Origin of the sequence: Rhizobium sp. BK060 (assembly GCF_014193145.1) — a bacterium.
Taxonomy (GTDB): domain Bacteria; phylum Pseudomonadota; class Alphaproteobacteria; order Rhizobiales; family Rhizobiaceae; genus Rhizobium.
In genome coordinates, this window is record NZ_JACHYW010000016.1 from 111030 (window position 1) to 164784 (window position 53755).

Annotated in this window: 48 protein-coding genes, 1 tRNA gene and 1 pseudogene (1 of these 50 running past the window's edge); 18 read left to right on the forward strand and 32 right to left on the reverse strand. The window is 59.8% G+C overall.

The annotated features are described in order from the left end of the window. On the forward strand, nt 1–1419 hold the final stretch of the coding sequence (locus FHT71_RS18725) for a bifunctional [glutamine synthetase] adenylyltransferase/[glutamine synthetase]-adenylyl-L-tyrosine phosphorylase (RefSeq protein WP_132592035.1). The gene continues 1539 nt to the left of window position 1, outside the view; only the last 1419 of its 2958 coding nucleotides appear in the window; its start codon lies off the left edge, out of view; the stop codon is at nt 1417–1419. Here the strand turns inward: FHT71_RS18725 and FHT71_RS18730 are convergent. Both FHT71_RS18730 and pepN read right to left on the reverse strand, forming a co-directional pair. Further along, nucleotides 1416–3734 (reverse strand): PAS domain-containing sensor histidine kinase, encoded by a 2319-nt coding sequence (locus FHT71_RS18730; RefSeq protein ID WP_183721358.1) that lies wholly within the window; start codon nt 3732–3734, stop codon nt 1416–1418. The two genes, FHT71_RS18725 and FHT71_RS18730, sit on opposite strands and share 4 nt — an antisense overlap. A gap of 184 nt (nt 3735–3918) precedes the next feature. After that, nucleotides 3919–6567, reverse strand: coding sequence for an aminopeptidase N (gene pepN, locus FHT71_RS18735; RefSeq protein ID WP_183721361.1), 2649 nt, complete (start codon nt 6565–6567; stop codon nt 3919–3921). A gap of 447 nt (nt 6568–7014) precedes the next feature. Between pepN and FHT71_RS18740 the strand changes: the two genes are divergently transcribed. Further along, complete coding sequence (locus FHT71_RS18740; RefSeq protein WP_132592029.1) at nt 7015–7944, forward strand: DMT family transporter; 930 nt, start codon at nt 7015–7017, stop codon at nt 7942–7944. A 214-nt stretch (nt 7945–8158) separates the two neighbouring features. Next, nucleotides 8159–9010, forward strand: a complete 852-nt coding sequence (locus FHT71_RS18745; protein WP_132592180.1) for a hypothetical protein — start codon at nt 8159–8161, stop codon at nt 9008–9010. Between the two features lie 97 nt (nt 9011–9107). Here the strand turns inward: FHT71_RS18745 and FHT71_RS18750 are convergent, their stop codons facing one another. The 6 genes from FHT71_RS18750 to FHT71_RS18775 all read right to left on the reverse strand — a co-directional run bounded on the left by FHT71_RS18750 (nt 9108) and on the right by FHT71_RS18775 (nt 17241). Continuing rightward, nucleotides 9108–9299, reverse strand: a complete 192-nt coding sequence (locus tag FHT71_RS18750) for a hypothetical protein (RefSeq protein WP_132592027.1) — start codon at nt 9297–9299, stop codon at nt 9108–9110. A 149-nt stretch (nt 9300–9448) separates the two neighbouring features. Further along, nucleotides 9449–10321 carry a uracil-DNA glycosylase gene (locus FHT71_RS18755; protein ID WP_007789189.1) on the reverse strand — a complete coding sequence of 291 codons (873 nt, stop codon included), beginning with the start codon at nt 10319–10321 and terminating at the stop codon, nt 9449–9451. Between the two features lie 59 nt (nt 10322–10380). Beyond that, nucleotides 10381–11673 carry an Hsp70 family protein gene (locus FHT71_RS18760; protein WP_183721364.1) on the reverse strand — a complete coding sequence of 431 codons (1293 nt, stop codon included), beginning with the start codon at nt 11671–11673 and terminating at the stop codon, nt 10381–10383. Between the two features lie 170 nt (nt 11674–11843). After that, the gene (locus FHT71_RS18765) at nt 11844–14960 is read right to left on the reverse strand and encodes an efflux RND transporter permease subunit (protein ID WP_132592025.1); all 3117 of its coding nucleotides are present in this window, start codon (nt 14958–14960) and stop codon (nt 11844–11846) included. After that, a complete protein-coding gene (locus FHT71_RS18770) occupies nt 14957–16240 on the reverse strand; it encodes an efflux RND transporter periplasmic adaptor subunit (protein WP_007789193.1) in 1284 nt (427 codons plus the stop codon). Before FHT71_RS18770 ends, FHT71_RS18765 begins: the two co-directional genes overlap by 4 nt. Nucleotides 16241–16452: 212 nt before the next feature. Continuing rightward, the gene (locus FHT71_RS18775; protein WP_183721367.1) at nt 16453–17241 is read right to left on the reverse strand and encodes an SDR family oxidoreductase; all 789 of its coding nucleotides are present in this window, start codon (nt 17239–17241) and stop codon (nt 16453–16455) included. Nucleotides 17242–17488: 247 nt separating this feature from the next. On the opposite strand from FHT71_RS18775, the gene FHT71_RS18780 reads away from it, so the two are divergent. Continuing rightward, a complete protein-coding gene (locus FHT71_RS18780; protein ID WP_183721370.1) occupies nt 17489–19153 on the forward strand; it encodes an electron transfer flavoprotein-ubiquinone oxidoreductase in 1665 nt (554 codons plus the stop codon). Between the two features lie 9 nt (nt 19154–19162). Further along, on the forward strand, nt 19163–19627 hold the full coding sequence (locus tag FHT71_RS18785; RefSeq protein WP_246718028.1) for a GNAT family N-acetyltransferase: 465 nt from the start codon (nt 19163–19165) through the stop codon (nt 19625–19627). A 123-nt stretch (nt 19628–19750) separates the two neighbouring features. Here FHT71_RS18785 and FHT71_RS18790 read toward each other — a convergent pair whose 3' ends face one another. After that, nucleotides 19751–20656 carry a DMT family transporter gene (locus tag FHT71_RS18790; protein ID WP_132591649.1) on the reverse strand — a complete coding sequence of 302 codons (906 nt, stop codon included), beginning with the start codon at nt 20654–20656 and terminating at the stop codon, nt 19751–19753. Nucleotides 20657–20802: 146 nt separating this feature from the next. On the opposite strand from FHT71_RS18790, the gene FHT71_RS18795 reads away from it, so the two are divergent. Then, entirely contained in the window at nt 20803–21276 is a 474-nt protein-coding gene (locus tag FHT71_RS18795; protein WP_007801298.1) for an Lrp/AsnC family transcriptional regulator, read from the forward strand. A 31-nt stretch (nt 21277–21307) separates the two neighbouring features. On the opposite strand, the gene mgtE is transcribed toward FHT71_RS18795, so the two are convergent. Then, nucleotides 21308–22684 carry a magnesium transporter gene (mgtE, locus tag FHT71_RS18800; protein WP_132591651.1) on the reverse strand — a complete coding sequence of 459 codons (1377 nt, stop codon included), beginning with the start codon at nt 22682–22684 and terminating at the stop codon, nt 21308–21310. A gap of 286 nt (nt 22685–22970) precedes the next feature. Next, a complete protein-coding gene (locus FHT71_RS18805; RefSeq protein ID WP_132591653.1) occupies nt 22971–23984 on the reverse strand; it encodes a zinc-binding alcohol dehydrogenase family protein in 1014 nt (337 codons plus the stop codon). A 103-nt stretch (nt 23985–24087) separates the two neighbouring features. Here FHT71_RS18805 and FHT71_RS18810 point away from each other — a divergent pair, with 103 nt between their 5' ends. After that, entirely contained in the window at nt 24088–24492 is a 405-nt protein-coding gene (locus tag FHT71_RS18810) for a helix-turn-helix domain-containing protein (RefSeq protein WP_132591655.1), read from the forward strand. Here FHT71_RS18810 and FHT71_RS18815 read toward each other — a convergent pair. After that, entirely contained in the window at nt 24460–25680 is a 1221-nt protein-coding gene (locus tag FHT71_RS18815) for an MFS transporter (RefSeq protein ID WP_132591657.1), read from the reverse strand. The genes FHT71_RS18810 and FHT71_RS18815 overlap by 33 nt on opposite strands. A 310-nt stretch (nt 25681–25990) precedes the next feature. On the opposite strand from FHT71_RS18815, the gene FHT71_RS18820 reads away from it, so the two are divergent. Then, nucleotides 25991–26935 (forward strand): diacylglycerol kinase family protein, encoded by a 945-nt coding sequence (locus FHT71_RS18820; protein ID WP_132591659.1) that lies wholly within the window; start codon nt 25991–25993, stop codon nt 26933–26935. Nucleotides 26936–27036: 101 nt separating this feature from the next. Here FHT71_RS18820 and FHT71_RS18825 read toward each other — a convergent pair whose 3' ends face one another. Then, complete coding sequence (locus FHT71_RS18825; protein ID WP_183721373.1) at nt 27037–28389, reverse strand: glutamine synthetase family protein; 1353 nt, start codon at nt 28387–28389, stop codon at nt 27037–27039. Between the two features lie 83 nt (nt 28390–28472). On the opposite strand from FHT71_RS18825, the gene FHT71_RS18830 reads away from it, so the two are divergent. Then, nucleotides 28473–29840 carry an aspartate aminotransferase family protein gene (locus FHT71_RS18830; protein ID WP_183721376.1) on the forward strand — a complete coding sequence of 456 codons (1368 nt, stop codon included), beginning with the start codon at nt 28473–28475 and terminating at the stop codon, nt 29838–29840. A 9-nt stretch (nt 29841–29849) separates the two neighbouring features. Here the strand turns inward: FHT71_RS18830 and FHT71_RS18835 are convergent, their stop codons facing one another. Together FHT71_RS18835 and FHT71_RS18840 are read right to left on the reverse strand one after the other, a co-directional pair. Beyond that, nucleotides 29850–31346, reverse strand: a complete 1497-nt coding sequence (locus FHT71_RS18835; RefSeq protein ID WP_183721379.1) for a glycosyltransferase family 39 protein — start codon at nt 31344–31346, stop codon at nt 29850–29852. After that, a complete protein-coding gene (locus FHT71_RS18840; RefSeq protein WP_132591667.1) occupies nt 31339–32355 on the reverse strand; it encodes a glycosyltransferase family 2 protein in 1017 nt (338 codons plus the stop codon). The genes FHT71_RS18835 and FHT71_RS18840 overlap by 8 nt, the downstream gene beginning before the upstream one ends. 69 nt (nt 32356–32424) lie before the next feature. On the opposite strand from FHT71_RS18840, the gene FHT71_RS18845 reads away from it, so the two are divergent. After that, nucleotides 32425–33387, forward strand: a complete 963-nt coding sequence (locus tag FHT71_RS18845; protein ID WP_132591669.1) for a lysylphosphatidylglycerol synthase domain-containing protein — start codon at nt 32425–32427, stop codon at nt 33385–33387. On the opposite strand, the gene FHT71_RS18850 is transcribed toward FHT71_RS18845, so the two are convergent. From FHT71_RS18850 to FHT71_RS18865, 4 genes are read right to left on the reverse strand one after another with little or no spacing between them, the layout of a single operon-like run. Beyond that, entirely contained in the window at nt 33355–34599 is a 1245-nt protein-coding gene (locus FHT71_RS18850; protein ID WP_132591671.1) for an RNA polymerase sigma factor, read from the reverse strand. The two genes, FHT71_RS18845 and FHT71_RS18850, sit on opposite strands and share 33 nt — an antisense overlap. Before the next feature lie 3 nt (nt 34600–34602). After that, entirely contained in the window at nt 34603–34962 is a 360-nt protein-coding gene (locus tag FHT71_RS18855) for a YciI family protein (protein ID WP_132591673.1), read from the reverse strand. Nucleotides 34963–34966: 4 nt separating this feature from the next. Then, nucleotides 34967–35326 (reverse strand): YciI family protein, encoded by a 360-nt coding sequence (locus FHT71_RS18860; protein ID WP_132591675.1) that lies wholly within the window; start codon nt 35324–35326, stop codon nt 34967–34969. 10 nt (nt 35327–35336) lie between these two features. Then, the gene (locus FHT71_RS18865; RefSeq protein ID WP_132591677.1) at nt 35337–35696 is read right to left on the reverse strand and encodes a YciI family protein; all 360 of its coding nucleotides are present in this window, start codon (nt 35694–35696) and stop codon (nt 35337–35339) included. 148 nt (nt 35697–35844) lie between these two features. Between FHT71_RS18865 and FHT71_RS18870 the strand changes: the two genes are divergently transcribed. Then, nucleotides 35845–36069, forward strand: coding sequence for a hypothetical protein (locus FHT71_RS18870; protein WP_132591679.1), 225 nt, complete (start codon nt 35845–35847; stop codon nt 36067–36069). 9 nt (nt 36070–36078) lie between these two features. Here the strand turns inward: FHT71_RS18870 and amn are convergent, their stop codons facing one another. Together amn and FHT71_RS18880 are read right to left on the reverse strand one after the other, a co-directional pair. Continuing rightward, nucleotides 36079–37575, reverse strand: coding sequence for an AMP nucleosidase (amn, locus tag FHT71_RS18875; RefSeq protein ID WP_183721381.1), 1497 nt, complete (start codon nt 37573–37575; stop codon nt 36079–36081). 93 nt (nt 37576–37668) lie between these two features. Continuing rightward, nucleotides 37669–37845 carry a hypothetical protein gene (locus FHT71_RS18880; RefSeq protein ID WP_007802964.1) on the reverse strand — a complete coding sequence of 59 codons (177 nt, stop codon included), beginning with the start codon at nt 37843–37845 and terminating at the stop codon, nt 37669–37671. 155 nt (nt 37846–38000) lie between these two features. Between FHT71_RS18880 and FHT71_RS18885 the strand changes: the two genes are divergently transcribed. Beyond that, complete coding sequence (locus FHT71_RS18885; protein ID WP_132591683.1) at nt 38001–38699, forward strand: glutathione S-transferase N-terminal domain-containing protein; 699 nt, start codon at nt 38001–38003, stop codon at nt 38697–38699. A gap of 60 nt (nt 38700–38759) precedes the next feature. Here the strand turns inward: FHT71_RS18885 and FHT71_RS18890 are convergent, their stop codons facing one another. Continuing rightward, a complete protein-coding gene (locus tag FHT71_RS18890) occupies nt 38760–39098 on the reverse strand; it encodes a DUF2147 domain-containing protein (protein WP_132591685.1) in 339 nt (112 codons plus the stop codon). 436 nt (nt 39099–39534) lie between these two features. On the opposite strand from FHT71_RS18890, the gene FHT71_RS18895 reads away from it, so the two are divergent. After that, a complete protein-coding gene (locus FHT71_RS18895; protein ID WP_007802970.1) occupies nt 39535–39801 on the forward strand; it encodes a sel1 repeat family protein in 267 nt (88 codons plus the stop codon). A gap of 127 nt (nt 39802–39928) precedes the next feature. Here FHT71_RS18895 and FHT71_RS18900 read toward each other — a convergent pair whose 3' ends face one another. The 3 genes and pseudogenes from FHT71_RS18900 to FHT71_RS31775 all read right to left on the reverse strand — a co-directional run. Next, complete coding sequence (locus FHT71_RS18900; RefSeq protein ID WP_183721384.1) at nt 39929–41041, reverse strand: pyridoxal phosphate-dependent aminotransferase; 1113 nt, start codon at nt 41039–41041, stop codon at nt 39929–39931. Nucleotides 41042–41135: 94 nt separating this feature from the next. Then, nucleotides 41136–41531 carry a PilZ domain-containing protein gene (locus FHT71_RS18905; RefSeq protein ID WP_132591689.1) on the reverse strand — a complete coding sequence of 132 codons (396 nt, stop codon included), beginning with the start codon at nt 41529–41531 and terminating at the stop codon, nt 41136–41138. Nucleotides 41532–41663: 132 nt separating this feature from the next. Further along, nucleotides 41664–41824, reverse strand: a pseudogene (locus tag FHT71_RS31775) (DUF2177 family protein); the annotation flags it as partial. 223 nt (nt 41825–42047) lie between these two features. Here FHT71_RS31775 and FHT71_RS18915 point away from each other — a divergent pair. Further along, complete coding sequence (locus tag FHT71_RS18915) at nt 42048–42494, forward strand: host attachment family protein (protein ID WP_132591693.1); 447 nt, start codon at nt 42048–42050, stop codon at nt 42492–42494. Between the two features lie 53 nt (nt 42495–42547). On the opposite strand, the gene FHT71_RS18920 is transcribed toward FHT71_RS18915, so the two are convergent. Beyond that, nucleotides 42548–42880, reverse strand: a complete 333-nt coding sequence (locus FHT71_RS18920; protein WP_037084548.1) for a hypothetical protein — start codon at nt 42878–42880, stop codon at nt 42548–42550. Between the two features lie 333 nt (nt 42881–43213). Here FHT71_RS18920 and FHT71_RS18925 point away from each other — a divergent pair, with 333 nt between their 5' ends. Beyond that, nucleotides 43214–43663: a glyoxalase superfamily protein gene (locus FHT71_RS18925; RefSeq protein ID WP_132591695.1), complete on the forward strand. Its 450-nt coding sequence runs from the start codon at nt 43214–43216 to the stop codon at nt 43661–43663. 289 nt (nt 43664–43952) lie between these two features. On the opposite strand, the gene iolB is transcribed toward FHT71_RS18925, so the two are convergent. From iolB to FHT71_RS18950, 5 genes are all read right to left on the reverse strand, one after another. Beyond that, on the reverse strand, nt 43953–44747 hold the full coding sequence (gene iolB, locus FHT71_RS18930) for a 5-deoxy-glucuronate isomerase (protein WP_132591699.1): 795 nt from the start codon (nt 44745–44747) through the stop codon (nt 43953–43955). Nucleotides 44748–44791: 44 nt separating this feature from the next. After that, complete coding sequence (iolE, locus tag FHT71_RS18935) at nt 44792–45709, reverse strand: myo-inosose-2 dehydratase (RefSeq protein WP_132591701.1); 918 nt, start codon at nt 45707–45709, stop codon at nt 44792–44794. Nucleotides 45710–45774: 65 nt separating this feature from the next. Beyond that, nucleotides 45775–47625: a 3D-(3,5/4)-trihydroxycyclohexane-1,2-dione acylhydrolase (decyclizing) gene (gene iolD, locus FHT71_RS18940; protein ID WP_132591703.1), complete on the reverse strand. Its 1851-nt coding sequence runs from the start codon at nt 47623–47625 to the stop codon at nt 45775–45777. A gap of 22 nt (nt 47626–47647) precedes the next feature. Continuing rightward, the gene (gene iolC / locus FHT71_RS18945) at nt 47648–49582 is read right to left on the reverse strand and encodes a 5-dehydro-2-deoxygluconokinase (protein ID WP_007802991.1); all 1935 of its coding nucleotides are present in this window, start codon (nt 49580–49582) and stop codon (nt 47648–47650) included. 104 nt (nt 49583–49686) lie between these two features. Further along, nucleotides 49687–50550, reverse strand: coding sequence for a MurR/RpiR family transcriptional regulator (locus FHT71_RS18950; protein WP_132591707.1), 864 nt, complete (start codon nt 50548–50550; stop codon nt 49687–49689). Between the two features lie 205 nt (nt 50551–50755). Here FHT71_RS18950 and FHT71_RS18955 point away from each other — a divergent pair, with 205 nt between their 5' ends. From FHT71_RS18955 to FHT71_RS18965, 3 genes are all read left to right on the forward strand, one after another. Continuing rightward, nucleotides 50756–51871: a Gfo/Idh/MocA family oxidoreductase gene (locus FHT71_RS18955; RefSeq protein WP_132591709.1), complete on the forward strand. Its 1116-nt coding sequence runs from the start codon at nt 50756–50758 to the stop codon at nt 51869–51871. Nucleotides 51872–51955: 84 nt separating this feature from the next. Next, nucleotides 51956–53173 carry an FAD-dependent oxidoreductase gene (locus FHT71_RS18960; protein ID WP_183721387.1) on the forward strand — a complete coding sequence of 406 codons (1218 nt, stop codon included), beginning with the start codon at nt 51956–51958 and terminating at the stop codon, nt 53171–53173. Nucleotides 53174–53253: 80 nt separating this feature from the next. Then, nucleotides 53254–53344: transfer RNA gene (locus FHT71_RS18965), tRNA-Ser, on the forward strand. A gap of 6 nt (nt 53345–53350) precedes the next feature. On the opposite strand, the gene FHT71_RS18970 is transcribed toward FHT71_RS18965, so the two are convergent. Next, nucleotides 53351–53659, reverse strand: coding sequence for a transposase (locus FHT71_RS18970; protein ID WP_183721390.1), 309 nt, complete (start codon nt 53657–53659; stop codon nt 53351–53353). Nucleotides 53660–53755: the final 96 nt, after the last annotated feature.

Genomic DNA, 53755 nt, shown 5'->3' on the forward strand with positions numbered 1-53755 from the left:
CACTACGGTCGCTACAAGGCGACGCAGTCGGTCGAGGCGCGCGAGCGCTTGACCGAACTGACACCGGAACTGTTGCGCGTGTTCGGGGAGAGCAAACGCGCCGATGAGGCGATCCTGCGTTTCGACAGCTTTCTGTCAGGCCTGCCCGCCGGCATTCAGCTGTTTTCGCTCCTCGGCAGCAACCCGGCGCTTCTATCGCTCATAGTCAACATCATGTCCTCGGCTCCCAAGCTGGCGGAGGTCATCGCGGCCAAACCGCATGTCTTCGACGGCATGCTCGATCCCGGGCTGATGGCCGAATTGCCGACGCGCGCCTATCTCGCCGAGCGCATCCGCAGCTTTCTCGCGCCGGCACGATACTATGAGGAGGTGCTGGATCGACTGCGCATCTTCGCAGACGAACAGCGCTTCCTCATCGGCATCCGGTTGCTGACCGGCGCGATCCGGGGGGCCATGGCCGGCCGCGCCTTCACGCATTTGGCCGATCTCGTCCTCGAAGCGGCGCTCGATGCCGTGATGAAGGAGATCAGGACGGCACATGGCGATTTTCCGGGTGGCCGGGTGGCTGTCGTCGGCATGGGCAAGCTCGGGAGCTTCGAACTCACCGCCGGCTCCGATATCGATATCATCTTGCTCTACGACTACGACGATGAAGCGGCGGAATCCTCAGGTCCCAAGCCACTCGACGCGACGCGCTACTTCACCCGCGTCACGCAGCGGCTGATCTCGGCGCTCTCGGCGCCGACGGCGGAGGGCGTACTTTATGAGGTCGACATGCGCCTTAGGCCGTCCGGAAACAAAGGGCCGGTCGCTACCCGCATCAAGTCCTTCGAAAAATATCAGCGTGAAGAGGCCTGGACTTGGGAACACATGGCGCTGACGCGTGCCCGCCTCGTGTGCGGTGACAGAGTGCTGATCAGTGAGGCCGAGCGGATCATCGCCGACGTGCTCCTTTCGAAGACCGATGTAGAGAAGATCGCCAAGGACGTGTCCGAGATGCGCGCCTTGATCGAGCAGGAAAAGCCGCCCACCAGCATATGGGACCTGAAGCTTATTCCGGGCGGACTGATCGACATCGAATTCATCGCGCAGTATCTGCGGCTCGTTGCCTCGACGAAAGGCATCGTCGTTGAGGGGGATGACTTCAACACGGCGGGGCAGGTGAAGCTTCTCGGGGTGGAGCTGATGGACCGCGACGACATGGAGCTTTGCCTGGCGGCGCTGTCGCTCTATACGGATATTTCGCAGCTGATCCGCCTGTGCATCGACGGCCTGTTCGATCCCAAGGAGGCTCCGGCGGGCCTCACGGATCTCGTTTCCCGTGCGGGCGACTGCCCGGATATCAAGACGCTCGAAGGAGAGATCAAACATCTTTCGAAAGCCGTCAGGAAGATTTTTCAGACGGTAGTGAAAGCCTAGTGACCGTTGTTCGGGATGTGCAGTGAAATGACCGTGCCGATCGCCTCGCGCGAGCGGATTTTCATTTTGCCCCCGTGAAGGGTCGTCAAAGAACGCGAGATGGCGAGGCCGAGCCCAGAACCCCCCTTGCTTTTCGCGTACTGGTTTTGGACCTGCTCGAAGGGCTGGCCGATCTTGCCGAGCGCCGCGCGAGGGATGCCGATGCCGGTGTCTGCAATCGTCAGCATGACGCCGCTGTTGGTGCGACGCGTGCGAACGGCGATGCGGCCGCCTTCGTTGGTAAACTTCACGGCGTTGGAAAGCAGGTTGAGCAGGATCTGCTTCATTGCGCGGCGATCGGCAGTCAGCCGCATCCCATCGCAAATGCGCTGTTCTACGAAGATATTCTTCTGTGCTGCCGGGATCGCAATGAAGCGAAGGCTTTCTTCGATGAGCGGCGCAAGATCGATTGCCTCGCACTCGAGCTTCATGTGGCCGGCTTCGATCTTCGACATGTCGAGAATGTCGCTGATGACGTTCAGAAGATGTTTGCCGCTGTCGTGGATGTCGCGCGCGTATTCATTGTACTTCGATGAGCCGAGCGGGCCGAACATCTGATCCTGCAGGATTTCCGAAAAGCCGAGGATTGCGTTGAGTGGCGTCCGAAGCTCGTGGGACATATTTGCCAGGAACTCGCTCTTTGCCCGATTGGCGCCCTCCGCGCGCTCCTTCTCAACCAGATAGTTGGAGTTCGCAACGGAGAGCGCGGCCTTCTGGCTTTCCAGAGTCTGGCGGGAAGCGGAGAGGTCACCGATGGTCGCCATGAGCCGGCGTTCGGAGTCACGCAGACGCTCCTGGTTGCGTTTCAGCAAGGTGATATCAGTGCCAACCGACACCATGCCGCCGTCGCGCGTACGGCGCTCATTGATCTGCAGCCAGCGCTCGTCGGCAAGCTGGACTTCCGTCGTGCGGGAGTATCCGGAGCCGTCGGCGTCAGCGATCCGGCGTTCGATGACGGGGCGAGCCGCCGCGGCGTTGACGACTGTGCGCTCGGTCCCTGGAACCAGAACGCTATCCGGAAGTCCATATGCCTGCTGGAAGTGCGCGTTGCACATGACGAGACGGTCGTTCTTGTCCCAGAGCACGAAAGCTTCCGATGTGCATTCGATGGCGTCTGCCAGTCGCTGGTCGGCCTCGGCGTAGCGTTGGGCTAGGCGATGCTGCTCGGTCACGTCCATCGCAATGCCGATCATGTGAACGCGGCCGGAATTGGTGCGGATCACCTGGGCGCGGGCTCGCATCCAGACATAGTGACCGCCGGCATGCCGCATGCGGAAGATCTGATCGACCTGGCCGGCATCGCCGCGGGCAATCGACCGGGCGATTTCGTAAACACCGCCGTCATCCGGATGCATCAGGCGGGCCGCATCGCTGAAGCACATCATCCGGTCTGAACCGGGAAGGCCAAGCATCTCGTACATCGAGCGCGACCAGTAAAATTCGCGCCTGTCGAAATCGAAATCCCAAAGCCCGCAGCGGCCGCGCGACAGCGCCGTTTCGACGCGGAGGTTCGACTCCACAAATATATCGTCAGCATCGCGGGCGCGCTTCACCTGCATGTAGTAGGCGTAGAGGATGACGAGCAGGATCGAGGAGATGCCTGCGAAGAGTGTCACGTTTAGCGTGACTTCGTCCCGCCAGAGCTTGCCGATCCGCTCCAGCGATGTCGCGGCGACGACATACCCGCCGGAGCCGCCGATCAGGGTAATCTCGGCGTAGTACGGACGGTCGCTGATCGTCGTCTCGATGACGCCAGCGCGATCGCCGAAACGGCGGATTGCCGAGATCTCCGCGAAGAAATCACCGACGCTGGCGCCAAGATAGGCTGAGCCGGCCGCCGTGGCTGCAAACACCTTGCCGTTCGGCTGCACCAGCAGCACGAAGGCGTCGTCGTCCAGGCGGTCCTGCGGCAGGAAGCGCGCCAGCCGAGCCTGCGCCTGCACGGCGTCGGCGGCCTCGAATATCTGGTCGGCATCGGCGAAGGCCGCAGCAGCGGTCGCGGCGGCGAGCGCGGTGGCGTGACGGGCCGCAGCCTCGGTTCGACTGTACTCGGAGACCATTCCGAAAAAATGCGACGCAGCCACAACCGCAAGGAAGGCCACGATCAGGATTGGAATAATTCGCTTCAGGACGATTTCGACCTGGGACAGGTTGCGCGAGGACGACAAGGAAACGCTTGAGCGATTGGCTGAAAAGCTTTCACGCCAGGCCAGGAGGCCGTCGAAATCGACACGCAGCCGCCCGTCGGCTGCGGTTGCCCGCCGCACGTTCATCATCTCTTCAGCCTTGATCCCTCGTGTGATTCGCAGCGCCGCTCGCCCGAACCTAACTCAATGAATCACTGGTGATTCGCCTTGTCCAGAGGAAAAGGTAAGAATCTGTTAACTGATTCTAGATGCTGATTTTTCTTCGGCGGTCGGAATGTCGCTGCGAGTTTCGCGGCGACATTCGACGGCAAAATCACCCTTTGAGAGTGCGTTCGACAATGTCGCGGACGTCGGTCGAAAGCTCGGCAGCCCGTTCGATTTCCAACAGGGCGGCGCGGGCGTGGTCCTGCCGAACCGGCTCAAGGGAACGCCAGGAACGCATTGACGTCAGGATGCGGGCAGATAACTGAGGGTTGCGCTGATCGATCTCGAGAATCTCGCGAGCGAGGAAGCGGTAGCCTTCTCCATCGGCGCGGCCGAAGCCCGTCGGATTGGCGAAAGCGAAGGTACCGACAAGCGAACGAACGCGATTGGGGTTGGTCCTCTTGAACAGAGGGTTCTCCATCAGCTTCAACACCCGATCGAGCGTGCCGGCGCCAGGTATGGTTGCCTGCACCGAGAACCATTTGTCGACGACCAGTGCGTTTTCAGCGAAGCGATCCCGGAAGATCGACAACGCTTCCGCAGCTTCTGCACTGTCCGGGAAGCGGTGCGCAAGAATGGTCAGGGCATGCAGCAGGTCGGTCATGTTGTTGGCAGCATCGAAGGCAGCCTTGGCGCGTGCCGGCGAATTCTCGGCGTAGGAGAGGTAGGTCAGGGCAGCGTTGCGCAAGGCACGGCGACCGGCACTCGTTGCGTCCGGGCTGAAGGCGCCCGGTGTCGTCACCGAGTCATAGAGTGCAAGGAAAGTGTTCCGTCCGGCGTCGGCGACTTGCTTCATCACCGCCTGGCGTCCGTCATGGATTGCGTCCGGATCGATATTGCCCCCGAGTTCGCGGGCAATATCGGCTTCGCTTGGCAGGGCCAGGGCCTGGGCGCGGAAGGCGGGCTCAAGGCTCTCGTCAGCCGCAGCGACTACAAGGGTGTCGACGAATGTTGCTTCAGAACCGACGGTCTTTCCTTCACGGGCATCGCGCGCTGCGTTCAGAAGGTTCGGAAGTGCAAGGTCCGTCAAGGCCTGCCATCGCGCGAAATGGTCAGTCTCATGGCGGGCAAGTAGCGCCAAGTCGGCGGGCGACTGGTCGAAATGGAGATTGATCGGCGCCGAGAAGCTGCGATTGATCGAGACCACGGGCCGCGTCTGGATGCCGTGGAACACGACCGTTTGGGTGCGCGCAGTCAGATGCAGCACGCTGCCGGCATATTCGGCACCTTCGACGGAGGTCGGAGCTATGCCCACGCCGTCTTCAGCGAAGAGCTGCAAACTCAGCGGGATGTGCATCGGCTTCTTCTCTGACTGGCCGGGCGTCGCCGGGACAATCTGCTCGAGCGAGAGGCTGAAGGTCTTTCCGGCAGCGTCATAGGATCCCGAAGCGGTAACAAGCGGCGTGCCGGCCTGATGGTACCAGAGCGAGAACTGTGCGAGGTCGCGCCCGCTTGCGCCCTCGAAGCATTTGACGAAGTCCTCGATCGTGACGGCCTGGCCGTCGTGGTGATCGAAGTAGAGGTCCATGCCTTTCTTGAACGTGTCCTTACCGAGCAGCGTTGCGATCATTCGCGTGACTTCGCTGCCCTTCTCATAGACGGTCGTTGTGTAGAAGTTGTTGATTTCGCGGTATTTCGTGGGCCGAACCGGATGGGCAAGCGGACCCGCATCCTCCGGGAACTGCTCGGATTTTAGGTGGCGGACCTCAGCGATGCGCTTGACCGGGCGCGAGCGCTGGTCGGCGGAGAACTCGTGATCGCGATAGACGGTCAGTCCTTCCTTCAGGCACAGCTGGAACCAGTCGCGGCAGGTGATGCGGTTGCCGGTCCAGTTGTGGAAATATTCGTGCGCGATGATCGCTTCGATGTTGGCGTAGTCGCTATCGGTAGCAGTTTCCGGATCGGCAAGGACGTACTTGTCGTTGAAGACGTTGAGGCCCTTGTTCTCCATGGCGCCCATGTTGAAGTCGGAGACTGCGACGATCATGAAGATGTCGAGATCGTACTCGCGTTCGAAGACGTCCTCGTCCCACTTCATCGAGCGCTTCAGCGCGTCCATCGCATAGGCGGCGCGCGGTTCCTTGCCATGCTCGACATAGATCTTCAGCGCGACCTCGCGACCGGACATCGTCGTGAACGTATCTTCGATGACACCAAGATCGCCGGCGACTAACGCGAAGAGATAGCTTGGCTTCGGATGCGGATCGAACCAGGCGGCAAAGTGCTTGCCTTCGCCATAGCCAGCGCCGCCGAGGAAGTTGCCGTTCGACAGCAGCAGCGGATTGGCAGCCTTGTCGGCAATGATGTTGACCGTGTAGGGCGCCAGGACGTCGGGGCGATCCGGGAAATAGGTGATGCGGCGGAAGCCTTCGGCTTCACACTGCGTGCAGTAGATACCGCCGGTTCGGTAGAGGCCCATCAGCTTCGTATTGGCTTCGGGGTTGATGATCGTTGTGATCGTCAGTTCGAACGGCTCGGATGCCGGCAGATCGCGGACTGTCAGGCTTTCAGGCGTTACCGTGTACTGGTTCGCCGGCATTTCCATCTGGTCGAACAGCAGGCCGGACAGTGTTAACTCATCACCATCGAGCACCAGCGGGGCCTTGGGATCGACGCCTTCGCGGCGATGAAAGATCAGTCGTGCCTCGACCTTGGTTTCAGTCGGATCGAGTTCGAAGGTAAGGTCCACGCGTTCCAGAACGAATTCGGTGGGCTGGTAGTCTGCCAGATTGATGACCTGGCCGGTATCTGTACGCATGATGCTCCCTGAAGACCTTGAGCGGATGGCTGCTTCGTCTGCGGAGTGGGCACTCCGCCACAAATTTTGAGGGCATGATTACATTAAAGTCTGAACTAAAGTTAAAGCGAAATCGAGGCAGCGGAAGATTTGGAGACTCCGGGAACGGCTATATCTGGGCGGATCTGGGAATGGGATTTGAGGTTGATGGCTGCTTTGATCGCCTCGTCGCCTTGAGTTCGCTGAACGACGACTATGCTTCGTATTGCCGGCGCTGAGATCTCGGGGTTTGTACCAATTTTCCTCGGTTGCTACGCGTATCGAGAGTGGCGGTCATCTGGTCTGCTCGGCGGCTCTGTAAACTTTCCGATTTTCTATCTGTTCATTCGGCACAACGACTGTCACAGTCACGCTGCGTCGAGTCTGGCGCGTTCTCCTGCTTCAAACAGCAATACAAGAGTTCAAGACATGCGGTCGGCCACGGGAAACCCGATGAGGGGCATTGCGTTCAAGGTCGGCTCGGTTGTTGTCTTCCTTGTAATGCAGACCTTCATCAAGCTTGCCGGCAGCGACATCCAGCCGGGGCAGGTGACTTTCTGCCGTTCCTTCTTTGCGCTGTTTCCGATCATGGCTTACCTAGCCTATCGCAGGCAGTTGCGATCGGCATTCTATACTGCCAATCCGATCGGACACCTGAAGCGGGGGACGCTCGGCATCATATCGATGGGACTAGGCTTCTACGGGCTGCTGCACCTGCCGCTGCCAGAGGCGATTGCGCTCGGCTACGCGATGCCGCTTGTCGCCGTGATTTTTGCGGCGCTGTTCCTCGGTGAAACCGTACGAATCTACCGCTGGAGCGCGGTACTTTTCGGAATGGTGGGCGTGGCCATCATATCCTGGCCGAAGCTCACGCTTTTTCGCGAGGGCGGCATCCATGCCGAGCAGGCGATCGGTGCGATTACGGTGCTGCTGGCTTCCGTGCTCGGCGGTATGGCGATGATTCAGGTGCGGCGATTGGTTGAGGAAGAGAAGACGGCGACAATCGTTCTCTATTTTTCGATCATTGCCACAGTGTTCTCGCTCGTGACGGTTCCGTTCGGTTGGCAGGTCCTTGATCTGAAACCGCAATTGCTTCTCGTTGCTGCCGGCTTCTGTGGGGGCGTGGCGCAAATCCTGCTTACGGAGAGCTATCGGCACGCGGATGTCTCGACGGTTGCTCCGTTCGAGTACACATCGATCGTCATCGGAAGCGTCATCGCCTATTTTGTGTTTGGCGATGTCCCAGGCGGCAGCACGCTGATGGGAACTGCGATTGTCGTCGCAGCCGGGATATTCATCATCTACCGCGAACACCAACTTGATCTGGAGCGGCGCGCCGCTCGGCAAGCTGGATCGTGAAAGCCGCTTCCATTTTTCTTTGTGATCGTTTCGCTGAAGTTCTCTCGTTATGCGGGAGAAATTCAAACGAAATAGTGAACGTATCCGAACGTTTGTTGCGGCTTATGAACTTGACGAAGCTTCATTTATTCGCGAATGCGCATGTTATTGGGTTGATCGGACGTCGTGGTGCCTCGGGAGTGCCGACGCCGGGTATGCGCGCGTCGGGAGAAAAATGCCTTTTAGTGCCGAAGACTTGGTTGCGAACCCGAAGTTCATCCTAGCCATCCGCTTCCACGCGGGGCGCATGCGCGGCATGTTCGATGCTGGCCCACGACTGGCACGATTGCTTGCTTCCCAGCAGCGCTGGCTGCTGACGCAGACCGCTTACGCCCTTGCCATGGAGCGCGATCCTGCTGATCCGGCGTCAGGTTTCACAGCTGCCCGACTGACGGGCGAGATCACGTCCCGCAAGGTGGCTAGCCGCAACACGGTGCTGAGCTTCATCGAGGAACTCTTCACCTACCGCTTCATAGCCTACGAGCCAGGGGCGGAGCGGCGTCGTCCGCGCCACTTCGAGCCGGCAGAGATCAGTCATCAGGCGATATTGGGATGGCTCGTCTCGAACCTAGGAGCCCTTGATTTGGTGGACGGTGGAAATCGGGCCGCCCATGTTGAGGCCCATCCGGAATTGGTTCGGATCCTTCAGCCGCGTATCGCACGCAATTGCCTTCAAGATCCGCTGTGGCGGGAGCCCGCGGAGGATGTGGCGCTTTTCCTGTGGACCGACGCTGGGGGTCTGATCGTCGATCACCTGGTATCCCGAATGGATCTGGTAGGAAATGACCCCGAGCGCGTTGTGGTCGGTCATGTCGACAGTCGCGCCCTTGCGGCGGATTTCATGATTTCGCGCACGCACTTGCAGCGGCTTTTTGCCAAAGCAGCGCAGCAAGGATCTATTGGCTGGGAAACGACCGAAAGGAAACCTCTACTCTGGATGTCGCGCTCGTTCGTCGAACAGTACAGTCAGTGGCAAGCGATCAAGTTCGCGTACGTGGATGAGGCGTTCCACTGGGGAACGAGATAGTCGCGACAAAGCGCCGCCTACTAAGCGGCCAGATCCGCGAGAATGCGCTTGGCGATAAGGCCACGCAATGGGAGGCCAGCAATTACCAGCCTCGACCTCAGTATTGCTGAAAATCCGCAAAGATCGTGGCGGGACGTGCGATGCGTCCGCTGGCGCCGGTACCGCGAGCAACCATCTGCTCGTTCGTGGCGAAGCCGATGCGGCTGTAGCTTTGCGTTGTGCGACCCTGCTCATTGGCAAGGCGAAGGGTTTCAAACCCGCAGTGGATAGGACGAAAACTTGCAATCATTGCCTTGGTTCCTGTTGATTCCTCCCAAGACACGCCACAATATTGCACTGCAACATGAGGTTTTCAATGCGTTAGAATAAGAGGCAGATATGCGTAAATCGCATAGATGTTTTCGTAAAGCGTTTATAATTGCCTATTTTGAGAGCAGATTAGAGTGCTGCCAGTTTGGCCTGAAAAGCCAAAAGATCGTTCCAGGCCAGGCGCTTGTTGACGGGTGCCGTCAATAGATCTTGCGGATGCAATGTCGCGATCGCAGGAACGACGCGGTTCCCGACCGCGATCTCCCGCCATTGCCCGCGCAAACCGTGAATCGTGTCATTCTCGCCGAAAAAAACCCGGGCAGCGAAATTGCCGAGCACGAGAATTGCCTTCGGCTCGGCAAGCGCGATCTGCCGCTCGATGAAGGGCCGGCAGATATCCATCTCGGCGGTCGACGCAATGCGATTGCCGGGGGGGCGCCAGGGAATGACCTGCGTCAGCAGTATCGCATCGCGCTGCAGACCGATTGCGGCGAGCATCTTGTCGAGCAGTTGCCCAGGTCGCCCGGCAAAGGGTTGGCCTTCGCGATCATCGTCGGCCCCTGGCGCCGAACCGATGACCATGATTCCGCTTGTCGCATCTCCGCTGGCGAAGATCGTCGAACGTGCGCTGTGCTTGAGATTGCATCCGTTGAATGCCTCGATCGCCGTTTTCAACTCCTGCAGCGAGCGGGCGCTCTCAGCCGTGACGCGTGCCTGTTGCACGGCCTCGCCATCCGGGATTGAAGGTTGCGGTCGCTGGGCGGCACGCTCGGGGGCAGGCGCATTTCTCTGTGTCGCCTGAGCCGCCGGGCGTGGCGAAGCTTCCCGAGCTTCAGTGGCCTGCGGGGAAGAGGCCGCATTCCGTCGCGCCGCCTTCATCGCCTCGAACTCCGCGAAGCGGTCGACAGCTTCCTCCTCGAGCAGCCATTCCACCCCCGCTTCGGCATGGAAATGCAGAAGCGCGGCGAGTTCGCCCGGAGAGAGTTCGTTGACGGAGATCATGACGGCGACCTTAGCGAAGCCGAGACGTCAATGAAAGAGCGCTCTGGCCACGAGCCGACCTATTGCACCGTCCATTGCGTGATGTCCTCGCGTTCGCCAATCAATGCCAGGCCGTGCGCGATGGAAAGCAGCTCTCCCCCGGTCTCGATGCGGTCCGTATCGAAACGCTCTGTGAAGATGCGGCGCACAGCCGGGACAAACGACGTGCCCCCGGTGAGGAACACCTTATCGATCATATCAGATGTCGCGTTCGTCTTCTCCAGCACGTCGTCGAGGGCGCCTTCGATCCGCGCGAGGTCATCTGCAATCCAGCTCTCGAAGTCGGCCCGGCGGATTGTACGGTGACCGCCACGGCCGAGAGGGGCGAAGTCGAAGGCTGCCTCGTCCGCAGCCGAGAGTGCCATCTTCGTGGCCGACACGGCCTGATAGAGCGGATAACCCTCGTCGTGATCGACCAGATCGATGAAGGTCTCAAGCTTCTCAGGTTCGAGCGCGGTGCGTACGAGCTTTTTGAGATCCTCGAATTCGCGCGACGTCTTGAAGATGGAGAGCTGGTTCCAGCGGCCGAAGCTTGAATAGTAGTTCGTGGGAACTTCAAGGATCTTGTCGAAGCTCTTGAAATGACTCCCCTTGCCGATCTGCGGGGCAACGATGTTGTCGATCATGCGATAGTCGAAGTGGTCACCAGCGATCCCGACGCCCGAATGACCGATGGGGGTCGCCGTCAGTTTTCCGCCGACCGTTTCGAACCGGATGAGCGAATAGTCGGTCGTACCACCACCGAAGTCGGCAACGAGCACAGTGGCGTCCGACTTCAGATTCTGCGCGAAGTAGAATGCAGCCGCCACCGGTTCGTAAACGTAGTGAACTTCTGGAAAGCCGAAGCGGGAAAGCGCCTCGTTGTAGCGCTCCGTCGCCAGCGCAGGGTCAGGGTTCGCGCCGGCAAAATGCACGGGGCGGCCGGTAACGATGCGCTTGACGTCGGACGGCCAATTGTCACCGGCGTAGTTGCGCAGGCGCCTTATGAAGACCTCCATCAGATCCTCGAAACTGTGACGCTTCGCGTAGATGAGGGTGCCCTGGAAAAGAGCGCTTGCCGCAAAGGTCTTGATCGACTGCAGGAACCGGCAGTCACCGGGATTATCGATAAATTGCCGGATCGCGGCATGGCCCGCCTCAACCTTCAAGGCTGACGCGCCGAGTTGCGGATCCTTCATGAAGGACAGGGCAGTGCGCATGCTGTCGGCACTGCCGGCGGCGCTTGTAAAGGCCATTGAGTGCGTCGTCTGCCCGTCTGCCGTGGCCAAAACCGTATTCGTTGTGCCGAAGTCGAATCCCAGCGCTTGAGCCATGCTCGCACCTCATCCTGCCGATTATGTTTTGAGATCGGGAGGCCAGCCTCCGCGAAGGCGCGGAAACGGCGCGCCCGAATTCAAGGAGGGCGCGTGATGCCACAGAGGCCGTTGTTATTCAAGGCTTGAAGCGAAAAATGCGGCGGGCGCCATTTACGCCCGCTTCTCGTTCATTCGGCAGCTATTGCTTGAGGCGTGTCCTCATTGTGCTCGGTCTTCTTCTTGCGACCGAGACTGAGAAGCCAATCGCTAAGCCTGCCCATTTCGACGAAGATAACCGGGGTGATGAACAGCGTTAGCGCTTGCGACACGACAAGACCGCCGACGACTGCAATGCCGAGCGGCTGGCGTAGTTCCGAGCTTGCCCCACTTCCGAGCGCGATCGGAAGTGCGCCGAGGAGGGCACAGAAGGTCGTCATCATGATCGGGCGGAAGCGTCGGACGCAGGCTTCGTGGATCGCTTCCGACGGCGACATGCCATTGCCGGAGCGCAGATTTTCTAATGCGACGTCGATCATCATGATCGCATTCTTCTTGACGATGCCGATCAGCATCAGCAGGCCGATGAGGGCGATGATCGAAAGATCGAAGCCCATCACCTTCAGTGCCAGCAAGGCGCCGAGTGCCGCAGCCGGCAGGCCTGAAAGAATCGTCAACGGATGGATGAAGCTCTCGTAGAGGACGCCGAGCACGACATAGATGGTCAGCACGGCCGCCAGAATAAGCAGCGGGGTGTTGCCCTGAGATTGCTGGAATATCTGCGCGGTGCCGCCGTAGGACGTGAAGACGTCCGCGGGCATATTGATATCCTTCTTGATCTGGTCGATCGCGGCTGTGGCATCGCCGAGCGCTTCGCCTGCAGGTAGATTGAACGAGACCGTTGTCGAGACAAGCTGACCGGTCTGATTGATGGTCACCGGGCCTGTTGTGCGCTGGACCGTCGCAAAGTTCGACAGGGGAACCAGGGCGCCGCCGTTGGACGCGACGCGGATTTCCTGAAGCTTCTGATCGTCCCATGGCTTGCTGGTGTCATATTCCACGATCACGTCATAGCTGTCGCCGGTCGACTGAATCTGTGCCGCCGTATAGCCGCCAAAGGCTTCCTGCAGCGTCGTACGCAACTGTCCGTCGGTGATGCCGAAGGCCGCCGCCTTCTCGGTGTCAACGACGATATTGGCTTGCAATGCGTTGTTCTGCGCGTCGGAAGCCACGTCAGTGAAACGCGGGTCGGCGCGCATCGCTTGCTGGATCTTGTTTGCCCAGATGTTCGTCTGATCGGCGCTCAGTGCCTGGACGACCAACTGGTATTGGCTCGCCGTCTGGCGGCCGCCGAAGCGGAGGCTCTGCTGCGGCGTTATGTATGCCTGAAGGCCCGGAATCTTGCTGATGCTCGCTCGCAACTCCCTCAAGGTCTGATCAAGTGGCGGACGTTGATCCTTGTCCTTGAGCTCGACATACATAGTGCCGTTGTTGAGTGGGCTGCGTGCATTGCCGCCGACGATCGACATCACGTGGTTGACGGCGGAGTTTTGCTTCACGAGTTCTGCGGCCTGGTTCTGCAGCGCCTGCATTGCTGGATAGGAAATGTCCTGACGAGCGCGCGTCGTGATGTTCAGGCGGCCGATATCTTCGGTGGGGAAGAAGCTCGAGGGCAGCGTCATGAACAGGTAGATGGTCAACCCGACCGACGCCACGAACAGTGCAAGAACCGTCGGGCGATGCTCCAGGCACCAGCCGACCGATCTCTCATAGCCTCTGAGCGTCCGCTCGAAACCGGCGTCGAACCAGCGGATGAAGAGCGGGGGCCGCTCGTGGCCGCTACCGAGGCGCGACGCCAACATCGGCGTCACTGTGAGCGAAACGATTGCAGAGGCCACGATCGCAATGGCAACGACCATGCCGAACTCGTTGAATATACGGCCGACGACGCCGCCCATCAGCAGGATCGGAATGAAGACGGCAATCAGCGATACGGACATCGAAATGATGGTATAGCTGACTTCGCCGGCGCCCTTGATCGCCGCATCGAGAACCGGCATTCCTTCCTCGACATGCCGGAGAATGTTTTCCAGCATGACGATCGCGTCATCAACCACAAGGCCGACGGCAAGCGTCAGTCCGAGCAACGAGATGTTGTCGATGCTGTAGCCGAGCACATACATCATGCCGAAGGTGGAGATCAACGATAGTGGTACGGCGAGCCCGGGAATGATCGTTGCCGTTAGATGGCCGGTGAAGAGGTAGATAACCAGGACGACGAGGCCGATTGTCAGGAGTAGCGTGAATTTGACGTCCGCTATCGCGTCCTTGATTGGCTGCGCTGAATCGTTCATGACCTTCGTCGAAACCGAGGCCGGAATCTCGTCGTGCAGGCCCGGCAGCTTCGCTCTGATCGCGTCGACAACCTCAACTGTATTTGCATCGGGCTGACGTTGAATGGCGAGAATGATGCCGCGGCTACCATCGTACCAGCTGCCGGTATTCAGATTCTCGACGCTGTCTTGCACGTCGGCGACATCGCCGAGATGGATCGGCGCGCCGTTCGGATTGGCAATCACCAGCGTGCGGAATTCGTTGGCATTCGTCCGCTGGGTGTTCGCATTGATCGTCATACTCTGCGTGTTGTTCTGTAGAGAGCCGACGGGAACCTGGCTGTTGGCCGCAACCAGCGCCTGGTTGACCGTGTCGATGCCGATGCCGCGGTTGAGAAGCTTATTCGGATCAACCTCGACCCGAACCGCGTAGGTCTGTGCGCCGAATACCGAAACCTCGGCGACGCCGGGAAGCGTCGAGAGGGATGGCGAGATGATGTCTTCGGCAATCTCATCGAGCTTGCTGCGGGGCATGGTGTCGCTCTGCACGGCAAGCAGCATGACCGGAGCATCCGCGGGATTCGTCTTGCGGTAGCTTGGCGGCGTCGTCATGTTGTCGGGGAGTTGGCGCGTCGCATGCGAGATCGCCGCCTGAACGTCGGCAGCCGCCGCGTCGATATCGCGGTTGAGGTCGAACTGCAGAACGATGCTCGTATTGCCGAGCGAGTTCGTGGCGCTGATTTCGCTGATGCCGGGAATTGTCTGGAACTGCTTGATCAGCGGCGTGGCGACCGAGGTCGCCATCGTCTGCGGTGAGGCGCCTGTCAGGGCGGCGGAAACGTTGATCGTCGGGAAATCGACCTGCGGCAGGGCTGCCACCGGTACGAGTTGATAGCCAGCAAGGCCGGCAAGCACGACGCCGATGGCAAGCAGCGTTGTCGCGACAGGACGTCGGATACAGAAATTCGGTATCATTGTTCCGTGCCCGCTGTGATGATTTCGGTCTTGCCCGAGGTTTGGTCCGCAGAGGCAACGTTCAATGCCTTGTCGTCGAACTGTTCCTTCACCGCCTGCTGATCAACCAGCTGAGCCTGGCCCTCGATGATGACGTGATCGCCTTCCGCGAGGCCTTTTGAGATGGCCGTGAAGCCGCCGTTTGCACGCGCCACGGTGACAGGCGTCACGTGCGCTTTCCCATCGCGCGCGACAATGGCGAAGAAACCGTCCGCGCCCGGGCTGACCGCCACTGTCGGAACGACGACTTGCTGCTCATTGTTGTTGAAGTGGACGACAATGTTGACCGACTGACCGGGCCAGAGGGCGCCGGACGCGTTCTCGAATTTCGCCTTCGCGAGAATGGTGCCGGAAGCGGGATCGACGGCGTTGTCGTAAAAGCTGATATGGCCCTGGCGCGGCTTGCCCTTATTGGATTGCGGAACCGTGCTTACATCCACCGGCCCTGCGGCGAGGGCGAGCTTCAATTGCCTCAGATCGCGCTCCTGCAGGTGGAACTTCACATAGATCGGATCGTACTTTGCGATCGTTACGATCGCCGAGCCGGCGTTCACAAAGGCGCCGGGGCTCACCGAGATGTCGCCGAGGCGTCCGTCAAAGGGCGCGCGGATATCGGTGTGCTCGAGCAGAACCTGATCGGCCGCCAGCGCCGCCTTGTCCGCCTCGACCGTGGCCGCCGCCGTATCGCGTGCTGCCTTCGCCTGATCGTAGCTTTGCTGTGTACCGGCCTTTGAGCTCAGCAAGTCGTTGGCGCGTGCCAACGCTGTCTCGGCCTCCGCCAGGGTGGCCTGGTCGCGGACGACCATGGCGCTGTCCTTGTCGACCGTTGCTTGTGCCGTGCGGGCATCAAGCTCGGCGATCAGGTCTCCCTGTTTGACAGTGGCGCCGTCCGACGCGAGGATCTTCGTAACGATCCCCTGTTCCTGGGCCGCGATCGTCGTGGTGTCGTCCGCATCAGCCCAGCCGGAGGCCGTCACATCTCGCGGCAGGATGGTCTTCACCACCGCGACCGTCTTTACCAGCGTTGGCCCGCCGTTGCGGTTGCGGCCCTTGCCGCCGCCCTTTTGATCACTGGATCTCTGGGAGGCATCGCCGGCCGTTTGGAGGCCACCGTCGACCGCATCGGCCTGTTGCGGCGTCTTCGGTAAAAATTGAGAAAGATAAGGGATGCGTTCCCTATATTGCCATGCGCCAATGCTGGCAGCAGCGATGATGCAGACCGTGACCAAAAATTTCTTCATGAGCGAGACCGGGTTGGGGGCAAATTGCGCGTAAATCCAGGCTCTATTGAACCACGCTTATTACGGCGCAAAAAAGACACAATTAGCCAAGCGGCCATCACTAAGTGGTTATAATAGCTTAAATTTCTGTAATGAAAGAATGTGCTGATGTGACCCTTTATAGGCATTGCGAAGGTTCAATCGCAAACATTCTCGCAGTTTCCCCTTTTCAATCAGACGGAACGGGCAGCGCCGCCATCGCAGCGCACAAGACTGCCGGTGATGTAACTCGCGCGCTGGCTGCAAAGAAAGGCGGCGGCTGCCGCAAACTCGTCGATCGTTCCGTAGCGACCGACGGGAATAGCAGCTTCCTTTGCCGAACGGATTTCATCGAGGCTTTTGCCTGTCCTTTTGGCCGCGGCGCCATCGAGGTCGTCGAGGCGACCGGTCAGGATGCTTCCGGGAAGCAGAAGGTTCGACGTGATTCCAAAGCGTCCGATCTCTGTTGCCAGCGTCTTGCTCCAACCGGCGAGGGCAGGGCGCAGCGTGTTCGAAAGCGCGAGGTTGGCGATAGGTTCGATGACGCCCGATGATGCGACGGTGAGAATACGCCCCCAACCTTGTTCCTTCATAGGTGGCAGCAGTGCATTGGTGAGCGCAATCACCCGCAGCACCATCGAAAAGAAATAGGTTTCCAGTTTTTCGGTCGTCATGTCCTGCGTCGTTCCCGGCGTCGGGCCGCCGGTGTTGTTGACTAGGATATCGACGCCGCCAAGCTTGTCGCCTACGGCGGCGGTTACGGTCTCCACGAAATTCTCGTCGGAGAGATCGGCCCAGATCCAATCGGCCTTGCCAATTCCTTCGGCGTTGATGGCGCGGCAATTTGCCTCCAGTGTTTCGCCGCTCCGCCCACAAAGGAGCACATTCGCCCCCTCGCGCGCCAAAGCCGCGGCGATACCATGACCCAATCCGCGCGACGACGCTAGAATGAGTGCGCGCTTGCCTTTGATGCCGAGATCCATGTCGAATTCCTCCTGTCGTCCGTCTCTCTATACGGCGAGTAGAGTGGCGACGAAAGCGGCGCTCGCCACTTGTTTATCGTTTGACGTTTACGTAAGGTGCATATATTTATCTGGCGCTAGAAATACTGTTGCGCGAATTGGGGGATTCGCTGTCGTTTCCCGGCTCGACAATAGCCCTTCGTTTTGACAAGAGATAACCCCATCACGGGGAATATGGCCGCAATGTCGGCCAAGCGGAGATGGATGCATGACCGATACGACTGAACTGCCCGAGCGCGAGAGCATGGAATTTGACGTGGTGATCGTCGGTGGCGGTCCTGCGGGGCTTTCCGCCGCGATCCGGCTGAAGCAGGTCAATCCGGATCTCTCGGTGGTCGTTCTGGAGAAGGGCGCCGAAGTCGGAGCGCATATCCTGTCGGGTGCCGTCGTCGATCCGATCGGCATCGACCGTCTGCTGCCCGGTTGGCGTGAGGAAGCAGACCATCCGTTCAAGACGGAGGTGAAGGACGACCACTTCCTGGTGCTTGGTCCGGCAGGCTCAGTGCGCCTGCCGAATAACCTGATGCCGCCGCTGATGAGCAATCACGGCAATTACATCGTATCGCTTGGGCTCGTCTGTCGCTGGCTGGCCACCCACGCCGAAGCCCTCGGCGTCGAGATCTATCCGGGCTTTGCCGCAACCGAAGTGCTTTACAATGACGAGGGTGCGGTCATCGGTGTGGCCACCGGAGACATGGGCATCGAGAAGACCGGCGAGCCCGGCCCGAATTACACCCGTGGCATGGCGCTGCTCGGCAAGTACGTGCTGATTGGCGAAGGCGTGCGCGGCTCGCTCGCCAAGCAACTGATCGCCAAATTCGATCTCTCCAAGGATCGGGAGCCCCAGAAATTCGGCATCGGCATCAAGGAACTCTGGCAGGTCAAGCCGGAGCACCACCGCCAAGGTCTGGTGCAGCACTCCTTCGGCTGGCCGCTCGGTATGAAGACCGGCGGCGGCTCCTTCCTCTATCACCTGGAAGACAACCTCGTTGCCGTCGGCTTCGTCGTCCACCTGAACTACAAGAACCCTTACCTTTATCCGTTCGAAGAATTCCAGCGCTTCAAGACGCATCCGGCGATCCGCACGACATTCGAGGGCGGCAAGCGGCTGTCCTACGGTGCGCGCGCGATCACCGAGGGCGGCTGGCAGTCGGTGCCGAAGCTGTCCTTCCCCGGCGGCGCGCTGATCGGCTGTTCGGCGGGCTTCGTCAACGTGCCGCGCATCAAGGGCAGCCACAATGCGGTGCTGTCGGGCATGCTGGCGGCGGACCGCATCGCTGCCGCGATCGCCGCTGGTCGCGCCAATGACGAGGTGGTCGAGATCGAGAACGACTGGCGTTCGAGCGACATCGGCAAGGATCTGAAGAAGGTGCGCAACGTCAAGCCGCTGTGGTCGAAGTTCGGCACGGCGATCGGTGTGGCGCTTGGCGGCCTCGACATGTGGACCAACCAGCTCTTCGGGATTTCGCTCTTCGGCACGCTGAAGCATGGCAAGACGGATGCGGCGTCGCTGGAGCCTGCTTCCAAGCATAAGCCGATCGCCTATCCGAAGCCCGATGGCGTTCTCACTTTCGACCGTCTCTCCTCGGTGTTCCTGTCAAACACAAACCACGAGGAAGACCAGCCGGTGCACCTGCAGGTCAAGGACATGGAGCTACAGATATCGTCCGAGCATGACGTCTATGCCGGCCCCTCGACCCGCTACTGTCCGGCGGGCGTCTACGAATGGGTTAAGAAGGATGGCAAGGAGACCTTTGTCATCAACGCCCAGAACTGTGTCCACTGCAAGACCTGCGACATCAAGGACCCCAACCAGAACATCAACTGGGTTCCGCCGCAGGGCGGTGAGGGGCCCGTCTATCCGAATATGTAGGGTGCAGGCATGAGCGACGCCTGCATCATACGGCAGGCGCGTCTCGATGAATTGCCGCGCCTGACCGAGATCGAAATCGACGCCTTCGCGACACTGGCGGAGGCGCTCGGCGTCGTCAGGGAACCACACGCGCTTCCGCAAGATATTCTGCGGGAATCGCTCGACGCGGGCCTGCTGCTTGTTGCCGCCGATGACGATGATTGGCCGGTTGGCTTTCTCGCGGCGGAGGAGATCGCAGGCACGCTCTATGTGATCGAACTGGACGTTTGCCGGGATTGGCAGCGCAGGGGCGTCGGGCGGCGTTTGATGTCGGCTGCGATCGAGATGGCCCGCGCATGTCGGCTTAGGGCGCTGACGCTGACAACCGAGCGCAACGTTCCGTTTAATGCGCCCTTCTATGACCCTCGGCTTTGTGTTGCCGAGGGCGGAGGCCGTACCGCAGTTCCTGCAGAAAAAGCTGGATCAGGAAATTGAGGTTGGGATGGACCCGGAACGGCGGGTCGCGATGGTCCTTGCCCTTTGAAGAGTCAATCGAGGCGCCGCGGAAAAAGGAAATAGGCCGGCGGAATGAGCGCCGACCCAATGATATGTGTTGAGCTATCGCCGCGAGGCGATACCGGTCGAGAATGCCACACCGAGCCCGGTGATCACGGCAGCGGCAATCTCTGCGATGCCGATCTCCTCTCCAAGCAGCATTGCGCCGCCGATCGTCGCCAGCACCGGCGTGATCGCCGTGAAGGCTGCTGCCTGCGTGCCGCCCAGAGCATGAACGGCAAGACCATAGGCGACCGTCGCAACAAGGCCGGAAAGAACGCCTTGGCTCAAGACCTGCAGGCCTATTTCGGCAAACGGTGCGCTGGTAATCGACGTGCCGAAGACGACAGCAAGGCCGACATGGACCAGGAAAGACCAGATGGCGATGAGCGCGCTGGCCTGTACGGCCGTCAGGCCGGAGCGGCGAAATGCGTGCGTGTAGCTTGCCCAGAGGATTGCTCCCATCGGCAGCAGGACGAAGCTGCTCCAGGGAAGAGCCGCCCCCGCGAGGCTGCGAATAAGCAGGATGGCCACACCCGCGACAATCGCGGCCAGGCCGAGCACACGCATGGAGTCCGGTCGTTCCCGAAAGATGGCGACTCCAATGAGGGCAGTTGCGAGTGGCATAGAGCCGCCAAGGAGGATGCCAGCCGCAGATGCCGGGGTCGAATGGATTGCCGACGTGGTCAACTGGAAGAAGATGGCGCCCGCACCGGCGAACATCGTGGCCAGCAGGCCGAGCGGCACGCCTCTCGGCAGCAGTCCGGTTCTCAGCCAGACGGGCGCCAGAATGAGTGCCGGAACGCCGTAGCGGATCAGCCCGATATCGATCGTTCCCAGCTGTGTCGCGGCGCTGTGACGGGTTGCCAGGATCCACGTCGCCCAGATCAGGACCGTGACGACGGCACCGGCATAGCCCATGGGTATCGACGTGGATTTTTCGTTGTTCGTGAAGGCAAGGGCACTCATCTGATCTCTCCTCTTATGGCCGTCCGCAGACTGTCCGGTTGAGAAGAGAATAGGTCGGAACGCTGAGGCATGTCCTTGCTATCTGTGCCGTCAAAATAATACAATAAGCAATTATCTGCCAAAATCTGCGGAAGGCGTTATCAATCATGCCAAGTCTTGATAAATTCGATCTGGCGATACTGCAGTGCTTGCAGGAGGATGCACGGGCGACCAACGTGGAGATTGCCGAGAAGGTCAATCTGTCGCCATCGCCGTGCTTGCGTCGAATCCGCAATCTCGAGAAGACCGGCGTCATCCGTGGCTACCGCGCTGACATCGACCGCAAGGAAGTCGGTCTCGGCTTGACTGTTTTTGTCGAACTGAAGGTCGCGCATCACAGCCGCGAGAACGCACAGGCCCAGGAGGCGGCCTTGCTCGCCATTCCGGAAGTCGTGTCATGTTTTCTGATATCGGGAACAGCTGACTTCTTGGCGGAGGTGGTGGTTGAGGATCTCGCTGCCTACGAGCGGCTGCTGACGGACACGCTGCTGACGTTGCCGAATGTCAGCGACATCCGCTCGAACTTCGCCATTCGCAGCATGAAGACCCATGGGGCATTGAAGTTGCCAGAGCCGAAATGAAAACGGGACCCATTGGGCCCCGTTAGCATGTTCAGAGCAGGGTGCCGCTGAGGATCAGCACCGCGACCGAGAAGTAGATCACCAGTCCACTCACGTCGACAAGAGTTGCGACAAACGGAGCGGAAGCACTGGCCGGATCGAGCCGCAGCTTCTGCAAGATGAAAGGTAGCATTGAGCCGGAGATCGAACCAAAGGTCACGATGCCGATCAGCGCGGTAAAGATCGTGAAACCGACCAGGACCCAGTGCTCACCATAGTCAAAGAGGCCAACATTCTGCCAGAGCGCGATGCGGGCGAAGCCGACGAGGCCGAGGATCGAGCCCAGCACGATGCCCGTCGGCAGTTCGCGCAGCAGCACGCGCCACCAATCGGAGAGCTTGAGTTCGCCGAGCGCCAGCGCCCGGATGATCAGCGACGTTGCCTGCGAACCGCTATTGCCGCCCGAGCTCATGATCAGCGGCACGAACAATGTCAGTACGATCGCCTTTTCCAGTTCGCCTTCGAAATGCTGCATGGCGCTTGCCGTCAGCATTTCGCCGAGGAAGAGGGCGCAGAGCCAGCCTGCGCGCTTGCGGATCATGCCGGCAAAGCCGATCTTCATATACGGCTTGCCGAGCGCTTCCATACCGCCGAACTTGTGGGCGTCCTCGGTCTGGTCGGCGATCATCGTGTCGATCACGTCGTCGACCGTGACGATACCGAGCATGTCTCCGTCTTCGCTGACGACAGGCAGGGCCAGCAGATTGTGCTTGCGGATCAGCCGGGCGACATCTTCCTGCGTCATCAGCGGATCGGCACGAACAACCCCTTCCTTCTGCGCAACGGTCAAAACAGGTTCGCCGGGATCGCCGGTGATTAGACGGCGCAGTGTAACGACGCTCGTCAGAACGTGGCTCACCGCATCCAGGACGTAGATGGCGTAGACCGTTTCGCGCGAACGCTCGACCTTGCGCACATGCTCCAGCGTCTGCTCGACGGTCCAGGTGTCGGGCACGCTGACGAACTCCGTCGTCATGATGCTACCGGCCGTGCGGGGCGGGTAGCCCATCAGATGTTGGACGGCGAGGCATGTCGTACGGTCAAGCCGCGAGAAAAGATGCGCGCGGGCCTCCTCGTTCATTTCCTGAAAGAGGTCCGCAACGCGGTCGTTCGCCGTGGCGTTCAGAAGGCGAGCGCCTAGCTCGACCGGCATTTCAGCGATGATCGCGGCGGCATTGTGCAGCTCAGGGCGGCCGAGAATACGGACAGCCTTCTGCTGCGGCAGCGTAACCAGGATTGCTGCGGCTTCGGGGATTTCAAGTGCGTTCAGCCGTTCGACGCGCTCGGCCGTGGTAATGGCGCCGAGGTGGTCGTTGCTGAACAAACGAGCGGCATGGCCCGCCCGCAGTGGGAAGCGATTGATGTTCATAGGCTCGCCTTTCCGTCGATCCGCCGTAGCGTCCGACGGGCGAGCCCGACAGGAGTCGGTCAGCGCACGAGGGCCGCGTACGGCAAAGGCAATCGACTGCTACTGTCGCTTGGCATCGTGATGATGGCTCCGTTGATATCCGCGGAAAACGGTTGCAATCCGCGTAATGCTGTAGGTGGTCTCAATTGGCAGAAGAGTCAAGCGCTTGAGGCGCTTCGTGCCAGAATGCCGCACCTGCTGGCGCGGCACTTCGTTCGAGCAGCTTTTGTTTGAACTACGGGAGGCGTTAGAAGCCCTCCAGGACCAGCTTTCCTTTCGTCCGACCGCTTTCGATCATAGCGTGCACTTTCTTCAGATTGGCAGCGTTGATCGGGCCAAGCGTCTCGCTAAGCGTCGTGCGGATCTTGCCGGCATCGACAAGTTCGGCAACCTTGTTGAGCAGCTTGTGCTGTTCGATCATATCTGGCGTGCCGAACAGCGGCCGCGTGAACATCAGCTCCCAATGGATGGACGCGGCCTTCCGCTTGAACGGCACGATGTCGAGCGTCTTCGGATCGTCGATCAGCGCGAAGCGGCCCTGCGGCGCGATGACCTCGACGATCTCCTTGATGTGCTGGTCGGTATTGGTCGTCGAGAAGACAAAGCCGGGGGCGCCGAGGCCAAGTGCCGCCACCTGTGCTGCAATAGGCTGCGAATGGTCGACGACATGATGGGCGCCGTGCTGTTTGATCCATTCGCTGGTTTCGGGCCGGGATGCCGTTGCGATGACCGTCAGGTCAGTCAGCGCACGTGCGATCTGGATCGCGATCGATCCGACGCCTCCAGCGCCGCCGATGATGAGGATTGCCGGTGCCGCCCCCAGAACCGGATCTTGTACTCTCAGCCGGTCGAAAAGCGCCTCGTAAGCCGTGATCGACGTCAGAGGCAGGGCCGCAGCAGAGGCGAAGTCGAGCGTCTTCGGTTTGCGTCCAACAATCCGCGCGTCGACCAGGTGGAATTCGGCATTCGAGCCGGGGCGGTTGATGACGCCGGAGTAGAAGACTTCATCACCGGCTTTGAACAGCGTGACCTCCGGGCCGACGGACTTGACGACGCCCGCGGCATCCCATCCGAGCACCTTGAGTTCGTCCGCCGCCGGCGCAACGCTTGCGCGCACCTTCACGTCGACCGGATTGACCGACACCGCCTTGACCTCGACCAACAAGTCGTGGCCTTTCGCTACCGGAATCGGCAGGTCGATGTCGATCAACGACGTTTCGGCGGAGATGGGCTGGGGGACCTTGTAGGCGACGGCGCGCATGGGAAACTCCTGTGTTCGTTGCACAGAGGCTAGATGCGTCCTATGCTCGATAAGCACAAGAATGCACAAATTCTGTACGTAGTACCAAAAAGGATACCGTCAAATGTCGCTTCCCCGCGCCAAGCTGACCCGCAACTTTCCAGGTTGCCCCGTCGAAGCGACATTGAGTTTTCTGGACGGCAAATGGAAGGGCGTGATTCTGTTTCATCTGATGGGCGGGACGTTGCGGTTCAACGAACTGCGTCGCAAGCTGCCCTCGGTAACCCAGCGGATGATGACGAAGCAGCTGCGCGAGCTTGAGGAATCCGGCCTTGTCTCGCGCACGGTTTTTCCCGTCGTGCCCCCACGTGTTGACTATGCGCTGACGCCGCTCGGCGAAACGCTGAATCCGGTCATCAAGGCGCTTGCCGCCTGGGGTGAAGAAAATGTCTTCTGCCTGCCGGAAGGCCGCTACCTTCGCGACGTTTCGGCTGTGTCAGGCGCCCCGGCCGCGGCGGTCGAGGCTTAGAGACGCGGCGAACACAAAGACACCGATAAACGACAGGATCGCGCCGACGTAGCCAGTGGCGGCAAAGCCGTAACCCTGTGCAATGACCAGTCCACCAAGCCAAGCCCCCAGCGCATTCGCGATGTTGAACGCGGAGTGGTGCGAAGCCGCAGCAAGCGTCTGCGCATCCGCGGCGACATCCATGAGCCGGGTTTGGACGGCGGGACCGGCGGCAAAGCCGCACCCGATGCAGAATACGCAAAGCGCCAGCATGAAGGGATTGGCCGCCGTCAGGGAGAACAGCGTCAGCACGACGATGTTGAACACTAGGCTGCCGCCGATCGTTCCCATCAGCGACTTGTCGGCGAGCCAGGAGCCGACGACGTTGCCGACATTCATGCCGATGCCGAAGATGATCAGCATCACGGCGACCATGCTCTCCGGCAGCATCGTGACCTGCGTTGTGGTCGGCGCGATGTAGCTGAACATGGCAAACATCCCACCGAAGCCGACGGATGCCGTGGCGAGCGTCAACAGGACCTGCGGACGCTTGAAGGCCCCGAGTTCCCGCTTGAAGCTTGCACCCTCGGCAACACGGTCGCGCGGCACGTAGTGCCAGATCAGAGCAACCGTCAGAAGGCCGACGATGCCGACAATCGTGAAGGCAAGGCGCCAGTTGAGCGACTGCCCGAACACGGTGGCGAGCGGCGTCCCGAGCAGGGTCGCAACCGTCAGCCCGAGCATGACGCGGCCGACAGCGCGGGCGCGTTTGTGCGTTGGCACCATGGATGCAGCGACGATCGCGGCGACGCCGAAGTAGGCACCATGCGGCAGGCCCGTTATGAAGCGCATCACCGTGAAGCTCTCGAAGGTGGGGGCCATCGCGCTCAAGATGTTGCCGATTGCAAAGATGCCCATGACGAGCAGGAGCAGCGAGCGGCGCGCCATTTTCGCAGCAAGCACCGCGATGATCGGAGCGCCGACAACGACACCGAGTGCATAGGCGCTGATCACGTAGCCTGCCTGCGGCGTCGTCACAGAAAACGTGTCGGCCACGTTAGGTAGCAGGCCCATGATCGCGAATTCGCCGGTGCCGATGCCAAAGCCACCGCAGGCAAGCGCCACCTGCACGAGTGCGATCGCCATCGGCGATGGCGCTTCGACCACAGAGCTCGTCTCAATGGAATCGTTTACGGCGACCTGACTCAAGAGGCACTCCTTGGCATTCGATGCGTGACGTACGGGACGAGGGCGCGTGCGCAGCCATGACCGGTAAGCCGGAGATGAAGGGAAATGGAGGTATCCTCCATTGTCTTATCTATCGACGGATGGCTGCGCGGCGTCGAGTGCGTTTTCTGCAGTGCAGCGTTCCCCGATATGCATACGTCCCTTGCAAATTTGGCAGTTCCCGCTCCTGAAGTCGGCGGAGCGCGCTTCAGCTTGAAATCGCTGGTGCAAGAACCATCTCTTAGCAGCGCGGGATAGGCCGTCGCCTCTCGCCGCGGATTACAGGAACTCTATGAAACTTATCGGCTTTTTCAATCGAGATGGCGGGACGTTCAGGACCACCGATATGGAGGCCTATGAAAGCCGGGCCGAAACGGTCTTCAGAGAGGCCGGCCATGATTTCGATGCGATCGTCTTTTCCGGCAAGGAGGTCGTGCCGGCCATGGAGCGTGCAGCTCGCCGCGACGACATCGACGGCATCGTCGCCGGCGGCGGAGACGGCACCATCTCGGCGGCGGCGTCCATTGCTTGGAAGAACGGTGTGGCACTCGGCGTGGTGCCTGCCGGAACGATGAACCTTTTCGCCCGTTCCTTGCGCGTTCCCCTCGATATCTGGCTGGCGCTTGAGACACTCGCCTTTGGCGAAGTCGACCAGGTTGATATTGCCAGCGCCAACGGGCGACCGTTCATTCATCAATTCTCAGCCGGGCTCCATGCGCGCATGGTGCGCTATCGAAATTCCTACACATACCGCTCGCGTCTCGGAAAGCTGGGAGCAAGCGCGCGTGCCGCCTTCGGTGTCGTGCTCAATCCGCCCGAATTCGAGGTCGACTTTGAAGCCGCGGGCGTTTACGAGCGCCGCCGCGTTTCCGCGGTCTCGGTTTCGAACAACCCTTTCGGCCAGAATGCCTTGCTTTATGCAGACAGCCTGACCAGCGGCGAACTAGGCTTCTATACCGCTAAGCCGCTGAAACCGCTCGGGGTCGCACGCCTGGCGGTCGACCTCTTGAGAGGCAAGGTGAAGGAGAATGCGGACGTCATGATAATGCATCCGGCACAAGTGCATTTGCACTTTCCAAAGCTGCATTCAAAGGCGAATTGCGTGATGGATGGCGAGTTGCGTCCTCTGGAGCGGGACGTTGCGTTGAGATTGCATCCCGGCGAACTCAAGGTCTTGGTCCAGCAAGGACTTGCTGCGCAGATTAACGAAGCCGAGCGGCGCGAAGTCGCTCCCTAGCAACTCCATGTTGCGGGATTTTTAGACCGGGTACTTGACGCGCGGCAGCCTGATCGCCGCACTTACAGGTCCGATGATCGTCAAGCATTGAAAGACGTCAACTACAGGCGCGGTAGGTAGGTGCGATAGTCGAAGTCGGAGACCGTGCGCAGGTAGGTGATAGCCTCCTTACGCTTGGTGTCTCCGTAGAGCTTTTGGTAGCGATCCCCGAATATGTCGGCGATGAACGGCGACGCCCTGAAAGTTTCGATGGCTGTCAGGAAGTCGTGGGTCAGTTGCGTCGTATGCGCAGGCGTGTGCGACGGCGTCGTCTCCTCGCCGGGATCGAGCTCGGAATCGATGCCAAGCAGCATGCCGCCGAGAATGGCAGCAAGCAGCAGATAGGGGTTTGCGTCGGCTCCGGCCACGCGGTGTTCAATGCGAGCGGCCGGGCCATTCAGATCGGGTATGCGGACCGCCGTGCCACGGTGACCGTAGCCCCAGGTCAGGTCGACTGGGGCGAACGAGCCGGGCTGGAAGCGACGATAGGAGTTGGCGAACGGTGCGAAGACGAGTTGCGCATCCCGCATGGTTTGAAGCAGGCCGGCGCAGACGGATTTCAGCTTTCGCGGTTCGTCGCCTTTTGCATCGAGAATATTGTTTCCATCCTTGTCGATGACGCTGGCGTGTACGTGAAGGCCCGAACCGGCATGATCGGAGTAGGGCTTGGCCATGCAGGTCGACTTTAGCCCGTGCCTGCGCGCAGCCTGTTCCACAATACGCTTCAGACAGATGCAGTCGTCGGCGGCGGCGAGGGCGTCGGGGCGATGCAGCAAATTGATCTCGAACTGTCCGGGGCCGAATTCCGCCGTTGTCGCATCCGCCGGCAACCCTTGCGCCTTGGCATAGGAGCGTACGGTTTGCAGATAGTCGTCGAGCGCATCGACGGCGCTCATGTCGTAGAGCTGGAAGCCGTTCGGCTCGCCGCGATAAGTGAGATTGAGAGGCGGCGAAGGCCGGCCGGTCTCGCGCCAATCCGGTTCGACGACGTAGAATTCGAGTTCGGTCGCGACGACTGGCGTCAGACCGCGCGCTTCATATCGCTTCAGCACGGATGCAAGGATAGCGCGGGGATCCATGAAGCTCGGCGTGCCGTCGAACTCGTGCATGGTTGCAAGCACCTGCATCGAACCCTCGGGCGCCCATGGCATCGGAGCCAAGCTGCGCTCGTCCGGAATGCAATTGCCATCCGGATCGCCTACGGAAAGCGAGAGGCCGGTAATGTCGTCGTTGTCGTCGCCCCAGATATCGAGCGACTGCGTCGACGACGGCAGACGCACTTCGCCGTCCCAGATCTTCTTCTGGGTATCGAGCGGAATCTGCTTCCCGCGCAGGTCACCATTCATGCCAACGAGCAGGAGCTCGATGCGCGGGTCGCCACCCACTGTCGTGCCATGAATCTTGTCGTCTGCCATGATCTTGAAAATCCCCGCGGAGAAGGCCAAGGTCGTAGCCTATTGGGAAGAGGCTTTCAATCTCCGAAGGTGTTTTGCAAATCATGTCCGATACTTACGCGCGCTCCAATCTCGCCGCTATCGACGCGGCACATCACCTGCATCCGTTCTCCGACATGGGAAAGCTGAATGCTGACGGCACGCGCATCATTCAGCGCGGCGAGGGAGTTAATATCTGGGACGGCCAAGGCAAACGCTATCTGGATGGCTTTGCAGGACTGTGGTGCGTCAACGTTGGCTACGGGCGCAGGGAGATCACCGACGCCGTTGCCCGGCAGATGAATGAGCTGCCCTATTACAACACCTTCTTCGGCACGACGACGACACCAACCACACTGCTGGCCGAGAAGGTCACATCCCGCGCCGGGCCTGACTTCAACCATGTCTTTTTCACCGGCTCAGGCTCCGAGGCGAACGACACATGGTTTCGTATGGCACGCGTCTATTGGAGCGCGGTCGGCAAGCCTTCGAAGAAGATCGTGATCGCCCGGAAGAACGGTTACCACGGCTCTACGGTTGCCGGCGCCAGCCTCGGTGGTATGAAGTATATGCATGAGCAGGGCGACCTGCCGATACCGGGAATTGCGCACATCGGACAACCTTACTGGTACGGCGAGGGCGGCGAGCTGTCTCAGGCCGAGTTCGGCCTGAAGGTGGCACGTGAGCTGGAGGCGAAGATCGACGAACTCGGCGAAGAGAATGTCGCGGCGTTCGTGGCTGAGCCGATTCAGGGTGCCGCAGGTGTCATCATCCCGCCCGAAACCTACTGGCCGGAGATCGCCCGCATTTGCAAGTCGCGCAACATCCTCCTGGTCTGCGATGAGGTGATTTGCGGCTTCGGCCGTCTAGGGGAATGGTTCGGCCATCAGTATTTCGGCGTCGAACCTGACTTGGCACCGATCGCCAAGGGACTTTCCTCGGGTTATCTCCCGATCGGTGGCGTGCTCGTCAGCGACCGAATCGCTGACGTTCTGATCAACGAGGTCGGGGACTTCAACCATGGCTTCACCTACTCCGGTCACCCCGTCTGCGCCGCCGCAGCGCTCGAAAATCTCCGCATCATCGAGGACGAAAGGCTCGTCGAACGCGTTCGTGACGACATCGGTCCGTACTTTGGCACGGTCTGGGGCGCTCTTGGTGAGCACGATCTCGTTGGCGAGGCCGTGAGCGTCGGCCTCATGGGCGCGCTTCAATTGACTGCTGACAAGGCAAGCCGCATGCGCTTCGAAAAGCCGGATGCGGTCGGCGCGCTCGTGCGCAATCATGCTCTCGCGAACGGACTTGTTCTGCGCGCCACGGGAGACCGGATGCTGGCTTCACCGCCTCTCGTTATTAGGTACGAGGAGGTGGATGAGATGGCGCGTATTACGAAGATCGCGCTTGATGCCGCATGGCAGGAACTGAGAAGGTAGGTGCTACAGTCAGCGTGGATAGATCCAAGCGTAGCCGAAGAGGCGCTGGTCTTCCGGTCGTCCGTAAACATAGCCGACACTCATGTGCTTCACCGCCACAGCCGAATATTGCGAGCCGAGATTTCTCTGTACCCATGCATCCAATTCCGGCTGCAAAGCCGTCCCCTCCTTGGAGGTGAGCCAGACGGCTAGGATTGGTTTCTCGGCCGTCCACTCATGGTCGACTTCCAGATTGCCGAAAAACGTGCATAGCGTTGGGACGTCGGGTAGTTGCAGACGCAGGTTGCCGGATGCGGCCCAGCCATCGGTTAGCACGAGCCCGGGGCGCTTGCCTTCCTCGGCAAGAATCCTGCTGACGAACTCCTCGTAGGGCGCATTGTAGGCCTCCGGTCGACCGAAAAGCGTCGGTACATTCGCGCGCACGAAAACCAGCGACGGCACCACGATCATCACTGCAAGCGGCACGACAAAGAAGCGCTTCGCGAAATCCTCGGCTCGAATCCCGCGCGCCTGCATCTTCAGGCAAAATGCGATCGGCATCAGGAATAGGAGGGGCAGCACCCACCGGTCACGCATGGACGTTATGCCGATGGCGAAAACCAGCAACAGAACCTGCAGCCCAATCACCAGGAAGATGGTGTCGAAAAAGTGAGCCCAAACGGTCGTCGGTCGCAAATTGCGGAGAAATTTCTTGCCGAAGATGATCGCATATACCGCAACGAGCGGCGCCATGATCACGAGGACCTGCCCGAAGAACTCTGTCGGCCCCTTGATCAGCTTAGCGAGTGTGCCGGTGGGCGCTTCTTGCGCCATGGTATTTAATGTGCGAGTTGCGGCCAAGCCTAGATTGTCGAGCAGCCAAAGGCCATGCGGTAGGAAGATGAGGACCGCAATAGCCAGCGACAACAGAAAACGCCTGTCGAACAGCCGCTTCAGTCCGTCCGGATGCAGGAACACCGCAACCAGTGCGGCGGTAACAACGAGGGTGAAGTTGTACTTCGTCAGCATGCCGAGGCCAAGCGTCACGCCGATCATCACGTAGGAGAGCAGCGACGGCGCCTTCAGCGTTTTGACGATGCTGTAGAGAAGCAGGTTGATCATCAGCATCTGGGCGACCGTATGGGTCAGGTCCCTTTGTGCCTGCCAGAAAACCTGCGGAATCACGAACAGCGAAAGCGTCGCGATGGCGGCGAACAACCGGTCATCGAGTACGAGTTTTGCGAGCTTGTAGTAGCTCAGGAAAAGAAAAAACAGGACCAGGTTCTTGGCTGCGGCAATCGTTGCGATCGACAGTCCGAGGACGGACACGACCATGGCCTGGAACCAATTATAGAGCGGCGGCTGAGTGTCGTAGCCGGCAACGAGCCACTGCGAGAAGAACGCCTGCTGGGATTCATCTACTCGCAGGCCGTTTGGCACCAGCAGACGGACGATGAAGCTGACAACGAAATATGCCGCCAGCAGAAGGACAATGGTATCCGGCTTCCGAGCCAGCAGATTACGCATTCTCGCTTCCATCGAAGACTTGGCGGACGATGTAGTTCGGTGAGGTGTCGTCGCGATAGTAGGTGCGGGCGATCATCTCTGCGAGAATACCTGTCGTGATCAGTTGGACCGACGAAAGCATGAAGACGACGCCGACCATCAGCATCGGGCGGGTGCCGATATCGTTGCCCAGGATGAATTTGTCGATGAACAGATACAGCATAATCAGCGCGGAGATCGCACCGAGGCCGAGGCCCAGCGAGCCGAAGAAGTGGCCCGGCCGTGCCTTGTAGCGCATGAAGAACATGACAGAGAGCAGGTCGAGGATAACGCGGAAGGTGCGCGAGATGCCGTACTTGGACTGCCCGTGCTGACGGGCATGGTGGGTCACGACCATCTCACCGATGCGCGAGCTCGGCACGACGCCGGCAACCCAGGCGGGGATGAAGCGGTGCATTTCGCCCATCAGCTTCACTTGCTTGATGATCGAGGCACGGTAGATTTTCAGGCTGCAGCCATAGTCGTGCAGTTTCACACCGGTAATGCGCCCGATCAGGTAGTTGGCGCACCATGACGGGATCTTGCGCAGCAGCAGGCCGTCCTGCCGGTTCCTGCGCCAGCCGACGAGAAGATCCAGTTGGCGGCGCTCGAGTTCAGCCACCATGGACGGAATGTCCTTCGGATCGTTCTGCAGGTCGCCGTCCATGGTGGCGATCAACCGCCCTGTCGCGGCGTCGATACCGGCCTGCATTGCGGCAGTCTGGCCGAAGTTGCGCTGCAGCTCGACAATCCGCAGGACAAGGCCCTCGCGGCCGATATTCTTGCGCGCATTTGCTAGTGTCGCATCCGTGCTGCCGTCGTCAATCAGGATCAGTTCCCAGGGATCAGGATAACCTGTCATGGCCAAGCAGATGCGATCGATAAGTGGGCCGACGCTCTCTTCCTCGTTAAAGACAGGCACAACCAGCGACAATTCGACCGGCCGCATCGCTTCCACGAGGCCTTGACGCGAGTCTACCGTTGTCTGCACGTTTGATTTCTCCTACAAGGCGCACGGGCGCAGGCGGCTTCAGCCGCAATAGTCAGGAAAGCCTACTATATGAAGTTTCCGGTTGTTGCCAGCCGACAATCCTGGTTTATCCGCAATCGAATGACGCTGCTGACGATCGCAATTGTGGCCGCTTATGCGCTTTTCATCCAGTGGTTCTGGGGTTGGTCGGTCATTCTCGGACAATGGGCTGAAGTGGGTACAATCTCGGTTGTCAGCGCCCTGACTTTGCTTACCAGCACCTACTTCCTCAGGACCTGGCGCATCTATGACTACTTCCCGCGTGAGACGGCCGGGCGCTTCAAAATACTCTTCCGCGTTACGCAGATCCACAACCTCCTGAACATCATGCTGCCGTTTCGAACCGGAGAAACCAGCTTTCCGGTCTTGATGCGCACCGAGTTCGGTATCCCGCTGGCGCGGGGCACGTCTGCGCTTTTCGTGATGCGTTTGCTTGACCTGCACGCCTTGCTGGCTGCCGCCGGCATAGGCTTTGCAATCGCATCACCGCACCAGATCATTGCATGGCTTGTTTGGACCGCCCTCCTGGCGCTTCCAGTGGCCGCTTTTGCACTCAGGCAACCTTTGTTGCGGTTTGCGAGCAGGATTCTGCCGGCGAAGGCGCAGAAGCTCGTGGTCGAAATCGAGAGGGGGCTCCCGGTCGATGCCGCGGCTTTCACGCGCGCCTGGGTGATGACCGTTGTCAACTGGCTCGTCAAGGTGTTGGTACTTGCTTGGGCCCTCAATCTCATGGGTGTTTTGCCGATGGCCGCAAGCTTCGGCGGCGCGCTTGGCGGCGAGCTTTCGTCGGTGCTTCCGGTGCATGCGCCCGGTGGTGTCGGCACCTATCCTGCTGGGATAACCGCCGGTGCCGTCGCCCTTGGTGCGTCCAGTGAAAAGACGGCGCTCGCTGCCTTGGCACAGGCAAGCATCAATGCACATCTGCTGATCATCGTTTCGGCCCTGACAGGGACGGCAATATCACTGCCGCTCGGTCGCAACCGAAAGCTCTGAGATTCGCTTCTTCAGGAATGCCCGCTCGGGCGCTTGCTGACATAGCCCCAGGGCTGCCTCGTATGCCGCAATCGCATCCGCTCTCCGTCCCAGTTGCCTTAGAAAATCGGCGCGGGCCGAATGCGCCAGGTGGTAACTCTCCAGCGCTCCTGCCTGCAGGATTGCGTCAACGAGTTGCAGACCTCTTTCGGCTCCCTCCACCATCGCCACTGCGACTGCCCTGTTGAGTTCGGCAATCGGCGACGACTGAGCTGATAGCAAGAGATCGTAGTAGTTGACGATGCGCCGCCAGTCTGTTTTTTCAGGCGTTTCGGCTTGCGCGTGCTCTGCGGCGATGGCCGCCTGCAGCGTGTAGACGCCAACCTCGCCATTCCGCATCGCGCCCTCGAGGCGTGCGAGACCCTCACGAATCTTTTCCCGGTCCCAAAGCTTGCGATCCTGATCGACCAGGAGAATGAGGGTTCCCTCCGAGCTTCGCCTGGCGGCGCGACGCGAATCCTGAAGCAGCAGAAGGGCAAGTAATCCAGAGACATCGGGATGCGGTAAGAGACGCGCCAGCAGCCGTGTGAGGCGGATGGCTTCCAAGGTCAGGTCGGCTCGGACAACTTCGTCGCCGGACGAAGCGGAGTAGCCCTCGTTGAAAACCAGATAGATGACATGCAGCACCCGGTCGAGCCGCTCGGGCAGTTCGCCACGCTCCGGGACCTCGTAGGGAATTTTAGCCGTGCGAATCTTGTTCTTTGCCCGCACGATACGCTGTGCCACGGTGGGGGCGGGGACGAGAAACGCGTGAGCGATCTCCTCGGTCGTGAGCCCACATATCTCGCGGAGCGCCATCGCCATCTGCGCGTCAGCCGGTATCACCGGATGGCAGCACGTGAAGATCAGGCGGAGCATGTCGTCTTCGATCAGATCCATGTTGCCGATCTCCGTTTCGTCGAAAGATCCGTACAGACTTTCCTCGATATCTTTTACAGACATATCGAAACGGGACCGGCGCCTGATATGGTCGATCGCGCGAAACCGTCCGGCGGAAACAAGCCAGCCGAAGGGGTTTGCCGGAACACCATCGCGAGGCCATGTGCGTGCAGCGGCCGCAAACGCGTCATGCAAGGCTTCTTCGGCCCTGTCAAAGTCGCCGAGGAGACGGATGAGCGTCGCTAGCACCCGGCGAGATTGCGATCGGTAGATATCCTCGATCAGACGTTCCAAGGTCTACTCCGGTAGTGTCAATATCCTCACCGGGCGGACCTCCACAGCACCAATTTGTGCGCAGGGAATTCCAGCGGCGATTGCTGTGGCCTCATCCATATCCGAGGCATCGATAACATAGACGCCAGCCAGATGCTCCTTCGTCTCGACATAAGGACCGTCCGTCATGCTGATCTCGTTCTTACGCACCCGCAATACGACGGCCTTATCGGGCGTTTCCAGAGCATCGGCATGGACCAGCGTACCGCGATCGCGCAGGTCTTCGTCAAAGCTGAAATGCGCGCGAACGACGGCTTCGGTTTCGGCCGCGGTCTGGCGACCGTCGATATCAGCCGAATTGTAGATCAGGCAAACATAGCGCATGGCATCACCTTCCGTCTTTGATGGAATAGCCGGGGCGGATCTCAATCGCAGCGTACTTCAGTATCGGCAACGTTGAGACGATCGCCTTGGCTTCCTCCATATCCGCGGCTTCGATCAGCACGAAGCCGCCGAGGTGTTCCTTGATTTCGGCGAAGGGGCCGTCGGTTGCCGTCGTGACGCCTTGCTTCAGGCGCAGGGTTACGGCCGTTTCGGGTGCGTGTAGGGCAAGCGCGGCTTGCAGGACGCCGCGGTCTCGCCAATGGTCGTCGCTTACGATGCATTCTTGCGTCAGCGCATTCCACTCTTCCTGCGGTACGAGCTTGCTCCTCTCGGTATCGAACCAGATCTGGCAGAGATATTTCATAACGTCTCCCTCAATTGTGGACCGGAATATCGTAGATCGGCCGAACCTCGATTGATCCCAATTTTGCGAGTGGGATGCCGGCCGCAACGCGAATGGCATCGTTCAGATCTTTCGCATCGATCAGAATGAAGCCGCCGAGCTGCTCTTTCGTTTCCGCGTAAGGCCCGTCAGTCACAGACATCTCGTCGTTGCGGACGCGGACAGTTACGGCATTCTTCGGTGATTGCAGCGCATGCGCGGCAAGCATATGCCCGCTGGCGGTCAGATCATCGTCGTAGGTGAGGGACGCCCTGTCGAGATTCCTTTTCTCTTCATCGGTCATGGCTTCAAGCTTTGCAGGCTCGAACCAGACTTGGCAGAGATATTTCATCGTTCGCTCTCCCTGGCTGCCAATAATCATTGGACGATCAGCCTAGGGCGATTTCGACAGGATGCGAAAGAATCTTTTTACGGAAGTTTGCGTCGAAACAAGCAGGCTGGTTTCGACCAAGTGTCGTCAGCAACATGGAGTGACGACGATGGGTCTTTTCGAGATTGTGCTGGCGAACTGCACCCGCGCAGGTCGCCAACAGAAAAAGCAGCATCATCGGGCCGATGCGGAATTGCCGACGACGGGGGCCGTGATCACCCGGTTTGCTGCGGCCGCAGCCTTCCTGGCGGTTGCTATCCTAGTGCTTGATACTGCCGGTGAGCGTTATGAGCGTCAGCTCGCTACCAATGCGGTTGCCGCCACACGCCAGTAACGAAACGGCCTATTGAAAGGCCGTTTCGAAGAAGCTTCTGAGCTTGCGCGAATGCAGCGCTTCCGGCGGCATCGCGGCGAGCTTCTGGATCGCACGGATACCGATCTGCAGATGCTGGTTGACCTGCGTCCTGTAGAAGGCAGTCGCCATACCCGGCAGCTTCAATTCGCCATGTAGCGGTTTGTCGGATACGCAGAGCAGCGTGCCGTAGGGCACGCGGAAGCGGAAGCCGTTTGCCGCAATCGTCGCCGATTCCATGTCGAGCGCAATGGCACGAGCCTGGGACAGACGCTTGACCGGGCCGCGCTGGTCGCGCAATTCCCAGTTCCGGTTGTCGATCGTGCCGACCGTGCCAGTGCGCATGATGCGCTTCAATTCGAAGCCCTCATAGCCCGTGATCTCTGCAACGGCCCCCTCAAGGGCGACCTGGACTTCCGCCAGCGCCGGAATGGGCACCCAGACGGGCAGATCGTCGTCCAGGACATGGTCTTCGCGCATATAGGCATGTGCCAGGACGTAATCGCCCAGGCGCTGGCTATTGCGCAGGCCCGCGCAATGGCCGAGCATCAGCCAGGCATGCGGGCGAAGCACTGCCACGTGGTCGGTGATCGTCTTGGCGTTGGACGGACCGACTCCAATGTTGATCATGGTGATGCCGGCATGCCCCTTCTTTTTCAGGTGGTAGGCAGGCATCTGTGGCAGGCGTGCAAGCGTAACGTCGGTCTCGGGCTGACTGGAGCCGGCATGCGTGATGATGTTGCCGGGCTCGACGAAGGCCGTATAGCCATCGCCCCCTTCTGCCATCAGCTTGCGTGCCCAAGTGCAGAACTCGTCGATGTAGAACTGGTAGTTCGTAAACAGCACGAAATTCTGGAAGTGCTGGGCGCCGGTCGCGGTGTAGTGGGCAAGCCGCGCAAGCGAATAGTCGATGCGCTGCGCCGTAAAGGCAGCAAGCGGCGAAGGTTCGCCCGGCGGCGGAATGTATTCGCCGTTGGCGATTTCGTCGTCCGTCGTGTTCAGGTCCGGTGTGTCGAACAGATCGCGCATCGGAATGTCCATGAATGCCGCGGCGGATGCCTCGACGTGCGCGCCCTCTCCGAAAGCAAAATGCAGGGGAATTGGCGTTGCCGATTCAGAGACGATGACGGGCACGTTGTGATTTTTCATCAGCAGACCTAGCTGCTGCTTCAGATAGTGCCGGAAAAGTTGCGGTCGCGTGATCGTCGTCGTGTAGATTCCGGGCGCGGTGACGTGGCCGTAGGACAGTCGGGTATCGATGTGGCCGTAACTGGTCGTCTCGATGCTGACCTGCGGATATAAGGCGCGATAGCGCGATGTTATCGGCGCGCCTTTGGCGAGCTTGGCGAAGCTTTCGATCAGGAAGGTGGTGTTGCGCTCGTAGAGTTCCGTCAGCACGTCGACAGCCTTGACCGGGTCGTCGAAGGTTTGCGGAACGAAAGGAGAGGGGGACGAAATGTCGAGAGGGGAAGAGATTCGTTTGCTCATGCGCCATTATAGAGTGTTGTTTTTAACAAGCAAACGACGCGGCAGAGGGGATTGCGCAGTTTTTGCGTGTGGCGACTACCGCCGTGGGTCGGATCAGCGGCTTGTTCGGCAGAATGGACTGCTGGCGTCGAAGCATGTGTAATTGGCTCCGAAGTGGGACTGCGCGCCGCCGCCTGCATTGCGGCTGACAGCAGCCGAGAAGCTGACGGCGAAGACTGCCGCAAACAGTGTGATGATGGTGAAACGTCTTGCCAAAATGAGCATATCCATGACTTTGCCTCGGTATCGCCTTAGCGTTGAGACAGTTTTGCCACGTTGTCGCTGAACCAGTGCTGAGATCACGGTTCATCAGGCGTTCAGGAAGCCGGGCGGCTTGAAGCACGGCGGGCGCTGCTTATCTCCTTAGTCCCGCAAAGGAGATTTTCATGACGGCACCGATTGAGCTTTTCTATTGGCCGACGCCAAATGGCTGGAAGATCAGCATCATGCTCGAGGAACTCGGCGTTCCCTACGAGGTCAAGTACATCAATATCGGCCGGGGCGAACAATTCGCGCCGGAATTCCTGAAGATCGCTCCGAACAACCGAATGCCCGCGATCATCGATCCGGATGGTCCCGGCGGTGAACCGATCTCCGTGTTCGAATCGGGCGCCATTCTGCAGTATCTCGGCCGCAAATTCGGAAAGTTTTATTCGGCGGAGGAGCGCACACGCATCCAGATCGAGGAGTGGCTTTTCTGGCAGGTGGGTGGATTGGGTCCGATGGCTGGCCAGGCGCATCACTTCCGCGGCTATGCGCCGGAGAAGATCGAGTACGGCATCCATCGCTATACCAACGAAGTAAACCGCCTATACGGCGTGATGAACAAGCGGTTGGTGGAGCGCGAATATCTCGCCGGCGACTATTCGATCGCCGACATGGCCTGCATTGGCTGGGTGATTCCGTACGAGAAGCAAGGACAGGACCTCAACGAGTTTCCCAACCTGAAGCGCTGGTTCGAGACGATGATGGCGCGTCCGGCCGTGATCCGTGGCACGGCGATTGGCAAGGAAGAGCGTGAACGCAGCAACCTTGCCGAGGACAAGGAAGCACAGAAAATCCTCTTCAATCAGCGCGCCCGCTGACACCTAACATAGAAAGCGCCCGGCCAGTTTTTCCGGGCGCTTCCTTTCGAGACTCGTCCTCTACAGGCGCGTCCAGGTCTGCGATTTGCAAAGCACGTTGAGGACGCAGCCCTTCATTTTCAACGAGTTTCCGAGAACGTTGCCCGATCCGCTGTAGGTCTTGTCGTTGGCCGGATCCGTGATCTGGCCGGTATAGGTGACGCCGCTTCCTGCGAGCGTTCCAATCTTCTTGCCGGCATACTTGCCTGTCTTCAGCACGATGCAGTAGCTGCCGCCGCAGGATGCAATATGGGCCGTATCGCCCGCTGCCGTCTTCCAGTTGCCGACGATCGGTTCGTCTGCAGAGGCTGCTCCGGCGGCAAGCATCAATGCGCTGGCGAGAATAAGTGTGCGGATCATTCGTTCCTCCCTAATGTCCCGGCGGGAAAATATATGACGCGAACGTAAACGTAAATGTGTTTTTGCGACCCACGACAACCGTTTTTCATGAGCCAGAAGCGCCGAAATCTTCCGTTTCAGCTATTTGATGCTGATTTCGTGGTGAACAGAAGGTTAATTTTCAGATCTGAATATTCCGTAAAATTGTGTCGAAAATCCTTAATCAGCAGGCATTGCGATGTTTAACAAAAATCCAATTTTACCAAGCGTTTGCACTTTGTTTGTTTCAAATTAATCATGCATTTTAGGCGTTTTTTGAAGGCGCGTTGGCATAGTGGAGCCATCAAACGAGCGGGGTAAACCCGCCGAACCGAAGGGTACCAAAGCCGCGATAGACGGCAGGGCCCCGAAGGTAAAACAGGGTAAGTCGACAACAGGCTAAACAGGGACAAAACCGATGGCACGCTTTGAAATGCATAATGCTGAAATGGCTACCATGGGTGGCGAGAACAACGCCGACATCTTCTGCGAAATGGGTCTGATGTATGCGACTGGCCGCGGCTGCGCCGTGGATCTGGTCGCCGCTCATAAGTGGTTGAACATCGCAGCGATAAAAGGCAACGACCGCGCCGCCGAGCTTCGCGCTGATGTCGCCGCAAGCATGGACAAAATGCAGATCGTAGAGGCGCTACGGGCTGCTCGCGAATGGATGACGATCCACTAAGGACCGTTTCCCCGCCAACGCGGGGCCAATAACAACCATAAAAGAGGGGCTGGCAGGTTCTGGAGAAGGCCTATGCCATGAACAGCAACCGCGACCGGCAGGAACAAGGCCGGCGCGGTTCTTTGTGTTAGCCCAGCGTCTTGAGCACCTGCGGCAGCGCTTCCTCGAAAAGCGCCATGTCAGCATCCGGTCCGACGCTGACGCGGATGCAGCGGTTGAGCGGAGCGACACCCGGCATACGAATGAAGACACCGTGTTGCATCAAGCCATCGACGATGGCACGAGCATAAGTTCCGTCCCGTCCGGTGTCGATCGCGACGAAGTTCGTTGCAGAGGCAAGCGGAAGTAGATTGTTGGCCCTGGCAATACCGGCGATCCGGTCGCGCGCGCGGTGAATATTTGCCACCACCTCGGCGAGATAGGCATGATCCTTAAGCGCCGCCAGCGCTGCGACCGTCGCCAGCCGGTTCATCCCGAAATGATTGCGGATCTTGTCGAACGCGCGGGCTGTGCCGGGTGTCGAAATGACGTAGCCAACCCTCGCGCCGGCCAAGCCATAGGCTTTCGAGAAGGTGCGTGTGCGTACGATGTTGGGCAGATCAATGAGCGCGCCGATCGCGGGCAGAGATCCGGCCGGTCCGGTTTCGCTGTAGGCCTCGTCGAGGATCAGCATCGTGGTTTCCGGCAGCGCGCGGGCAAAGGCGACGATACTTTCGGCATCCCACCAGCTTCCCATCGGATTATCAGGATTGGCGAAATAGACCAGTGGCGCGTTCTCGCGCTTAACCGCTTCCAGGAGGCCGTTGAGATCCTCGCGATCGTTGGCATATGGCGCAGTGACGAGCCGTCCGCCGAAGCCTGCAACGTGGAAATTGAACGTCGGATAGCCACCGAGCGATGTCACGACAGGTGCCCCCGGCTCGATCACGAGCCGAACGATCTGGCCGAGCAGTTCGTCGATGCCGCCGCCGATCGCGATGGATTCGATTCCGACACCGAGATGGTTGGCAAGGGCCTCTCTGAGAACGTAATTTTCCGGGTCGTTGTACTTCCAGATCTCGCCAGCCTGCTCGCGCATCGCGGCGAGCACGGACGGGGCGGGGCCGAAGCCATTCTCGTTGGCGCCGATGCGCGCCTTAACGCAAAGGCCGCGCTGACGCTCGATCGCTTCTGGGCCAACAAAAGGAACAGTGGAGGGGAGGGCGCTAGCAAGCGGCGTGAAGCGCGAGAAGGCGGACATGCTGGAGCGATTTCCTGAATGCTGTGAAAAATCGAACCGACAATAGGCCGTGCTGCCGCCAAGGCAAGAAACATTATTCCCCGGGGTGGGCGATTTACATACGCACGGATCCGCGAGCTTCGAGAGCTTCTACATTGCCGGCCATGAAATCGGCGCGCACGACTCGACGCAGGACTTCGGGATCGATTGTGTTGATGAACCGCACGCCAATACGTTCATGATTGCGATAGACCTCGGCGCAACCAATCCGGTAGGCAAGGCCAAGAATATTGAGGTAGTAGTGCTTTGGCAGGCCTGCGGTCGATGACACGACAAACGTGGCGCCACCGCGTGAGATATCGACGATCTCGGCACTGCGGATGGAAATGCCGGTCAGGCAGGGTCGAACCGCGACGATCCGGGCTGGGCGCCTTACGTTGAATTGTTCCCAGCGCGTCTCGTAAACCGCAGATTTCACGGTCGCAAGGTGTGTGGCGCGAAGCATCGACATCCCGCGTGTCTCCCTTGAACCAAGGTGATCCCGGTCCTCTTCGATTGGAGCCTCACACGAATGCTTTGCGCAATTGTCAATGAAGAAAATACAATTTTAGTGAAGCAGCTTTTTTCCGCCTGCTTGCGCGCCCTAACCGAATATTCGAGCAGTCAATAATCCAGCCGCCGCGGACAGCGCGGTGAGAAACGTGCCCGCAGATCCATGATGGTCATCGCCATAGGCCAGTTTCTCAGGGTCGCATGATTGGTGAGGCCGTAAGTTTCGCAGGCGGCCGCGCCGACAACGGCGCCAGCCATATAGCGTCCAGAACCAGCAGGCTGATGTAGGCGAGCGCTGCAATCTTCATCTAATTGATTCCTTCTGACTTTATTGCCTTTGCGCACCGAATCGCGATTGGTGCGCCAAGCACCGCAATTGTCGCGAAATGTCATCGAACTCTTTGTCGGCTGGCACGTTTGCCTAATTGTCGGCGGCGCGCCCGACGCTCCAAAATTCTAGAGCGAGGAAATCAAAATGATTGATGTCAGAGTTCCGTCAAAATCGTGGGTGGTCGTTTGCGATGGTGCCAAGGCCTTGATCCTGCAAAATGCAGGTGATGTGGCATATATGAACCTGAAGGTTGAGGAGACCTTGTCCCAGCCGAATGAGCCGGATCGGGAAATTGGCGCTGACAAACCCGGTCGAACGCATGCCGCAGATGGCTCGAGCGGCAGTGCCGTGCAGCAAACAGATTGGCATGAGCAGGCCGAAACGGAGTTTCTGAAGCGGGTTGCCGCGAAAATGGACCTGCTTGTGCGCGAAAAGCAGGCGCGTCGCATCGTTCTAGTCGCGCCACCAAGGGCACTCGGCACGCTGCGCGACAATCTCACTCCAGACGTTCAGGCTGCAATTTCGGCTGAAGTCCCAAAAGATTACATCAATTTGCCCGTCGACCAGATTGAACGACATCTGGTGGCCTAGTCAGACTTCAAGCGGTGGATGTGGATACGGACCTCGCCGGTCGTATCCGCTTCTCAGCTCTCGAAATTCAGCCGCAGGACATGATGCAGGAATTCCGGGTTGATCAGCATGTTGAAGCTGATCGTCACCAGTTCTCCCTCGCGCTTGACCACCGTCGAACCGATCTCGTCGTGTATGCCGAGGATCTCGAGGAAGAAGTGGTTCGGTACTTCGAGGTTCGGGCTGACTTCCAGCACCGCGCCGGCAAGCGTGATCGTGCGGATCAGGCAGCGGACCTGCGTTCCCGTGCTGAGGTGATGTCCGACGAATATGATCTTGCCGGGACGGTCGAGCGAAAATTCCCGGTAAGCCTGCTCGGGCTGCGGATGCTCTGTGTCGAGGTGCATCTGAAAGGCCATGGTAGCCTCCGCTTGTTGTACGCTTCGAGATTAGCGCAAGATTGCTGACAACTTCTGAATAATCTCCCTACAATGCGAAGCTTATGCCTGTCTGGAGAGGGAAATGGCTCATTATTGGGCATCCGGATTGGTCCGGCTTGACACGCCGCCGCCCTTCAAGCATATCGGGCGTGGCTCGAGGCGCCGGCCGCTCGCGGACGACAAGTCCACGGTGAAGTCCCCGATATCATTCAGTCACAGCCGTTTGGTGCATGCTGACTGCAGGCAATGCGAGCTCCCTTGTAACGGTCGAAATGGCATGCCTTCCGAAAGGCTGAATCCGTGACCACCGCATATCCGACAATTGAAGAACTGAAGTCGCAAGCCAAGCGCCTTCGCCAGGCGATGGAAGCACGCGGCACAGCGATTTCACACAGTGCCGCGCTCGAACTCGTTGCCCAGCAGCATGGCGTTCGCGACTGGAACACGCTTTCCGCACTCGCGACGCGGCCGAACGAGGAGCCGATCGCCGCGATCTGCGTTGGCTCCTTGGTGCGCGGCCGCTACCTGAGCCAGCCGTTCACCGGCAAGATCCTGGCGCTTTCGGCGCACGGCGGCGGGCGTCACAAGATCACCATCCACTTCGACGAACCGGTGGACGTCGTGACCTTCGAGAGCTTTTCCGCCTTCCGTCAGCGCATCAATGCGCAGATCGACGGCAATGGCGTATCGCCGCGGAAGACGTCGAACGGTGTCCCGCATCTCGTGCTCGACATCGAGCGAGGCACTTAGTCCTTGCCGTGCACGGTGCTTACGGCTGCGGCGGCTGAGGCCTCCTTCAGGGCCTCAGCACATTCCTGACAGCAAACCTTGACGGTCTTGCCTCGGCTCCAGTGATAAAAAGAGAGCAGGGCGGCAACGAGCCGTGATCGGGCCGTCTCCGGCGTGCGGCGAGCGTGGGCACGAAGAATAGTGATTGAGCCGTGCACGGCAGTCCTCCATCGGTTCGATTTCGATGGAGGCAGTGAACCATCTGCGCGGCTTGCCGCCTGTCAGATTATTTTAGCGATCGTACGCCGCCTTATTTCAGCAGCCATTCGTGCTCCGGCTGGTTGTGGAACTTCCACACCCGCTTCGGGCCGGCCATGACGTTGAGATAATAGAGATCATAGCCATGGATGGTGGCGCAGGGGTGGTAGCCCTTCGGCACCAGCGTCACGTCGCCGTTTTCTACAGCCATCGCTTCGTCGAGCGAGCGATCGTCGGTGTAGACGCGTTGGAAGGCGAAGCCCTGCGGCGGGTTCATGCGGTGGTAATAGGTCTCCTCCAGCAGACTCTCGTTCGGCATATTGTCCTGGTCGTGTTTGTGAGAGGGGTAAGAGGACGTGTTGCCGTTTGGCGTGATGACCTCGACCACCAGCAGCGAATGGGCGGAGTTGTCATCCTCGGGCATGATGTTGGTCACGAGACGCACATTAGAGCCCTTGCCGCGCTGGAATTGCGGGTGCACGCCGGGCGGGATGAGCTTTGCCTTGTAGGCGCCGCCACCGGGCGCCGAGCAAACGGCAAGCTCCATGTTCGTTTCGGCCGTCACCGACCAACCGGAGCCCGCCGGCACATAGAGCGAATGCGGCGCACCCTCGAACGGGCTCATGCGCCCGCCGACCGAGCCGAAATCCTCTCCTGCGGCCGTGGCCTTGCCCTTGCCGGCCACCCAGACGAGGCAGACTTCGCGGTCGCCGGCTTCGCCAGAGGCGGTCTCGCCGGGCTTAAGACGATGCAGGTCGAAGCCGACATAGGTCCATCCGGCGGTTTCCGGCGTGACATGGGTGACGCGGCCGTGGTCACCCTTGGGTTTTACGAGAAGGTTCGGCATGAACTGATTTCCTTCATTCGATCTCAATGATCTTAGGCAGAACGCTATCCCTTGGGGAAGCCTTCCGTTTCGACGGTGTAGCCCGCCGCGGTCATCACGCGCATCAGTTCGGCATGGCCGATCTCAGCCATCTTTTGGGGCGGAGCCTTGCGCGGATCCTGCTCGGCCTCGACGACAAACCAGCCCTCATAACCGTAGTTGGCCAGTCGCTGGACGATCGCGCCGAAATCGAGCGAGCCGTCGCCCGGTACGGTGAAGGCGCCGAGCGCCACTGCATCGAGGAAGGACTGCCTACTGCGGTCGAGTCCATCGACGACGGCCTTGCGAATATCCTTGACGTGCACGTGGTTGATACGGGCGTGGTGATTGTCGATGGCGCGCAGCACGTCACCGCCGGCAAAGGCCAGATGCCCGGCATCGAGCAGCAGCGGAATGCCTTCGCCCGAATTGCGCATGAAGGCGTCGAGTTCCGGCTCGGTCTCGACCACGGCCGCCATATGATGGTGATAGGAAAGCGGCATGCCCTGTTCGGCACACCACTCGCCGAATTCGGTGAGGCGACGGCCGTACACCTTCATCTCGTCGTCGGAGAGGCGCGGCTTGGTCGCGAGCGGCTTGGAGCGGTCGCCCTGGATCGAACGACCGACCTCGCCATAAACAATGCAGGGCGCGTTGACGGCCTTGAACAGCTCGATCATCGGCGCGATGCGGTCTTTGTTGGCAGCAAGATCCTCGTCGACCAGCGTGCCGGAGAACCAGCCGCCGCAAAGCGTCACGTCGGCGGCGCGCAGGATGGGCAGCATCTCGGCCGGATTGTCGGGGAAGCGGCGGCCCTGCTCCATACCGGTAAAGCCCGCAGAGCGCGATTGGCGCAGGCATTCCTCCAGGGACACATCGTCGCTGAGTTCAGGAAGATCGTCGTTCCACCAGGCGATCGGCGACATGCCAAGTTTGGCTTTCATCAATAGTCTCCTCAAGGCATTGTTGGAAGAGCGGTCCCGCTATTCCGGAAAGTGAAATCAATCGATTAGCCGATGCGCTGGGCGGCGCGCGCCTTGACGTAAGCTGCGTGCGCCTTGTTGACCTGCTCGCGCGGGCTGACTTCGGGAACGGCAACGTCCCACCAGTAGCCGCCGGCTTCCGTCGTGATCAGCGGGTCAGTGTCGATCACGAAGACCGAGGTGCGATCGTTCTTCTTCGAGTCGGCGATTGCCTTCTCGAGCTCTGCGATCGACGCAACCTTGACCGCAACGGCACCCATGCTCTCGGCATGCGCCCGGAAATCGATCTCAGGCATCACTTCGTAATGCGCGTCCTTCAGCAGATTGTTGAAGTTTGCACCGCCGGTTGCCATCTGCAGCCGGTTGATGCAGCCATAGCCGCGGTTGTCGAGCAAGACGATGTTGAGCTTCAGGCCGAGCATGACCGACGTCGCGAGCTCCGAGTTCAGCATCATGTAGGACCCGTCCCCGACCAGGACGAAAACTTCCTTTTCGGGATGCGCCATCTTGGCACCCAGGCCGCCGGCAATCTCGTAGCCCATGCAGGAGAAGCCGTATTCCATATGGTAGCTGCCGGGTGCGGTGGCCGGCCAGAGCTTATGCATCTCGCCCGGCAGACCGCCAGCAGCGCATAGGCCGATTGCCTTTTCGAGGTCGATCGAACGGGTGACGGCGCCAATCACCTGGGCGTCGGAGGGCAGGGCGGCATTGGTGCTGGCCATCGCCTTGGCGGCGGCGTCCACCCAGACTTTCTTTTCCCGTTCGGCCTTCTCCGCCAGCCCGGCCGGTGCCTTCCAGCCGGCGAGCCCGCTCGAGACGGCCTTCAGTCCTTCGCGGGCATCGGCCACCAGCGTCTGGCCGTCGTGCTTCGCGGCATCGTAGGTAGCAATGTTCAAGCCGAGAACCTTGAGCTTCTCGTTCTGGAAGAGCGCCCAGGAGCCCGTCGTGAAGTCCTGGCAGCGGGTGCCGACGGCGATGATCAGGTCCGTTTCGCCTGCAATCGCATTGGCCGCTGATGTGCCGGTAACGCCGACCGAGCCAAGCGCCAGCGGGTGCCGCTCGTCGATCGCCGACTTGCCGGCCTGCGTGACAACGACGGGAATCCGGTGTTCCTCGGCAAAAGCCGTTAGTTCCTTGGTGGCCTGTGAATAGAGCACGCCGCCGCCAGCGATGATAACCGGCTTCTCGGATTTTCTGATGAGGGCGATGGCGTTCGCCAGTTCATCGACATCCGGACGCGGACGGCGCTGGGTCCAGACGCGCTCCTCGAAGAAGCTCTCCGGATAGTCGAACGCTTCCGCCTGCACGTCCTGGCACAACGACAGTGTGACCGGGCCGCAATCATATGGATCGGTCAGAACCTGCATGGCACGCTTCAGCGCCGAGATGATCTGTTCCGGCCGCGTGATCCGATCGAAATAGCGCGAAACCGAACGGAAGGCATCGTTCGCAGAAACCGTGCCGTCGCCGAAATCCTCGATCTGCTGCAGCACCGGATCCGGCGCGCGGTTGGCAAAGACGTCGCCTGGCAGGAAGAGGACCGGGATGCGGTTGACGTGGGCGACACCAGCAGCCGTCACCATGTTGAGCGCGCCGGGACCGATGGAGGTCGTGCAGGCCATGAAGCGTTGGCGGAAATTCGCCTTTGCATAGGCGATGGCCGCATGCGCCATGCCCTGTTCGTTATGGGCACGATAGGTCGGCAGTTCGCCGCGCACTTGGTAAAGCGCCTCGCCGATGCCGGCTACGTTGCCATGCCCGAAGATCGCCCAGACGCCGCCGAAGACCGGGACCTTCTTGCCGTCGACGATCGTCATCTGCTTCTTGAGAAAATGCGTAACGGCCTGAGCCATCGTCAATCGTACAGTCTTGCCCATGGGCACCTCCCAAATGCTCTAATTAATGTAGGCCGCGCGTTTTCAACCAGGCCTCGGTCAATTGGCGGAAGCGGCCAGCCATGTCGGCGATCGCTTCCTCGTCATTCATCTTGCCGGAAAGCCAGGCGCGAGCTGCTTCGGCAAAAATCGTGCGTCCCACGGCAAAGCCCTTCACGGAAGGAGCCGCCAGCGTCGCCTCAAAGCCTTTGACCAGCTCATCGGCAGGGGCTTCAAGGCCGAGCAGCACGATCCCGCGGCACCATGGGTCGTTCTTGGCGATCACTGCGTCTATTTTCTTCCAGGCGGCCGTCGAAGCCTGCGGCTCCAGCTTCCACCAGTCGGGCTTGATGCCAAGCGCATAGAGCTCTTCCATCGCGGTCGAAACCGTATCGTCCGTCAGCGGCCCGTTCTTGCTCGCGATGATCTCGACGAGCAGTTCGCGGCCGACCTTGCGGGCGGCTTCAAAGAGCGTGCGCAGCTTCTCCTGCTGCTCGGTCTTCAGCGCTGCCTGATCATCCGGATGGTAGAAGCAGAGGCACTTGATGCAATGATCGAGCGGCCATTCGACAAGTTGTGAGCCAATGTCCTGGCTGAACTCGAATCGCAGTGGCTTGGACCCCGGCAGTTCCACCGGACGACCAATCCACGCAAAGTTCTTGGTTGCCGCATCGAAGAAGGCGTCGCGCCCGAAGCGCTCATCGATCAGCATGCCGTAGCCGTTGCGGCCATCTGCAACACGGGCGGCAGCTTCCACCGCAAGGCGCTTGAAGGCGACGATCTTCTTGTAGTCGACACCGAGTTCGTCGCAGACGCTGGTGAGTTGCGAGCGGTGATCGATCGCGAGCGCCATGAGAAGCGGAATATCACCCTTGCGCGTCGAAGCCCAATGGATGTGGTTGATCGCTTCGTCCTTGCGCAAGGCGCGATGCTTGCTGCCGTATTTCAGGAAGAAGTCAAGCTCGGCCCAGGTCGGGTACTCCGGCGAGCAGAGCAGACGGGAGACGGCGAAAGCGCCGCACGCGTTGGCCCAGGTCGCACAAGTCTTCAGTGGCTCATTCTTCAGCCAGCCGCGCAAGAGGCCGGACATAAAGGCGTCGCCGGCGCCCAGCACGTTGAACACCTCGATGGGGAAACCTTCGCCGACAATGCCGTCTTCCAGATTGTCGCTGATCGGACCGTCATAGACGATGCAGCCCATGGCGCCGCGCTTGAGAACGATGGTTGCCGGCGACAGGCGGCGGATTTCCTTGAGTGCGCCGAGCACGTCATCCGCCCCGGAGGCAATCAGGATTTCCTCTTCGGTTCCGACGATCAAATCGCAGTCGGGAAGCGTTTCCTTCATCTTAGACGAGACGCGGTCAGACTTCACGTAGCGCTCGAAACCCTCGGCGTGACCGGCAAGGCCCCAGAGATTCGGCCGATAGTCGATATCGAAGATCACCTTGCGGCCATTGGCCTTGGCGATACGGATTGCCTTGCGTTGCGCGGCCTCCGTGTTCGGTCGCGAGAAATGTGTACCCGACACCAGCACCGCGCGCGACGATTTGATGAAGTTCTCATCTATATCGCCTTCATCGAGCGCCATGTCGGCGCAGTCGGAGCGATAAAAGATCATCGGGGACACGCCTTCGGCCTCCACGGCAAGAAGCACCAGCGCCGTCAGGCGTTCCCTATCGGTCTTGATGCCTTTCGTCTCGACGCCTTCGCGTGCGGACTGCTCGATGATAAAGCGGCCCATCTGCTCGTGGCCAACGCGGGTGATTAGGCCGGACTTGAGTCCGAGGCGCGCGGTTCCGATGGCGATATTGGCAGGGCAGCCGCCGACAGACTTGGCAAAGGAGCCGATGTCTTCGAGCCGCGAGCCGATCTGCTGCCCATAGAGGTCGACCGAGGAGCGGCCGATGGTGATCACGTCAAGCGATGGCTCCGGCTGCGAGCCCGGGTTCGGTTGTGCCATGATGTCCTCCCGCTAGATTTTAGCTACGCCTTGGTGCGTGCCGATTGCAGGTTATGAAACATTGGTTCCGTATTGTTGTCAATTCGGAATGTTTATTCCATTTTTCATTTCACCGATTTTGGGTGAGTTCTTTTCCGCCGCCGCTCGGCAATGGCGACTGGCAGGGCCATCGTCAGTGCCATAGAGGCAGAGAGCGAGCGAAAACCGGCAAAGTCCGCCTCCGCCACCTCGAACCAGCAGGTGGCGCGGGCAGCCAGCGGCGAAAACGCCGAATCGGTGATGGCGACGACAGGCACGCCGCGATCGGCCAGCGCTTCCGCCTGGCTCAGGCTATCGGCGGCATAGGGCGAGAAGCTTGCGGCGATTGCCGCATCGTTCTGCGTCGCGAATTGCACCATCTCCGGATCGACGCCATTTGGCGAAGCGACGATCTGGTGCCGGATATTCAGCTTCGAGAAGGCATAGGTCATATGCGCTGTCAACGGATAGGAACGCCGCTTGGCGATCAGATAGATCGTCTCGGCAGCCGCGAGAATATCGACAGCCTTGGTAAAGGTGTCCGTCTGTACTGTGGCTGCCAGCCGGTTGACCGATTGGCTTGCGGCCGAAATGAAGCCGGAAAGCAGGCTGGCATCTTCGTCCTCGCCGCTTGCCCGCTCCAGCGTCACAAGCCGCTCTTCATATGTCAGGGTGCGGTCGCGCAAGCGCTCGCGAAAGATACTCTGCAGGTCCGAGAACCCCCCATAACCCAAATGGTGCGCGAGGCGTACGAGCGTCGACGGCTGCACGTCGGATGCCGCCGCGATGCTTGCCGTCGTGCCGAACGCAATTTCGTCAGGATTGCCGAGAGCAAAGGCCGCGACCTGCGCAAGTCGCTTCGGCATGGTTGCTTTCCGTTCGATGATGATGCTGCGTAGGCTCTCGAAGTCGCGCGGAACCCTGGCGGTCGTTTTGCTGTCACTGTCCATGCGTGCGGTCCGTTGAACGAAATAAACATTCCGTATCGAAGACCATAAATGATTTTCGCCCGCGAGCCCAATTGTTTTTATTGCATTGAAATCCAAGCGTTTTGAACAGTTTTGACACCCGTTGCGGCAAAAGTATGCAGGAAGGGACGCTTGTCAAAATGATCTAAATATTCCAAAAATCCGGCTGGCATCTGGAGGAGATACGATGAAATCACTGGGAATCGGCCTGATCGGCACCGGCTATATGGGCAAATGCCATGCGCTCGCATGGAATGCGGTAAAGACCGTCTTCGGCGACGTCGAGCGTCCACGCTTGGTTCACCTCGCCGAAGCCAATGCCGAGCTTGCTGGGAAGCGCGCCTCCGAATTTGGTTTCGAAAAGGCGACCGCCGATTGGCACACGCTGATCGCCGATCCCGAAGTCGACGTCGTTTCCGTCACCACGCCGAACCAGTTCCACGCGGAGATGGCGATTGCCGCGCTCGAAGCCGGCAAGCATGTCTGGTGCGAGAAGCCGATGGCGCCGGCCTATGCCGATGCCGAACGCATGCTGAAGACGGCAAGGGCCTCGGGCAAGGTCGCCGTTCTCGGCTACAACTACATCCAGAATCCGGTGATGCGGCATATCAAGGCGCTGATCGAGGAAGGGGCGATCGGCGCCGTCAATCACATCCGCGTCGAGATGGACGAGGACTTCATGGCTGATCCCGATGTCTTCTTCTATTGGAAGAGCGAACTTTCGGCCGGTTATGGCGCGCTGGATGATTTCGCCGTACACCCGCTGTCTCTACTTTGGTATCTGTTCGGTCACGTGGAGGCTGTCATCACCGATATGGTGAAGCCCTACGGCAGCCGGCCAGTGAAGGAAGGTGGTCGCCGCGATGTCGAAAATCACGACGCGGCCAATGTCTTGATGCGCTTCGGCGGAGGTATCTCCGCTGTCTTGATGGCGAACCGCGCCGCTTGGGGGCGAAAGGGTCGAATCGCTTTGCAGATATTCGGCTCGAAGGGCTCGATTACCTACGATCAAGAGCGCATGAACGAATTCGAGCTCTATCAGGCGCAGGGCCGTGGCTCCGAACAGGGCTTCCGCAAGATACTGGCCGGCCCGGCTCACCAACCCTATGATCGCTTTATTCCGGCGCCAGGCCACGGGCTTGGCTTCAACGACCTGAAAATCATAGAATGCCGCGAATTGATCCGCGCAATTTCCGGTGAGCCGTCGTCGATCGTGACATTCGAAGACGGTCTTAGGATAGAGAAGTCCGTTCACGCCATGGCACAGTCATTCCACGAGCGCCGCTGGATCGAGATCGACTGAGGTCGATCCGCTACCGGTTGACGGCGCTGGGGGCAGGGGCTAGGCCTTTGCTGGAACGCGCGAATGGATGCTGGGAGTGGGAACGTGACGGACAGATTGGTGATCATCGGCGCCGGGCAGGCGGGTTTTGCACTGGCCGCGAAACTGCGCGCATTGAAGGATACGCGTCCGATCTCCATCGTCGGCGCTGAGGACGTGCTGCCCTACCAACGTCCGCCGCTGACCAAGAAATATCTGCTTGGCGAGATGGCGTTCGATCGCCTGCTGTTTCGCCCTGAGCACTGGTATCCGGACAATGATGTCGAGATTCTGCTTGCCACATGGGCCGAGCAGATTAAGCCGGACAGCAAGCAGGTCCTGCTGCAGGACGGTTCCGTCCTCGACTACGGTACCTTGGCACTGACCACCGGTTCCTCGCCGCGCAGTCTGCCGGCGACCATCGGCGGAGATCTCGAGGGCGTGTATGTCGCACGCGACAAGCGCGACGCCGACTGTTTGGCGGACGAAATGCGCCCGGGACGCCGCGTCCTTATTATAGGCGGCGGCTACATCGGCCTCGAAGCCGCAGCCGTTGCCCGCCATCGCGGCTTGGAGGTGACGGTGATCGAGATGGCCGACCGAATCCTTCAGCGCGTCGCCGCCAAGGAAACCGCCGACATCATGCGGGTGATTCACGAAGCGCATGACGTCGTCATTCGCGAAAAAACCGGCTTGAAGCGTCTCCTGGGCAAGGACGGCCATGTCGTCGGCGCCGAGCTTTCCGACGGTTCGGTCATCGATATCGATTTCGCCATCGTGGGGATTGGCGTCGCGCCGAACGACCAGCTTGCCAAGGATGCGGGAATCGAGGTCGGAAACGGCATCATCGTCGATGAATTCGGGCGAACCTCCGACCCATCGATCTTTGCGGCCGGCGATTGCACGTCGCTTCCCTGGCAGGATGGCCGCATCCGCCTGGAGTCAGTGCAGAACGCCGTCGATCAGGCAGAAGCCGTGGCAGCGGTGATCGCCGGCGGCAACGCGCCTTACGATCCCAAGCCGTGGTTCTGGTCGGACCAGTATGATGTGAAATTGCAGATCGCCGGCTTCAACCTCGGCTATGACGAGACATTGCTTCGTCCGGGTTCGCGCGAAGGTGCTCATTCGATCTGGTATTTCAAGGACGGCGTGCTCATTGCCGTAGATGCGATCAACGATGCGAAAGCCTACGTGACGGGCAAGAAACTGCTAGAATCGGGGATCAACCCTGACAAGGCGATCCTTGCCGACGCATCCGCCGATCTCAAGCAGTTGCTGAGCTGAGGCCGCTCGCTACCGCATCAGGTGAAAAAGCCGAAAAAGCGCTTGCGTCACCTGGCGAATGACTCTATCAGGCTCCCACCGGAGAGGTGGCCGAGTGGTCGAAGGCGCTCCCCTGCTAAGGGAGTATACGTCAAAAGCGTATCGAGGGTTCGAATCCCTTCCTCTCCGCCATCGCAATCATTGTCCATACCGAAGACATAGGTAACAGAGCGTACCTAAGACATGGATGACAACCTCGTGCCGAAACGGGTTGTCGATGGTTTGCAAGGTTCTTTGCTCCAGGTCGATATATCCCAGATCATAGTGCATGAAGCTGACGAGCCAAATACCGTCATCGACTTCCTTGATTCCCAGTTTCTGTCCGGCCAGCACGGTGGAGATATTGATCTTCTTGCGATGCATGCAGATGCGGCCGCAATGGGTCACCAGTGCGTCGCGGTCATGGAAGGGGTAGTCGTTCTCCGGCAGACCGGCATAGGTGCGCATCGAGGCTGTCGTCTAATCGCGCGGTAAAATGCAAGCCCTTTTTTGAACATCGAAGCTGTCGTTTGCCGGGAGCAGTGTCGTCTTCGCGGTCGATAT

Coding starts and splice junctions, on each gene's coding strand:
- FHT71_RS18765 (WP_132592025.1), bottom strand. CDS start 14,960: ATGATACCGAATTTCTGTATCCGACGTCCTGTCGCGACAACGCTGCTT.
- FHT71_RS18820 (WP_132591659.1), top strand. CDS start 25,991: ATGAAACTTATCGGCTTTTTCAATCGAGATGGCGGGACGTTCAGGACC.
- FHT71_RS18860 (WP_132591675.1), bottom strand. CDS start 35,326: ATGAAATATCTCTGCCAGATCTGGTTCGATACCGAGAGGAGCAAGCTC.
- FHT71_RS18950 (WP_132591707.1), bottom strand. CDS start 50,550: ATGGACAGTGACAGCAAAACGACCGCCAGGGTTCCGCGCGACTTCGAG.
- FHT71_RS18870 (WP_132591679.1), top strand. CDS start 35,845: ATGGGTCTTTTCGAGATTGTGCTGGCGAACTGCACCCGCGCAGGTCGC.
- FHT71_RS18770 (WP_007789193.1), bottom strand. CDS start 16,240: ATGAAGAAATTTTTGGTCACGGTCTGCATCATCGCTGCTGCCAGCATT.
- FHT71_RS18730 (WP_183721358.1), bottom strand. CDS start 3,734: ATGATGAACGTGCGGCGGGCAACCGCAGCCGACGGGCGGCTGCGTGTC.
- FHT71_RS18785 (WP_246718028.1), top strand. CDS start 19,163: ATGAGCGACGCCTGCATCATACGGCAGGCGCGTCTCGATGAATTGCCG.
- iolD (WP_132591703.1), bottom strand. CDS start 47,625: ATGGGCAAGACTGTACGATTGACGATGGCTCAGGCCGTTACGCATTTT.
- FHT71_RS18845 (WP_132591669.1), top strand. CDS start 32,425: ATGAAGTTTCCGGTTGTTGCCAGCCGACAATCCTGGTTTATCCGCAAT.
- FHT71_RS18890 (WP_132591685.1), bottom strand. CDS start 39,098: ATGATCCGCACACTTATTCTCGCCAGCGCATTGATGCTTGCCGCCGGA.
- FHT71_RS18835 (WP_183721379.1), bottom strand. CDS start 31,346: ATGCGTAATCTGCTGGCTCGGAAGCCGGATACCATTGTCCTTCTGCTG.
- FHT71_RS18855 (WP_132591673.1), bottom strand. CDS start 34,962: ATGCGCTATGTTTGCCTGATCTACAATTCGGCTGATATCGACGGTCGC.
- FHT71_RS18805 (WP_132591653.1), bottom strand. CDS start 23,984: ATGCGCGCCGTCGCCTACAAGGTCCCCCAGCCCATCTCCGCCGAAACG.
- FHT71_RS18790 (WP_132591649.1), bottom strand. CDS start 20,656: ATGAGTGCCCTTGCCTTCACGAACAACGAAAAATCCACGTCGATACCC.
- FHT71_RS18920 (WP_037084548.1), bottom strand. CDS start 42,880: ATGCACCTCGACACAGAGCATCCGCAGCCCGAGCAGGCTTACCGGGAA.
- mgtE (WP_132591651.1), bottom strand. CDS start 22,684: ATGAACATCAATCGCTTCCCACTGCGGGCGGGCCATGCCGCTCGTTTG.
- FHT71_RS18795 (WP_007801298.1), top strand. CDS start 20,803: ATGCCAAGTCTTGATAAATTCGATCTGGCGATACTGCAGTGCTTGCAG.
- pepN (WP_183721361.1), bottom strand. CDS start 6,567: ATGCGTACAGATACCGGCCAGGTCATCAATCTGGCAGACTACCAGCCC.
- FHT71_RS18865 (WP_132591677.1), bottom strand. CDS start 35,696: ATGAAATATCTCTGCCAAGTCTGGTTCGAGCCTGCAAAGCTTGAAGCC.
- FHT71_RS18915 (WP_132591693.1), top strand. CDS start 42,048: ATGATTGATGTCAGAGTTCCGTCAAAATCGTGGGTGGTCGTTTGCGAT.
- FHT71_RS18780 (WP_183721370.1), top strand. CDS start 17,489: ATGACCGATACGACTGAACTGCCCGAGCGCGAGAGCATGGAATTTGAC.
- FHT71_RS18745 (WP_132592180.1), top strand. CDS start 8,159: ATGCCTTTTAGTGCCGAAGACTTGGTTGCGAACCCGAAGTTCATCCTA.
- FHT71_RS18905 (WP_132591689.1), bottom strand. CDS start 41,531: ATGTCGATGCTTCGCGCCACACACCTTGCGACCGTGAAATCTGCGGTT.
- iolC (WP_007802991.1), bottom strand. CDS start 49,582: ATGGCACAACCGAACCCGGGCTCGCAGCCGGAGCCATCGCTTGACGTG.
- FHT71_RS18825 (WP_183721373.1), bottom strand. CDS start 28,389: ATGGCAGACGACAAGATTCATGGCACGACAGTGGGTGGCGACCCGCGC.
- FHT71_RS18755 (WP_007789189.1), bottom strand. CDS start 10,321: ATGATCTCCGTCAACGAACTCTCTCCGGGCGAACTCGCCGCGCTTCTG.
- amn (WP_183721381.1), bottom strand. CDS start 37,575: ATGAGCAAACGAATCTCTTCCCCTCTCGACATTTCGTCCCCCTCTCCT.
- iolE (WP_132591701.1), bottom strand. CDS start 45,709: ATGAAAGCCAAACTTGGCATGTCGCCGATCGCCTGGTGGAACGACGAT.
- FHT71_RS18885 (WP_132591683.1), top strand. CDS start 38,001: ATGACGGCACCGATTGAGCTTTTCTATTGGCCGACGCCAAATGGCTGG.
- FHT71_RS18830 (WP_183721376.1), top strand. CDS start 28,473: ATGTCCGATACTTACGCGCGCTCCAATCTCGCCGCTATCGACGCGGCA.
- FHT71_RS18810 (WP_132591655.1), top strand. CDS start 24,088: ATGTCGCTTCCCCGCGCCAAGCTGACCCGCAACTTTCCAGGTTGCCCC.
- FHT71_RS18880 (WP_007802964.1), bottom strand. CDS start 37,845: ATGGATATGCTCATTTTGGCAAGACGTTTCACCATCATCACACTGTTT.
- FHT71_RS18740 (WP_132592029.1), top strand. CDS start 7,015: ATGCGGTCGGCCACGGGAAACCCGATGAGGGGCATTGCGTTCAAGGTC.
- FHT71_RS18750 (WP_132592027.1), bottom strand. CDS start 9,299: ATGATTGCAAGTTTTCGTCCTATCCACTGCGGGTTTGAAACCCTTCGC.
- FHT71_RS18775 (WP_183721367.1), bottom strand. CDS start 17,241: ATGGATCTCGGCATCAAAGGCAAGCGCGCACTCATTCTAGCGTCGTCG.
- FHT71_RS18900 (WP_183721384.1), bottom strand. CDS start 41,041: ATGTCCGCCTTCTCGCGCTTCACGCCGCTTGCTAGCGCCCTCCCCTCC.
- FHT71_RS18895 (WP_007802970.1), top strand. CDS start 39,535: ATGGCACGCTTTGAAATGCATAATGCTGAAATGGCTACCATGGGTGGC.
- FHT71_RS18760 (WP_183721364.1), bottom strand. CDS start 11,673: ATGGCTCAAGCGCTGGGATTCGACTTCGGCACAACGAATACGGTTTTG.
- FHT71_RS18970 (WP_183721390.1), bottom strand. CDS start 53,659: ATGCGCACCTATGCCGGTCTGCCGGAGAACGACTACCCCTTCCATGAC.
- iolB (WP_132591699.1), bottom strand. CDS start 44,747: ATGCCGAACCTTCTCGTAAAACCCAAGGGTGACCACGGCCGCGTCACC.
- FHT71_RS18955 (WP_132591709.1), top strand. CDS start 50,756: ATGAAATCACTGGGAATCGGCCTGATCGGCACCGGCTATATGGGCAAA.